Origin of the sequence: Curtobacterium sp. BRD11 (genome assembly GCF_031844345.1) — a bacterium.
Taxonomy (GTDB): domain Bacteria; phylum Actinomycetota; class Actinomycetes; order Actinomycetales; family Microbacteriaceae; genus Curtobacterium.
This window is the reverse complement of record NZ_JAUZUZ010000003.1, coordinates 115,344-173,014: the sequence shown is the minus strand read 5'-3', so window position 1 is coordinate 173,014 and position 57,671 is coordinate 115,344. Positions and strand designations below refer to the sequence as shown.

At 71.7% G+C, this 57,671-nt stretch carries 45 protein-coding genes and 3 tRNA genes (1 of these 48 only partly in view); 34 read left to right on the top strand and 14 right to left on the bottom strand.

From position 1 onward, the window contains the following. From Q9R28_RS08715 to Q9R28_RS08675, 9 genes are all read left to right on the top strand, one after another. Positions 1 to 1,277: the 3' portion of a sugar ABC transporter substrate-binding protein gene (locus Q9R28_RS08715; RefSeq protein WP_251154777.1), read on the top strand. The gene continues 19 nt to the left of window position 1, outside the view; 1,277 of the gene's 1,296 nt are visible here — the last part of the coding sequence; the start codon falls outside the window, past its left edge; the stop codon is at positions 1,275 to 1,277. Next, positions 1,277 to 2,149, top strand: coding sequence for a carbohydrate ABC transporter permease (locus tag Q9R28_RS08710; protein WP_058727596.1), 873 nt, complete (start codon positions 1,277 to 1,279; stop codon positions 2,147 to 2,149). The genes Q9R28_RS08715 and Q9R28_RS08710 overlap by 1 nt, the downstream gene beginning before the upstream one ends. After that, positions 2,146 to 3,111, top strand: coding sequence for a carbohydrate ABC transporter permease (locus Q9R28_RS08705; protein ID WP_311205904.1), 966 nt, complete (start codon positions 2,146 to 2,148; stop codon positions 3,109 to 3,111). The genes Q9R28_RS08710 and Q9R28_RS08705 overlap by 4 nt, the downstream gene beginning before the upstream one ends. After that, positions 3,111 to 4,490 (top strand): cellulase family glycosylhydrolase, encoded by a 1,380-nt coding sequence (locus Q9R28_RS08700; protein ID WP_066653108.1) that lies wholly within the window; start codon positions 3,111 to 3,113, stop codon positions 4,488 to 4,490. The genes Q9R28_RS08705 and Q9R28_RS08700 overlap by 1 nt, the downstream gene beginning before the upstream one ends. Positions 4,491 to 4,556: 66 nt before the next feature. Further along, complete coding sequence (locus Q9R28_RS08695; RefSeq protein ID WP_311205903.1) at positions 4,557 to 7,586, top strand: glycoside hydrolase family 38 C-terminal domain-containing protein; 3,030 nt, start codon at positions 4,557 to 4,559, stop codon at positions 7,584 to 7,586. A gap of 86 nt (positions 7,587 to 7,672) precedes the next feature. Further along, positions 7,673 to 8,635: an endo-beta-N-acetylglucosaminidase H gene (locus tag Q9R28_RS08690; RefSeq protein ID WP_066653112.1), complete on the top strand. Its 963-nt coding sequence runs from the start codon at positions 7,673 to 7,675 to the stop codon at positions 8,633 to 8,635. 13 nt (positions 8,636 to 8,648) lie between these two features. Then, a complete protein-coding gene (locus Q9R28_RS08685; protein ID WP_251154780.1) occupies positions 8,649 to 11,840 on the top strand; it encodes a GH92 family glycosyl hydrolase in 3,192 nt (1,063 codons plus the stop codon). Between the two features lie 136 nt (positions 11,841 to 11,976). Beyond that, the gene (locus Q9R28_RS08680) at positions 11,977 to 13,143 is read left to right on the top strand and encodes a hypothetical protein (protein ID WP_251154781.1); all 1,167 of its coding nucleotides are present in this window, start codon (positions 11,977 to 11,979) and stop codon (positions 13,141 to 13,143) included. Next, entirely contained in the window at positions 13,140 to 14,852 is a 1,713-nt protein-coding gene (locus Q9R28_RS08675) for a glycosyltransferase (RefSeq protein ID WP_311205902.1), read from the top strand. The genes Q9R28_RS08680 and Q9R28_RS08675 overlap by 4 nt, the downstream gene beginning before the upstream one ends. 82 nt (positions 14,853 to 14,934) lie before the next feature. Here the strand turns inward: Q9R28_RS08675 and Q9R28_RS08670 are convergent. Beyond that, a tRNA-Gly gene (locus Q9R28_RS08670) sits at positions 14,935 to 15,008 on the bottom strand. Positions 15,009 to 15,063: 55 nt separating this feature from the next. Between Q9R28_RS08670 and Q9R28_RS08665 the strand changes: the two genes are divergently transcribed. The 5 genes from Q9R28_RS08665 to Q9R28_RS08645 all read left to right on the top strand — a co-directional run bounded on the left by Q9R28_RS08665 (position 15,064) and on the right by Q9R28_RS08645 (position 18,368). Next, positions 15,064 to 15,387 carry a hypothetical protein gene (locus tag Q9R28_RS08665; RefSeq protein WP_311205901.1) on the top strand — a complete coding sequence of 108 codons (324 nt, stop codon included), beginning with the start codon at positions 15,064 to 15,066 and terminating at the stop codon, positions 15,385 to 15,387. Between the two features lie 53 nt (positions 15,388 to 15,440). Continuing rightward, a tRNA-Pro gene (locus Q9R28_RS08660) sits at positions 15,441 to 15,517 on the top strand. A gap of 36 nt (positions 15,518 to 15,553) precedes the next feature. Beyond that, positions 15,554 to 16,897, top strand: coding sequence for a trigger factor (gene tig, locus Q9R28_RS08655; protein ID WP_066653120.1), 1,344 nt, complete (start codon positions 15,554 to 15,556; stop codon positions 16,895 to 16,897). 158 nt (positions 16,898 to 17,055) lie between these two features. Further along, a complete protein-coding gene (locus tag Q9R28_RS08650) occupies positions 17,056 to 17,682 on the top strand; it encodes an ATP-dependent Clp protease proteolytic subunit (protein WP_066653123.1) in 627 nt (208 codons plus the stop codon). Positions 17,683 to 17,708: 26 nt separating this feature from the next. Continuing rightward, complete coding sequence (locus Q9R28_RS08645) at positions 17,709 to 18,368, top strand: ATP-dependent Clp protease proteolytic subunit (RefSeq protein ID WP_066653125.1); 660 nt, start codon at positions 17,709 to 17,711, stop codon at positions 18,366 to 18,368. A 114-nt stretch (positions 18,369 to 18,482) separates the two neighbouring features. Here Q9R28_RS08645 and Q9R28_RS08640 read toward each other — a convergent pair whose 3' ends face one another. Then, entirely contained in the window at positions 18,483 to 19,106 is a 624-nt protein-coding gene (locus Q9R28_RS08640) for a copper resistance CopC family protein (RefSeq protein ID WP_066653127.1), read from the bottom strand. Positions 19,107 to 19,171: 65 nt separating this feature from the next. Continuing rightward, positions 19,172 to 19,894, bottom strand: coding sequence for a YcnI family protein (locus tag Q9R28_RS08635; RefSeq protein ID WP_251154786.1), 723 nt, complete (start codon positions 19,892 to 19,894; stop codon positions 19,172 to 19,174). A gap of 196 nt (positions 19,895 to 20,090) precedes the next feature. On the opposite strand from Q9R28_RS08635, the gene clpX reads away from it, so the two are divergent. Further along, positions 20,091 to 21,371: an ATP-dependent Clp protease ATP-binding subunit ClpX gene (gene clpX, locus Q9R28_RS08630; RefSeq protein ID WP_066653131.1), complete on the top strand. Its 1,281-nt coding sequence runs from the start codon at positions 20,091 to 20,093 to the stop codon at positions 21,369 to 21,371. A 262-nt stretch (positions 21,372 to 21,633) separates the two neighbouring features. On the opposite strand, the gene Q9R28_RS08625 is transcribed toward clpX, so the two are convergent. The 4 genes from Q9R28_RS08625 to valS form a co-directional block, all read right to left on the bottom strand. After that, the gene (locus tag Q9R28_RS08625; protein ID WP_311205900.1) at positions 21,634 to 23,661 is read right to left on the bottom strand and encodes a M3 family metallopeptidase; all 2,028 of its coding nucleotides are present in this window, start codon (positions 23,659 to 23,661) and stop codon (positions 21,634 to 21,636) included. Positions 23,662 to 23,787: 126 nt separating this feature from the next. Further along, positions 23,788 to 24,396, bottom strand: a complete 609-nt coding sequence (locus Q9R28_RS08620; RefSeq protein ID WP_271827119.1) for a TetR/AcrR family transcriptional regulator — start codon at positions 24,394 to 24,396, stop codon at positions 23,788 to 23,790. Between the two features lie 115 nt (positions 24,397 to 24,511). Continuing rightward, positions 24,512 to 24,763 carry a hypothetical protein gene (locus tag Q9R28_RS08615; RefSeq protein WP_066653141.1) on the bottom strand — a complete coding sequence of 84 codons (252 nt, stop codon included), beginning with the start codon at positions 24,761 to 24,763 and terminating at the stop codon, positions 24,512 to 24,514. A gap of 105 nt (positions 24,764 to 24,868) precedes the next feature. After that, entirely contained in the window at positions 24,869 to 27,460 is a 2,592-nt protein-coding gene (valS, locus tag Q9R28_RS08610) for a valine--tRNA ligase (RefSeq protein WP_311205899.1), read from the bottom strand. Positions 27,461 to 27,685: 225 nt separating this feature from the next. On the opposite strand from valS, the gene proP reads away from it, so the two are divergent. Then, complete coding sequence (gene proP / locus Q9R28_RS08605; RefSeq protein WP_311205898.1) at positions 27,686 to 29,260, top strand: glycine betaine/L-proline transporter ProP; 1,575 nt, start codon at positions 27,686 to 27,688, stop codon at positions 29,258 to 29,260. A gap of 200 nt (positions 29,261 to 29,460) precedes the next feature. On the opposite strand, the gene Q9R28_RS08600 is transcribed toward proP, so the two are convergent. The 4 genes from Q9R28_RS08600 to Q9R28_RS08585 form a co-directional block, all read right to left on the bottom strand. Beyond that, entirely contained in the window at positions 29,461 to 31,029 is a 1,569-nt protein-coding gene (locus tag Q9R28_RS08600; protein WP_311205897.1) for an ABC transporter ATP-binding protein, read from the bottom strand. 68 nt (positions 31,030 to 31,097) lie between these two features. Continuing rightward, on the bottom strand, positions 31,098 to 31,976 hold the full coding sequence (locus Q9R28_RS08595; RefSeq protein ID WP_209683439.1) for an ABC transporter permease: 879 nt from the start codon (positions 31,974 to 31,976) through the stop codon (positions 31,098 to 31,100). Beyond that, a complete protein-coding gene (locus tag Q9R28_RS08590) occupies positions 31,973 to 33,043 on the bottom strand; it encodes an ABC transporter permease (RefSeq protein WP_311205896.1) in 1,071 nt (356 codons plus the stop codon). Before Q9R28_RS08590 ends, Q9R28_RS08595 begins: the two co-directional genes overlap by 4 nt. Next, the gene (locus Q9R28_RS08585; RefSeq protein ID WP_081984734.1) at positions 33,028 to 34,671 is read right to left on the bottom strand and encodes an ABC transporter substrate-binding protein; all 1,644 of its coding nucleotides are present in this window, start codon (positions 34,669 to 34,671) and stop codon (positions 33,028 to 33,030) included. Before Q9R28_RS08585 ends, Q9R28_RS08590 begins: the two co-directional genes overlap by 16 nt. A gap of 31 nt (positions 34,672 to 34,702) precedes the next feature. On the opposite strand from Q9R28_RS08585, the gene Q9R28_RS08580 reads away from it, so the two are divergent. Then, positions 34,703 to 35,302, top strand: a complete 600-nt coding sequence (locus tag Q9R28_RS08580; protein ID WP_311205895.1) for a TetR/AcrR family transcriptional regulator — start codon at positions 34,703 to 34,705, stop codon at positions 35,300 to 35,302. 11 nt (positions 35,303 to 35,313) lie between these two features. Here Q9R28_RS08580 and Q9R28_RS08575 read toward each other — a convergent pair whose 3' ends face one another. After that, positions 35,314 to 36,348, bottom strand: coding sequence for a cation diffusion facilitator family transporter (locus Q9R28_RS08575; protein ID WP_251154791.1), 1,035 nt, complete (start codon positions 36,346 to 36,348; stop codon positions 35,314 to 35,316). 241 nt (positions 36,349 to 36,589) lie between these two features. Between Q9R28_RS08575 and ileS the strand changes: the two genes are divergently transcribed. The 5 genes from ileS to Q9R28_RS08550 are packed head-to-tail and all read left to right on the top strand — an operon-like array spanning position 36,590 to position 43,058. Beyond that, complete coding sequence (gene ileS / locus Q9R28_RS08570) at positions 36,590 to 39,844, top strand: isoleucine--tRNA ligase (protein ID WP_311205894.1); 3,255 nt, start codon at positions 36,590 to 36,592, stop codon at positions 39,842 to 39,844. Then, positions 39,841 to 41,325: a folylpolyglutamate synthase/dihydrofolate synthase family protein gene (locus Q9R28_RS08565; protein ID WP_311205893.1), complete on the top strand. Its 1,485-nt coding sequence runs from the start codon at positions 39,841 to 39,843 to the stop codon at positions 41,323 to 41,325. Before ileS ends, Q9R28_RS08565 begins: the two co-directional genes overlap by 4 nt. A 41-nt stretch (positions 41,326 to 41,366) precedes the next feature. Next, on the top strand, positions 41,367 to 41,738 hold the full coding sequence (locus Q9R28_RS08560) for a DUF4233 domain-containing protein (protein ID WP_066653151.1): 372 nt from the start codon (positions 41,367 to 41,369) through the stop codon (positions 41,736 to 41,738). Positions 41,739 to 41,764: 26 nt separating this feature from the next. Next, the gene (ndk, locus tag Q9R28_RS08555; RefSeq protein WP_058728426.1) at positions 41,765 to 42,184 is read left to right on the top strand and encodes a nucleoside-diphosphate kinase; all 420 of its coding nucleotides are present in this window, start codon (positions 41,765 to 41,767) and stop codon (positions 42,182 to 42,184) included. 25 nt (positions 42,185 to 42,209) lie between these two features. Continuing rightward, positions 42,210 to 43,058 (top strand): thioredoxin domain-containing protein, encoded by an 849-nt coding sequence (locus Q9R28_RS08550; protein ID WP_058728427.1) that lies wholly within the window; start codon positions 42,210 to 42,212, stop codon positions 43,056 to 43,058. Positions 43,059 to 43,669: 611 nt separating this feature from the next. Here the strand turns inward: Q9R28_RS08550 and Q9R28_RS08545 are convergent. Continuing rightward, entirely contained in the window at positions 43,670 to 44,278 is a 609-nt protein-coding gene (locus Q9R28_RS08545) for a vitamin K epoxide reductase family protein (RefSeq protein WP_311205892.1), read from the bottom strand. 333 nt (positions 44,279 to 44,611) lie between these two features. On the opposite strand from Q9R28_RS08545, the gene Q9R28_RS08540 reads away from it, so the two are divergent. Both Q9R28_RS08540 and Q9R28_RS08535 read left to right on the top strand, forming a co-directional pair. Beyond that, positions 44,612 to 47,734, top strand: coding sequence for an Rne/Rng family ribonuclease (locus Q9R28_RS08540; RefSeq protein ID WP_311205891.1), 3,123 nt, complete (start codon positions 44,612 to 44,614; stop codon positions 47,732 to 47,734). 1 nt (position 47,735) lies between these two features. Further along, positions 47,736 to 48,740 carry a hypothetical protein gene (locus tag Q9R28_RS08535; protein WP_311205890.1) on the top strand — a complete coding sequence of 335 codons (1,005 nt, stop codon included), beginning with the start codon at positions 47,736 to 47,738 and terminating at the stop codon, positions 48,738 to 48,740. A 610-nt stretch (positions 48,741 to 49,350) separates the two neighbouring features. On the opposite strand, the gene Q9R28_RS08530 is transcribed toward Q9R28_RS08535, so the two are convergent. Continuing rightward, on the bottom strand, positions 49,351 to 49,638 hold the full coding sequence (locus tag Q9R28_RS08530) for a DUF4031 domain-containing protein (protein ID WP_251159805.1): 288 nt from the start codon (positions 49,636 to 49,638) through the stop codon (positions 49,351 to 49,353). A 178-nt stretch (positions 49,639 to 49,816) separates the two neighbouring features. Here Q9R28_RS08530 and rplU point away from each other — a divergent pair, with 178 nt between their 5' ends. The 10 genes from rplU (at position 49,817) to Q9R28_RS08480 (ending at position 57,616) form a co-directional block, all read left to right on the top strand. Then, the gene (gene rplU, locus Q9R28_RS08525) at positions 49,817 to 50,125 is read left to right on the top strand and encodes a 50S ribosomal protein L21 (RefSeq protein WP_066653169.1); all 309 of its coding nucleotides are present in this window, start codon (positions 49,817 to 49,819) and stop codon (positions 50,123 to 50,125) included. Between the two features lie 14 nt (positions 50,126 to 50,139). Next, positions 50,140 to 50,391 (top strand): 50S ribosomal protein L27, encoded by a 252-nt coding sequence (gene rpmA, locus Q9R28_RS08520; protein WP_022905368.1) that lies wholly within the window; start codon positions 50,140 to 50,142, stop codon positions 50,389 to 50,391. 123 nt (positions 50,392 to 50,514) lie between these two features. Next, positions 50,515 to 52,032, top strand: coding sequence for a GTPase ObgE (gene obgE / locus Q9R28_RS08515; protein WP_311205889.1), 1,518 nt, complete (start codon positions 50,515 to 50,517; stop codon positions 52,030 to 52,032). Between the two features lie 7 nt (positions 52,033 to 52,039). Continuing rightward, positions 52,040 to 52,858, top strand: a complete 819-nt coding sequence (proB, locus tag Q9R28_RS08510) for a glutamate 5-kinase (protein WP_311205888.1) — start codon at positions 52,040 to 52,042, stop codon at positions 52,856 to 52,858. Between the two features lie 351 nt (positions 52,859 to 53,209). After that, the gene (locus tag Q9R28_RS08505; RefSeq protein ID WP_066653179.1) at positions 53,210 to 54,475 is read left to right on the top strand and encodes a glutamate-5-semialdehyde dehydrogenase; all 1,266 of its coding nucleotides are present in this window, start codon (positions 53,210 to 53,212) and stop codon (positions 54,473 to 54,475) included. A gap of 44 nt (positions 54,476 to 54,519) precedes the next feature. Then, on the top strand, positions 54,520 to 54,720 hold the full coding sequence (locus Q9R28_RS08500) for a hypothetical protein (RefSeq protein ID WP_058728434.1): 201 nt from the start codon (positions 54,520 to 54,522) through the stop codon (positions 54,718 to 54,720). A gap of 11 nt (positions 54,721 to 54,731) precedes the next feature. Then, complete coding sequence (gene nadD / locus Q9R28_RS08495) at positions 54,732 to 55,331, top strand: nicotinate-nucleotide adenylyltransferase (protein WP_081984738.1); 600 nt, start codon at positions 54,732 to 54,734, stop codon at positions 55,329 to 55,331. Further along, a complete protein-coding gene (locus Q9R28_RS08490; protein WP_311205887.1) occupies positions 55,328 to 56,926 on the top strand; it encodes a hypothetical protein in 1,599 nt (532 codons plus the stop codon). Before nadD ends, Q9R28_RS08490 begins: the two co-directional genes overlap by 4 nt. Before the next feature lie 139 nt (positions 56,927 to 57,065). Continuing rightward, positions 57,066 to 57,440: a ribosome silencing factor gene (gene rsfS, locus Q9R28_RS08485; RefSeq protein WP_066653181.1), complete on the top strand. Its 375-nt coding sequence runs from the start codon at positions 57,066 to 57,068 to the stop codon at positions 57,438 to 57,440. Between the two features lie 103 nt (positions 57,441 to 57,543). Then, positions 57,544 to 57,616, top strand: a tRNA-Ala gene (locus Q9R28_RS08480). Positions 57,617 to 57,671: the final 55 nt, after the last annotated feature.

Below are 57,671 nucleotides of genomic sequence, written 5' to 3'. Positions count from 1 at the left end.
CGACGAGGGGCCGCGCGGCAGCGCTGCTCGCGACCGCGGCGGCCACCGCCCTCGTCCTGACCGGCTGCTCGAGCGGCAGCAGCGGCGCGACCGGCGGAGGGAACGGCAAGGTCGAGGGCACCATCACCCTGCAGACCTGGGCGCTCACGCCGACCTACACGGACTACCTGCAGGGCGTCATCGACGGCTTCGAGCAGGAACACCCCGACGCGAAGGTGAAGCTGCAGGACCAGCCGGGCGACGGCTACGCGGACAAGGTGCTCAGCCAGGCGTCGTCGAACTCGCTGCCGGACGTCATCAACCTGCCGCCGGACATCGCGCTGCCGCTCGCGAAGCGCGGGTTCCTGCAGGACGTCTCGAAGGACGACAGCACGCTGAGCAGCACGTACGTCGCCGGCGCGCTCGACTCGTACGAGTACAAGGGACTCGACGGCACCTACGGCTACCCCTGGTACCTCAACACCGACGTCGACTACTGGAACTCGACGATGTTCGCGAAGTGCGGGCTCGACGCGAACGACCCGCCGAAGACCACCGACGAGCTGTTCACGCAGGCGAAGACCATGCACGAGAACTGCCCGGACGACTACCTGATGAGCCGGAAGCCCGGGCTCGGTGACTTCACGCTCGCCGGCGTCAAGGTGGTCAACGGGGACGGGACGAAGTTCACGTTCGCGGACTCGTCGAAGGCCGCCGACCTGATCGACCGGTACAGGACGGCGTACCAGGACGGCTACATGCCGTCGAACGTCCTCAACAGCGACTACCTCGGCAACTCGACGCTCTTCACGCAGGGCAAGGTCGCCTGGACCACCGGTGGTGCGACCGCGCTCGCCGACATGGAGAAGAGCAACCCGTCGCTCACGGGCAACGTCACCGTCAGCCCGGCGCTCGACACCCCGCCGCTGTACGTGCAGGGCCTGTCGGTGTCCAGCAAGTCGAAGCACCTCGCCACCGCCGAGGCGTTCGCGCAGTACATGACGAACGCGAAGAACCAGGAGGCGTTCGCCCACCAGGTGAACATCTTCCCGTCGACCGTCTCGTCGCAGTCCGACCCGTACTTCTCGAAGGACGACGGAACCGTGAACGGCAAGGCCCGCGTGCTCGCGAACGAGGCGCTCAAGGAGGCGAAGGTCCTCAACCCGGTCGAGGCGAACTCCGCGATGACGGACTTCCTCGACCAGCAGATCGCCCTCGCCATGAAGGGGCAGGTCTCGCCGGAGAAGGCCCTGCAGACCGCGCAGGACAAGATGAACTCGCTCCTGGCCAACGGCTGATGCGCGCCAACCGCTGGTTCACGCCCTGGCTGCTCGTCCTGCCGGCACTCGTCTGGCTCCTCGCGTTCAGCCTCTGGCCGTCGATCAACACCGTCCGGTTGTCGTTCACGAACGCCAGCCCGCTCGGGGGCGTGAGCCAGTGGGTGGGCGTCCGCAACTTCCAGACCCTGCTCGCCGACCCGCAGGTGTGGGAGGCGTTGCTCAACAGCGTCATCTACATGGCGATCTGCCTGCCGCTGCTCACCGTCCTGCCGCTGCTCATCGCGGTGCTCGTGCAGCAGAAGCTCCCCGGGATCGCGTTCTTCCGTACGGCGTACTACACGCCCGTGATCGCCTCGGCCGTCGTGGTCGGGCTCATCTGGACGTGGATCCTCGACGACCGCGGCGTGGTGAACGAGATCGTGAAGGCGCTCGGTGGCGCGGGCATCCCGTTCCTCACCGACCGGTGGCTGCTGCTCATCAGCGCGATCAGCCTGACGGTCTGGAAGGGCCTCGGCTACTACATGATCATCTTCCTCGCGGCGCTCGGGAACGTCGGCAAGGACCTGCACGAGGCCGCCGCCCTCGACGGTGCCGGGTCGGTCCGCCGCTTCTGGTCCGTGACGATGCCCGGTGTCCGCGGCACCATGACGCTCGTCGGCATCCTGGTGTGCGTCAGCGCGCTCCGCGTGTTCAGCGAGCTCTACATCCTCACCAACGGCACCGGCGGACCCGGCGGGCAGGACAACTCGCTCGTCATGCTCATCCAGCAGTACGCCCGCGGCTTCACCGGCAACCTCGGCTACGCGTCCGCGCTCAGCCTGCTGCTCTTCGTGGTGACGCTGGTGCCGATGCTCGCCCTGGCGCGCATGAACAGCAAGGCGGACAAGTGACGAACACGACCAGCACCACGGAACCCGTGATCGGGGGCGCCGCCGGCGCCGCCGCACCCGCACCGGACGTGACCGGCGCGACGGCACGCGGACGCGCCTCCGGACCGACACCGCGGAAGCGGCGCCGGGTCTGGGGCGTCATGTCCACCCGCGAGAAGGTCGTCCGCTACGTCCTGCTCGTGGTGGTCCTCTTCATCACGATCGGCCCGTTCCTCTGGCAGTTCTCGACCTCGCTCAAGGGTGCGGGTGAGGACATCTACACCGCGAACCCGTCGTTCATCCCGAGCGAGCCGACGTTCGACAACTACCTCAAGGTGGCGGCGGCGATCCCGGTCTTCCGGTACATCGGCAACTCGCTGCTCGTCGCCGCGATCGACGTGTTCGGCAACATCGTGTTCGCCACCCTCGCCGGGTTCGCCCTCGCCCGCCTGCAGTGGCGCTTCCGGAAGCTCGTGCTCGGCCTCTTCCTGGCCACCCTGGTGCTGCCGGGCGAGGCGACGATCATCAGCCAGTTCGTCACGGTCAAGGACCTCGGGCTCGCCGACAACCTGGTCGGCGTCGCGCTGCCGGGCATGATCGCCGCACTCAACGTGCTGCTCATGTTCAACGCGTTCCGGCAGATCCCCGAGGAGATCGACCAGGCCGCGGTGGTGGACGGCGCGAACGCGATGCAGCGCCTCCGGTACATCTCCCTGCCCGCCGTGCAGGGGACCATCGCGGTGATCGCGATCTTCTCGTTCATCGGTGCGTGGGACGACTTCCTCTGGCCGCTCATCGTGCTGCAGTCGCCCGAGAACCTCACGCTGACGGTGGGACTCCAGTACCTGCAGGGCACGTTCGCGACCGACCAGCGCATGATCGCCGCCGGCACCATGATCGCCTTCATCCCGATCGCCGTGATCTTCGCCGTCCTGCAGCGCTTCTTCTTCAAGGGCGTCGAAGAGGGCGGGGTGAAGGGCTGATGCGCTTCGGTGTCAACCATACCCCGTCGGTCGGCTGGTTCCACTCGTGGCTCGACTTCTCGCCGGCGGACACCGCGCGGGACATGGAGCAGATCGCCTCGCTCGGTGCCGACCACGTGCGGATCTTCCCGCTGTGGCCGGTCGTCCAGCCGAACCGGACGCTCATCCGGGAGGCGGCGTTGCGCGACGTCGCCACCGTCGTCGACATCGCCGGCTCCTTCGGGCTCGACGTGAACGTCGACGCGCTGCAGGGGCACCTGTCGAGCTTCGACTTCGTGCCGTCGTGGCTCGACAGCTGGCACCGCCGGAACATGTTCACCGACCCGGACGTGGTCGCGTCGACGGCCGCGTACGTCGAGGCACTCGCCGCGGCGGTCGCCGACAAGCCGAACCTGCTCGGCATCTCGATCGGCAACGAGGTCAACCAGTTCGCGCACGCACCGCACCCCGCACCGCACGACATCACCGCGGAACAGGGACACGCGTGGGCCGCGGCGATGGTCGCGGCGGCGCGGCGCGGGCTGTCCGGTGGGTCCACGGTCGGGTCGTCGGCCGGCCGGGAGGCACCACCCGCGTCCGCCTCGTCGGCTCCTGCCGCCCCCGGGTCGCGTCCTGCGCCGCTGGTCACCGTCGCGCAGTACGACGCGGCCTGGTACGACGACACGCAGCCCTTCGGTCCGGCCCACGCGGCGGACCACGGCGACGCGACGGTCACGCACTCGTGGGTGTTCAACGGGTCCGCGGCCCTGCACGGCGCACTCGGCGCCGGGTCGGTGCGGCACGGGGAGTACCTGCTCCAGCTCGCCGCGGCCTGGAACCGTGAGCCCGGTCGACCGAACTGGCTGCAGGAGGTCGGCGCCCCGACGAACGTCGTCGACCCGGCCGACGCCGCCGCGTTCACCGACCGGACCATCCGGCACGTCGCCGGCGCCCAGGACCTGCTCGGGGTGACCTGGTGGTGCTCGCACGACGTCGCACGGTCGCTCGCCGACTTCCCGGAGCTCGAGTACGACCTCGGGCTGTTCACGAACGACGGCCGGCTGAAGCCCGCGGGCGAGGCGTTCGCCGCCCTGGCCCGGACCGGTCTGCCCGCCCCCGCGGCGCCGCCGACCACCGCGGTCGTGCTGGACGACGTGCTCCCGGACGGCTCGCCCCGGTACGGGGTGCGTGCGGACTGCGCCCCCGGTGGCCGGTTCGCGGCCGCGTGGCTCGCGTGCGCCGAGTCCGCCACGGACGGCCGCGGACCCCAGGTCGTGCTGCGCTCCCGGCTGCCCGACACCGCGCACACCGCGGCCAGGGGCATCAGGAGCACCGTGGAGGTGCCGGACGACCTCGCCGGCACCGCGCTGTCGATCGCCCACCCCGCGACGATGCCCTGACCCCGGCCCACCACGGCCCACCGCCCCGCCCGACCACGCCCCGATCCGTCCACCCGGAAGGACCCCATGCACGACGACATCCCCCTCACCACCGGACGCGCCCGACGGGTCCTCCACGAGCGGATCCTGCCCGCGGTGCACGCGACCGCGGTGCCGCTCGGAGCCGCCTGGCACGAGCTGCCCGGTGAGCCGGTCCCGCCCGCCGCCGGTCTGCAGCTCGACTTCACGCCGTACGAGGTGGGGACGCCGTGGGGCGCGGCCTGGGGCACGACGTGGTTCCGGCTGTCCGGCACGATCCCGCAGGAGTACGCCGGGCAGCGCGTGGAGGCGGTGATCGACCTCGGCTTCGACGAGAACATGCCCGGGTTCCAGTGCGAGGGGCTCGTGTACCTGGCCGACGGCACGCTGGTGAAGTCGATCAACCCGCGGAACCAGTGGGTGCTCGTCACCGAGCGGGCCGAGGGCGGCGAGACCGTCGAGCTCTTCGTCGAGGCCGCGTCGAACCCGGTGCTGCTCGACTACCACCCCTTCCTGCCGACGCAGGAGGGCGACGTGCAGACCTCGTCGTCGAAGCGGCTGTACACGAGCCGCCGGATGGACCTCGCGGTGTTCGCGTCCGAGGTGCACGACCTGTCGCTCGACCTCGAGGTCCTCCTCGAACTCCAGGCCCAGCTGCCCGACGGCCCGCGGCGGATGCGGATCCTGCAGGCACTCGACGACGCCCTCGACCGGCTCGACCTCCAGCACATCGTCGGGACGGCAGCGGACGCCCGCGCCGCACTCGCCGACGTGCTCGCCGCGCCCGCAGCGGCCTCGGCGCACACGATCTCAGCGATCGGGCACGCACACATCGACTCCGCGTGGCTGTGGCCCGTCCGCGAGACGATCCGGAAGGTCGCCAGGACGACCTCGACGATGACCGAGCTCATCGACCAGACCGACGACTTCCTCTACGGCATGTCGAGCGCGCAGCAGTACGCCTGGATCAAGGAGCACCGGCCCGAGGTCTACGCGAGGGTGCAGGCCGCGGTCGAGGCGGGTCGCTTCCTGCCCCTCGGCGGCATGTGGGTCGAGTCCGACACCGTGATGCCGACGGGCGAGAGCATCGTGCGGCAGTTCTCGCAGGGACAGCGGTTCTTCGAGCGGGAGTTCGGCATCCGGCCGAAGGGCGTCTGGCTGCCGGACAGCTTCGGGTACTCGCCGGCGCTGCCGCAGCTCATGCGCCGCGCGGGCTTCGAGTGGTTCTTCACCCAGAAGATCTCGTGGAACCAGGTGAACAAGTTCCCGCACCACACCTTCCTCTGGGAGGGCATCGACGGGTCGCGGGTCTTCTCGCACTTCCCGTCCATGGACACCTACAACTCCCGGCTCTCCGGGGAGGAGGTCGCGAAGGCCTCCCGCCAGTTCCGTGAGAACCGCCTCGCCACGGGGTCGATCGCCCCGGTCGGGTGGGGTGACGGTGGCGGGGGCACGACGCGCGAGATGACCGGCACGGCCGAACGCCTCGCCGACCTCGAGGGCAGCGCGAAGGTCCGGTGGGAGCACCCGGACGCGTTCTTCGACCGGGCGAAGTCGGAGCTGCCGGACCCGCCGGTGTGGGTGGGGGAGCTGTACCTCGAGCTGCACCGCGCCACGCTCACCAGCCAGCACCAGACGAAGCAGGGCAACCGCCGGTGCGAGCAGCTGCTCATCGAGGCCGAGCTCTGGGCCACGACCGCCGCGGCACGCACCGGGTTCGTGTACCCGTACGACGAGCTCGACGCGCTCTGGCAGCAGGTCCTCCTGCAGCAGTTCCACGACATCCTCCCCGGCACCTCGATCGCCTGGGTGCACCGCGAGGCGGTCGCGAAGTACGCGGAGACGGCCGCAGCCCTGACCGCGATCATCGAGGACGCGCTGTCAGCACTCGCCGGCCCCGGGACGGAGACCGTCGTCGTCAACCCGGCCCCGGTCCTCCAGGCCGGTGCTCCCGCGCAGGGTGCGCTCCCGGCGACCGACGTGCCCACCGCGGAGCCGGTCTCGCTGGCCCGGCAGGACGGCGGGTACGTGCTCACCAACGACCTGGTGCGGATCGTCGTGACCGCACAGGGGCTCGTCACGAGCGCCGTCGACCTGGCCACCGGACGCGATGCGATCGCCCCGGGGCAGGCCGCGAACCTGCTGCAGCTGCACCAGGACTTCCCGAACATGTGGGACGCGTGGGACGTCGACCGGTACTACCGGAACCGGGTCGAGGACCTGGTCTCCGTCGACTCGCTCGACGCATCGGTCGACGCCGCCGGGATCGCGCGCATCGTCGTGTCGCGCTCGTTCGGGGACTCCACCGTCACGCAGGAGATCGTGCTCGCGCCCGGTTCCCGCACGCTCGAGTTCGACCAGACGACCGACTGGCACGAGACCGAGAAGTTCCTCAAGGTGGCGTTCCCGCTCGACGTCCGCGCCGAGCACACGGTCGCCGAGACGCAGTTCGGCGCGCAGAAGCGCGTCACGCACACGAACACCTCGTGGGAGGCCGCGAAGTTCGAGACGTCGATGCACCGCTACGTGCTGGTGGAGGAGCCCGGGTTCGGGGTCGCCCTCGTGAACTCGTCCATCCACGGCTTCGACACCACCCGTGACGCCGTCGACGGCCACGTCACCACCACCGTCCGGCTCTCGCTGCTCCGCGCACCGCGCTTCCCCGACCCGGAGACCGACCAGGGCGTGCAGACCCACCGGTACGGCATCGTCGTCGGGACGGACCAGCTCGGCGCGACCGCGGCCGGCATCGTGATGAACGCCCCGGCACGGCGCATCACGGGCGCCCACGGGTTCGAGCCGCTCGTGCAGGTGTCGGGCGACGTCGTGCTGTCGAGCGTCAAGCTCGCCGACGACCGCTCGGGCGACCTGGTCGTCCGCGTGTACGAGCCGAGCGGGCGGCGGGGGACCGGCGGCATCGCCGTGGCCGAGCCCGGCGTCTTCGGCGACCCGGTCGAGGTGACGCTGCTCGAGGATGTCGACGACGCCCTGCCGGGCGTCGCCGCGCTCACCGACGGTGTCGCGGCCTTCCCGGTCGACGCGTACGAGGTCCGGACCTTCCGCTACCCGCGCGCCTGAGACCCCCGCCGCCGGGGGTTCGGGATCCCCGGCGGCGGTCCCCGGTCGGCACCGGTCGACCGGGCCACCACTCGATGAGGAGTGACATGAAGCAGTCCGTGAAGATCGGCATCGTGGCGGCGCTCGCCGCGATGCTCGCAGCACCGATGGTGCCGGCCGCAGCGTCGGCGGCACCGTCCCCGACCGGCCTCTCCCACGGGGTCGGCGCGTACCACGGCGTCGGCCACGGGAAGCAGCCGCACGACGTCCCCACGAAGGACGGCCCGACGAGCATCGCCTACGTCGAGGTCAACAACGACCAGCTCGCGAACGTCGGCCGCTACCGGCTCGCGAACGGCGCGAACGCCTTCGACGTGGCGATCATCTTCGCCGCGAACATCAACCGCGACGCGGACGGCAACGCGGTGCTGTACGCCAACGAGAACGTGCAGCGCACCCTCGACGACGCCGCCACGCAGATCCGGCCGCTGCAGGCGAAGGGCATCAAGGTGTCGCTGTCGATCCTCGGCAACCACCAGGGCACCGGCATCGCGAACTTCCCGACGCAGGCCGCCGCCGAGGACTTCGCGGCACAGGTCTCCGCGACCGTCGCGGAGTACGGCCTCGACGGGGTCGACCTCGACGACGAGTACTCCGACTACGGCACGGACGGCACCCCGCAGCCGAACCAGCAGTCGATCGGCTGGCTCGTCAGCGCCCTGCGCGCCGACATGCCCGACAAGCTCGTCTCGTTCTACGACATCGGCCCGGCGTCCGACGCCCTGTCGTCGTCGAGCAGCGCGATCGGCTCCCAGCTCGACTACGCCTGGAACCCCTACTACGGCACGTACTCGGCGCCGTCGATCCCGGGGCTCGGCAAGGACCGGCTCTCGGCGGCGGCGGTCGACATCCAGAACACCCCGCAGTCGACGGCGGTGTCGCTCGCGCAGCGCTCGAAGGCCGACGGGTACGGCGTCTTCATGACGTACAACCTGCCGGACGGCGACGTCAGCGGGTACGTGTCCGGGCTGACGAACGTGCTGTACGGGCAGAGCACGACCCACGAGTGAGGACGACCGACCGATGAGTGCTGAACGCCGTGGCGGCCCGACCGGCCCTGTGACCGCGGTCGCGGCCCGGAACGGGGTCGGGTTCGTCTCGCAGCAGGCGACCCCGATCGAGCAGACCGACCCGACGGGGACCGTGCAGGTCCTCGACGGGCACCGAGGTCACGATGTCGGGCCGACCGACGTCCTGACCTGGGTCTGGTTCCCGGAGCGGTCGCTGCCCGACGGGCGGACCGAGCCGACGACCACGGACCTCGACCGGTTCTGGGCCGCCACGGCGTTCGCACTCGACGTCGTCTTCACCGACGGCGCCCGACTCAGCGCGGGCGGCGCCCGCGACCAGTACGGCGACCTCGTCACTCCCGAGGCACAGGACGACGCCCGCAAGCAGTGGGTCGACCAGTGGAACCGGCGGACCGTCGACCTGTCGGCGCACGTCGGCCGGACGGTGGACCGTCTGGAGGCCCGGCTCGGCCGGGCGGACCGGCCCGCGCCCGACGGTGACCCCGGCACCGCCGTCCGCGGTTGGCTCGACGACGTCCGGATCGGACCCGCCGGGCGCGCGACCGGTTACCTGCCGGAGGGTGCCCGACCGCTCGACCACGTCCGCACCACGCGTGGCACCCACTCGTCCGGCACGTTCTCGCGCGGCAACACCGCACCCCTCGTCGGCCTCCCGCACGGAGGTGTCTTCGGCCTGCCGATGACCGACGCTGCCGACAGCCGGTGGCCGTACGCCTACCAGGAGCACAACCGGCGGAGCGACAACCGGCCCACGATCCAGGCGTTCGCGACGAGTCACCTGCCCTCGCCGTGGATGGCCGACCGCGGGGTGTTCCAGGTCATGCCCTCCCCGCTCGCCGACCCCGACCTCGACCGGACCGCCCGCGCGCTCGGCTTCGACCACGTCGACGAGGCCGACGGCCCGCACCGCTACCGGGTCACCCTCGACGCAGGCGTCACCGCCGAGATGACCGCCGGGGAGTTCGCCCTCGCGTGGCGGTTCACCGGCGTCCGCAGCATCGTCCTCGACCACCACGGCGTCCTCCGCTCGTGCACGGTCCGCATCGAGGACGGCACCGCGGTCGTCGACGCCCTGCTCGACGACCGGGCCGAGACGCCGCCGCACCACGTGCACGTGCGGATCGGGAACGCCCTCGCCGACCGGACGACGTTCGTCGACGGCGAGCTCCGCGGACGGGTCGAGGTCGCCGGTGACACCGACGTGCTCCTCGGCATCTCCACCGTGTCCGCCGAGGACGCGGTCGCGAACCTCGACGCCGCCGGTGACTTCGACGCGATGTACCAGCACGCCGAGGAACGCTGGACCGCCGAACTCGACACACTGCAGGTCGAGGGCGCCACCCCGGACCAGCTCGTCTCGCTGTACTCCGGCCTGTACCGGGCGTTCCTCCACCCGACCCGGGCGGGGGAGACCGCGCTGACCGGGAGCCCGCGACACCGTTCCCCGTACGGCGGCGTGCTGACCGTGCCGATCCGCGACGAGCCCGGGCCCGAGGTCGTCGACGGCCCGCTCACCACCACGAACGGGTTCTGGGACACCTACCGGACCGCCTGGCCGCTGCTCGCGCTGCTCACGCCCGACACCGCCGCCGACCTCGCCGAGGGGGTCGTCGGCCACTTCACCGACGGCGGGTGGACTCCGCGGTGGAGTGCGCCCGGGGCCGAGGACGTGATGACCGGCACGACGAGCGACACCGTCCTCGCCGATCTCGTGGCGAAGGGTGTCGACGGCTTCGACGTCGAGCAGGCGTACCGGTCCGCGGTGCGGAACGCGACCGTCCCGTCACTGGACCGACGCGTCGGGCGGAAGGGGAGCCTCCCGGGCGACCTCCGCGGGTACGTCGACACGGCGACCGACGAGGGGATGTCGTGGACCCTCGACGCCGCGATCAACGACTGGGGCGTCGCCGTCCTGGCCGACGCGATGGCCACGCGAGCCGCGGCCACCGGTGACGCGGACGGCGAGCGACGGTACCGGGCCGAGCACGAGTGGTTCGCACGCCGCTCGCTCCGCTACCGGAACGTCTTCGACCGGGAGCGCGGGTTCTTCATCGGCCGCACGCCGGACGGCGCCTGGCGGTCCGGGGACGACTTCGACCCGGACGTGTGGGGGAGCGACTACACCGAGACCAACGCCTGGGGCACGATGTTCACCGCGCCGCACGACGGCGCCGGGATCGTCGACCTGCACGGTGGACCGGCCGGCTTCGACGACGCCTTCCAACGGTTCCTGCAGCGGCCCGAGACCGGCGCCACCGACCGGTCCGGGTCCTACGGGTTCGCCATCCACGAGATGACCGAGGCGCGCGACGTCCGCACGGGGATGCTCGGCCTGTCGAACCAGCCCGCGCACCACATCCCGTTCTTCCCGATGTTCACCGGACGGCACGACGACGCGCACCGCATCGTCCGCGAGTGCCTCGACCGGCTCTTCGTCGGCTCCGACCTCGGTCAGGGGTACCCGGGCGACGAGGACAACGGCGAGATGAGCGCCTGGTACGTCCTCGCCACGATCGGCCTGTACCCGCTGGCACCGGCGACCGGCACCTACGTGCTCGTCCCGCCGTCGGTCCGGCGGACGGTCCTGCGACGGCCGGGAGGCGCGTCCACCGTCATCGAGACCGCCGGGGACGGACGGTTCATCGCGTCCGTCACGGTCGACGGTGAGCCGTGGGGCTCGATCAGCATCCCGCACACGGTGGTCGCCGCCGCGGAGCGGATCGTCGTCACCCTGGCGGAGGCCCCGACGGGGTGGGCTGCGGACACCCGACCGGTCTCGGCGTCCGAGCTGCACGGCTTCCGGGACACCCCCGACGACGTCCTGCCCGTGGGGGCGTCGCCCCTGACCGACGACACCGGACTGACCCCGGTGGCGCTCACCGCGGGGGAGTCGGTGTCGGTGCCGGTCACCGCGGCCGGGACGTCCCTGTACACCGTGACCGCGGCAGCGCCGGTGACGGCCTCGTGGCGTGCGGTGCTCCGGAGTGCGGACGGCACGGTGGTGCACGCCGTCGAGGAGCGGGACGCGGCCTTCACCTGGGCCGGGCAGACCCGGGTCTTCCGGTTCGCGGGCGGGGTGACCGGCGGGACGCTGGCGTTCGAGGCTGCCACACCCGTGGTGCTGACGCAGCTGCAGCTCATCGCGGCGGACAGCACGGTCACGGCCGGGACCGACGTGCACTGACCCGGCGCACCCGGTGTTGGTCGTCCGCCACGAGGGGGACCGGCTTGTACCCCGTTCGTGGGCTGTCGCGCTCCGGGGACACGGGGTGGAATGGACGGTGCAGGACACCCCTGCGTGCTTCACCCGGAGGAGCCGCATGACCGTCACGCTCTCCCGCCCGCACCCGGCGCCGACCGGTGCGGTGCCGGCACCCGCACCGCTACGGCCCCTGCCGTCCGTCGCCGTCCGGTGGCTGCTCCGCGCCGCCTTCGCGCTGCCCTACGTGGCCCTCGCGCTCGTGGCGTCGCGCATCACGACGACGCCGCTCATCGGGCTGACCGGCAACCAGGTCACGCTCGACCGGGCGACGGCCGCGCTCGACGGCGGCGTGGTGCCGGCCATCGGGCAGCTCTGGCCGCTGCTCTCCGGGGTGCTCCTGCGCTTCATGCCCTTCGGTGTGCAGGGTGCCGCGGTGCTCGGCGGGATCGTCGCCGGCGTGCTGCTCCAGCTCCTCGCGCAGGACATGCTGCGCCGCGGCCTGCGCATGCGCGAGGTCGTCGCGTTCACGATCGCGCTCGGCGCCAACCCGCTGTACGCCTTCCTCGCGCTCGACGACCTGCAGGCGTTCCTCGGCATCGCCCTCTTCGCCCTGGCCGTCGTCGACATGGTGCGGTTCTTCGCGTGGGGGGACACGCAGGCGGGGTTCCGCGCCGGCCTCGCGCTGATGCTGTCCACGCTGGTCGACCCGATGGGCTTCGTCTACGTCGGCATCGCGGCGCTCGCCGCCCCGTTGCTCGACCTGGCACGGCACGACCAGCGCGGCATCCGGCGGGCGAACGTGCTCGTCCTGGTGTTCCCGAGCATCGCCGTCGCGCTCTCGACGGCCGTCCTCGACCTCATGGTGCTCCACGACCCGTTCGCGGCGCTGCGCGGGACGATCAGCGTGTCCGAGGAGCGACTCGACGGCCTGCGCCACCTCTTCGCCTCGGCGGACGGCCTGCTCCTGGTGACGATGCTCGTCGCCGGCGCCACCCTGGCCCTGCTCGTGCGCCGGCCCGGCGCGATCGCCCTCGTCGCGGCGCTCTTCGTCGGCACCGTGGGCGGGTACGCGATCGGGCTCGTGCCGGTCGCGACGGCCGGCAACGTCTTCGTCACGATGCTCAGCGTCGCGATCGCGATCCTGCCGCCGGTCGCCGGCCGGGTCACCAGCACCCTGGTCGTCGTCCTCGCCGTCCTGCAGGTCCCGCTCGCGTGGGCCGCGGCCTCCGAACGCCAGGTCGTCGTCGAGTGGATGCACGCCGTCGTGGCGGTGGTGCTCCGGTGACCGCCGTCGGAGCGCGGTCGCCGGTGGACGCCGAGCCGACCGTCGTGGTCGGTGGGACCGGTCGGCACCGCGGCGAGGACGTCGACTGGCGACCGCGGCACCGGTGCTCCGTGCAGCGGCACGTCGAGGAGGGCTGGGTCGCGTCCGCCCGCATCCGCGAGGGCGTCCTCGTCCTGACCAGCGGTCGGTCGGACCCGGACGTCCTCCGGGCGGCGCTCACCGAGGAGTTCGGCGAACCCGTCGTCCTCCGCAGCGCGTCCGAGGCGGACGTCCGGCAGCGCATCGCGTACGAGCTCGAGGAGGAGGTCGCCGACCTCGCCGCCCACGGTCTCGCCCGGACGAACCCGGCCCTGTCCGCACGGACCGTCCTCTCACGAGGACAACGGGTCGGCGGTGCGGTCGCCCTGCTCCTGTTCGCGGTGTGCCTCGTCCTCGCACCGGGCAGCACGGTCGCGGTCGCGACGGCGGTGCTCTCCCTGGGGTTCCTGGCCGGGATCCTCTTCAAGTTCTGGGTGTCGATGGTCGGGGCCCGCTTCGACCTGGTCGAGCAGGTCTCGGCCGAGGACGTCGCCGCCCTGGACGACGCCGCCCTGCCGACCTACACCGTGCTCGTGCCCGTGTTCCACGAGGCGAACATCGTGCACGACCTCGTCCGGAACCTCGAGGTGCTCGACTGGCCGAAGGACCGGCTCGAGGTCCTGGTGCTCGTCGAGGCCGAGGACCACGAGACCCGCGAGGCCGTCATCGACGCAGCCCCGCCGGACTGGATGCGCGTCGTCATCGTCCCGCCGGGGTCACCCCAGACGAAGCCGCGCGCCTGCAACGTCGGCCTCGCCATCGCGCAGGGGGAGTACGTCGTCATCTACGACGCCGAGGACCGTCCCGACCCCGACCAGCTCAAGAAGGTGTTCCTGACCTTCGACCGCGCCGGGGACGACACCGTGTGCGTGCAGGCGGCGCTGAGCTACTTCAACGCCGACGAGAACCCGCTCACGCGCATGTTCACGCTCGAGTACTCGTACTGGTTCGACTACATGCTCGCCGGCCTCGACGCGCGACAGCTGCCGATCCCGCTGGGCGGGACGTCGAACCACTTCCGCGCCGAGCTGCTCCGTGAGCTCGGCGGGTGGGACCCCTACAACGTGACCGAGGACGCCGACCTCGGCATCCGCGCGTCCGCCGTCGGGTACCGCGTCGCCGTCGTCAACTCCACGACGATGGAGGAGGCGAACACCTCGATCCCGAACTTCGTCCGGCAGCGCTCCCGGTGGATCAAGGGCTACATGCAGACCGCCCTCGTGCACGCGCGCAGGCCCCGGGCGCTCGTCCGCGAGATCGGCCCGCGTCGCGCGGCCGCGTTCGCCCTGCTCATCGCGGGGACCCCGCTGACGTTCCTCGGGATGCTGCCCGGCGTCCTCGTGACGATCGCGACGCTCGTGCTGCCGGCCGACTGGACCGCGCCGCTGTTCCCGGCGCCGGTGCTGTGGCTCTGCGTGCTCGACTTCCTGCTCGGCAACGCCACGATGATCTACCTGACGATGATGGGGCCGTACAAGCGCGGGCGGTTCGACCTGATGGGCTGGGCGCTCCTCAACCCGCTGTACTGGATCCTGCACTCGGTCGCCGCGTACAAGGGCCTGTGGCAGCTGATCACCCGGCCGCACTACTGGGAGAAGACCGAGCACGGCCTGACGAAGACGACCGCCTGATCGCGACGACGGGGACGACGGTGTGGAGGGGATGACGGGAATCGAGTTTCGGCGCAGCGCCGGTCGGGCCGTGAAGAGGACGTGGAGGGGATGACGGGAATCGAACCCGCGTGGCCAGTTTGGAAGACTGGGGCTCTACCATTGAGCTACATCCCCGCACTGCGGCACCAGTCCGCAGCGCCACCATCGTAGCGGACGAACGGCCCCCGACATGCCATCGAACGTGCTGCCGCAGCCGGACGGCTCCGACACGCGCCGGATCAAGCGCTCCCGGGTGCTCTCGTTCGCGCTGCTCGCCGTCGCCGCCGTGGTGTTCTCGCTCCGTCCCGAGGCCTTCGGCGACCCGCAGGCCCAGCCCTGGCACGCCCTGCTGCACGTCTGGCGCATCGTCCTCGGCGTCGCGCTCGTGGTCGCCGCGCTCGGGGTGCAGGTCGCCGTCGGGGTGCGGTGGCGACGGGGCCTGCGGCGCAGCGCCGAGCAGGAACCGTCCACACGCGGCACGCCGCCCGGGAACCAGGCAGCGGGGGACCGCTAGACTCGTCGCGGTCGTGCGTGCCCTCGGGCGTGCGCGGTCACCTGGCCCAGTCACGGGGCGTAGCTCAGCTTGGTAGAGCGCCCGCTTTGGGAGCGGGAGGTCGCAGGTTCGAATCCTGTCGCCCCGACCAGGTCCACTCGAACGTCAACCAACAGGAGTACATCCCTTGGCCACCAGCACCGTCGACAAGGTGAGCGACACCCGCGTCAAGCTCACCGTGAACGTGACGCCGGACGATCTCAAGCCGAGCATCGACCACGCCTACAAGCACATCGCCGAGCAGATCAACATCCCCGGCTTCCGCAAGGGCAAGGTCCCGCCGGCGATCGTCGACCAGCGCGTCGGCCGCGGCGAGGTCCTGAACCACGCCGTCGGTGACGCCATCGACACCTTCTACCGCCAGGCGGTGGAGGAGCAGGAGCTGCGCATCCTCGGCCGTGCCGAGGCCGACGTCGCCGAGCTCCCGAACGTCGCGGACTTCTCGGGCGACCTCGTCCTCACCTTCGAGGTCGACGTCCGTCCCGAGTTCGACCTCCCCGCGTACGACCAGTACGAGCTCACGGTCGACGCCGTCGAGGTCTCCGACGACGAGATCGAGGAGGAGCTGCAGAACCTGCGCACCCGCTTCGGCACGCTCGTGACGGTCGACCGCCCGGCCGAGACCGGCGACTTCGCCCAGATCGACCTGACCGCCACCATCGGTGACGACGAGGTCGACTCGGCCACCGGCGTCTCCTACGAGATCGGCTCGGGCGACCTGCTCGAGGGCATCGACGAGGCGCTCGAGTCGCTCACCGCCGGTGAGTCGACCACCTTCGAGTCCACGCTGGTCGGTGGCGACCGCGAGGGCGAGACCGCGCAGATCGCCGTCACCGTCACCGCCGTCAAGGAGCGCGAGCTCCCCGAGGCCGACGACGAGTTCGCCCAGATCGCCAGCCAGTTCGACACCATCGACGAGCTCAAGGCGGACCTGAAGGAGCAGATCGCGAAGTCCAAGACCTTCGGTCAGGGCGCCGCGGCTCGCGACAAGCTCGTCGAGAAGCTCATCGAGGACGTGGACATCCCGATCTCGGAGCAGCTCATCGAGGACGAGGTGCACCGTCACCTCGAGCAGGAGAACCGTCTCGAGGACGAGGAGCACCGCAAGGAGGTCTCCGAGTCCAGCGAGAAGGCCTTCCGCTCGCAGCTGCTCCTCGACGCCATCGCCGAGAAGGAGGAGATCCAGGTCTCCCAGGAGGAACTCACCCAGTACCTCATCCAGGCGGCGTCGCAGTACGGCATGGAGCCGGCCGAGTTCATCAAGGTGATCGACCAGAACGGGCAGATCCCCGGCATGGTCGGCGAGGTCGCCCGCTCGAAGGCGGTCGCGACCGTCCTGTCGAAGGTCACCGTCAAGGACACGAACGGCGACGCCGTCGACCTGTCCGCCTTCACCGCCGGTGTGGCGCAGGAGTCGGCTGACGACGAGTCGGCCGACGCCGACGAGGTCACCGAGGCCGACGCGAAGTAACGCGACGCGCTGACGGACGGGAGGCACGGTGCCAGCTGGCACCGTGCCTCCCGTCCGTCGTCCCGGCACCATCCGACCGCCCAGAGCGAACAGACGCGAAGTGGTGCGTTGCACCCGATAAGTTCGACATCAAGCGACAACTGAACGGGAGCTTTTCCATGGCCGAAGCGACACTGAACCCCAGTGTTTTTGACCGCCTTCTGAGAGACCGGATCGTGTGGCTCGGCTCTGAGGTCCGCGACGACAACTCGAACGAGATCGCAGCGAAGCTGCTGATGCTCGCCGCCGAGGACCCCGAGAAGGACATCTACCTCTACATCAACTCGCCCGGTGGCTCGATCACCGCGGGCATGGCGATCTACGACACGATGCAGTTCGTGCCGAACGACATCGTCACCGTGGGCATCGGCCTCGCCGCCTCGATGGGGCAGTTCCTGCTCTCGTCGGGTACCCCGGGCAAGCGCTACATCACCCCGAACGCCCGCGTGCTCCTGCACCAACCGTCCGGTGGCTTCGGCGGCACCGCTGCCGACATCCAGACGCAGGCGAAGGTCATCCTCGACATGAAGCAGCGGATGGCGGAGCTCACGGCGGAGCAGACCGGCAAGACGATCGAGCAGGTCCTCAAGGACAACGACCGTGACAACTGGTTCACGGCGCAGGAGGCCCTGGAGTACGGCTTCGTCGACCACCTCCGCGCGTCGTCGGTCGAGGTCGTCGGCGGCGGCGGCACCGTGAGCGACGGCGAGACGCCGACCGCGGCAGCCGAGCCCGAGTCCAACTGACCACCACCGAAGAGAAGGAAACGAGAATGCACCTCCCCATGCTCGGTGGCGCGCAGAACGTCCCGGCTCCGTCCGATCGCTACATCCTCCCCAGCTTCGAGGAGCGCACGGCCTACGGCTTCAAGCGGCAGGACCCGTACGCGAAGCTCTTCGAGGACCGCATCGTGTTCCTCGGCGTCCAGGTGGACGACGCGTCCGCCGACGACGTCATGGCCCAGCTGCTCGTGCTCGAGTCGATGGACCCGGACCGCGACATCGTGATGTACATCAACTCGCCCGGTGGCTCGTTCACCGCGATGACGGCGATCTACGACACGATGCAGTACATCCGTCCGCAGATCCAGACGGTCTGCCTCGGCCAGGCCGCTTCGGCCGCGTCCGTACTCCTCGCCGCGGGGACCCCCGGCAAGCGTCTCGCGCTGCCGAACGCCCGCGTGCTCATCCACCAGCCCGCCGTCCAGCAGGGTGGCGGTCAGGCGTCCGACATCGAGATCCAGGCGGCGGAGATCCTCCGCATGCGCACCTGGCTCGAGGAGACGCTGTCGAAGCACTCGAACCGGACCCCGGAGCAGGTCAACAACGACATCGAGCGCGACAAGATCATGTCCGCGGAAGAGGCACTCGAGTACGGCCTGATCGACCAGGTCCTCACGAGCCGCAAGAACCTGCCGGCGCTCGTCAAGTAGCGCTGCACGCACGAAGGCCCCGCACCGATCGGTGCGGGGCCTTCGTCGTGTCCGGTGCGGCGTCGAGGATGCGGATCCGGCCTGGAGGCGCGGTGCCGGTCCGGTGGGAGGGTGTCAGTCCTCGTCGTGGTCGTCGGCCGCCGGGGCGGCGGGACGGCGACGGAGCAGCAGCAGGACCGCGACGACGACGCCGGCGAGGACGATGCCACCGGCGCCGATGAACAGGGCGTCGGTCGCGCTCGAGTCGCCGGTGTCACCGGATGCGGCGTCGGGTGCGCTGGACGCTGCGGCCCCCGAGCCGCCCCCGCTGCCGTCGGCGCAGGTCGCCGGCGTCGCGGTGCCGCGGTCGGGGGAGAAGCCGGCCGGGGCCTTCCAGGTGAAGTCGTACCGGTCGGAGACCGTGTGGCCGTCGGCCGAGACGATCTGCCACTCGACCTCGTACTTCCCGGAGTCGCCGAGGGCGGCCTTCGTCGTCATCGAGGGGCCGTCCACGGAGACGCAGCCGTCCTCGTGGTACCGACCGTCCGGGCCGATGACCCGGAAGGCGAAGCCCGAGTCCGACCCGCCGATCGCCAGGAGCCGGTCGTTCGTCGTGATGTCGAAGCGGTCGGGGAGCTCGGTGAGCGTCCCGCCCACCTTCGGCGTCGACGACACCAGGTAGTTGTGCGCGCTGGCGGGGGCGGCGAGCCCGAGGACCGCACCGCCCGCGACGGCGAGGGTCGCGGCGGTCGCGGCCACGGGCCTCCAGACCGGACGCCGGTCACCCGGGGACCGACGGGCGCGCGTCGGCCGTGCGCTCCGCGTCACTTCGAGGCGTCCCGGCGGCGCGTGGCGGCGACGGCGACGACCAGGCCGACGGCCCCGACCACCAGGCCGCCGAGGCCGAGGAAGCGACCGACCAGGTCGGGCTGCGCCGCGGTGGTCGTGGTGTCGCTCGCGGTGGCCGTCGTCGCGTCGTCGTCGTCACCGCTCGCCGCGCTGGCGGCGGTCAGGACGATCGACGGCGCGGGGTGCTCCGGCTCGGACTCGCCGCTCTTCTGCACCTGGTCCCAGTCGGTCGACCCCTGCTCGCAGGTCTGCACGACCGGGAAGGCCACGCGGTCGCCCGGCTTGCCGTCGGGCAGCGCGAAGGACAGCGAGAAGGTGTCGCGCTCGTCGGCGGGCAGCGGGGTCTTCGCGGTGTAGGTGACGCTCGTGACGCGCTCGGCGCCGGCCTCGGACTCCTCGTCGCTCGCAGCGCTGCTCGACGGGGCGGTGTAGGGCTCGGTCGCCTTCGTGATCGTCCAGTTCGGGTTGACGGTCGGCGTGACCTCGATGACGGACTCGGGCACCTGGAAGACGAGCTTCGTGGTGGGGGAGCCGTCGCAACCGTGCGGCACCGAGAACGTCGCGGTCGTGTACGAGTTCGCCGCCGTCGAGGTCGCATCCGCCTCGACGTGTGCGCTCGCGGCGGCCGCGGTGCCGAGGACGATCGCGGCGGTGACGCCGAGGGTTCCGGTGCCGAGGAGGGCGAGGCGCTTCGTCATGGGGTCCTTCCGGTTTTCTACAACTTGTAGAGGAACGTGCCAACGGTACCAGGTGTGCACGCCCTGGGCGAACGCGTGGGGACAGGCCGGACGGCGTCGCCGTGGGTGTCACCGGATGCGGTTAGAGTCGATCACATCGGGCGGGTCACCAGCCTGCATCGCTGAACTGCACCGGTCATCCAAGGAGGGCACCGACATGGCACGCATCGGGGAGAGCGCTGACCTGCTCAAGTGCTCCTTCTGCGGCAAGAGCCAGAAGCAGGTCCAGCAGCTCATCGCCGGGCCGGGGGTGTACATCTGCGACGAGTGCGTCGAGCTGTGCAACGAGATCATCGAGGAGCGCCTCGCCGAAGCGGGTGAGGACACCACGAGCGGCGACTTCGAGCTGCCGAAGCCCCGCGAGATCTTCGACTTCCTGCAGGAGTACGTGATCGGCCAGGACCCGGCGAAGCGTGCGCTGGCCGTGGCCGTCTACAACCACTACAAGCGCATCCGTGCACAGGGGCAGATCACCGCTGCCGAGGACCGCGACGACGTCGAGATCGCGAAGTCGAACATCCTGCTCATCGGGCCGACCGGCTGCGGCAAGACCTACCTCGCGCAGACCCTGGCGAAGCGGCTCAACGTGCCGTTCGCCGTCGCCGACGCCACCGCCCTGACCGAGGCCGGGTACGTGGGCGAGGACGTCGAGAACATCCTGCTCAAGCTCATCCAGGCCGCGGACTACGACGTCAAGCGGGCCGAGACGGGCATCATCTACATCGACGAGGTCGACAAGATCGCACGCAAGGCGGAGAACCCGTCGATCACGCGCGACGTCTCCGGCGAGGGCGTGCAGCAGGCGCTGCTCAAGATCCTTGAGGGCACGACCGCGTCGGTCCCGCCGCAGGGCGGTCGGAAGCACCCGCACCAGGAGTTCATCCAGATCGACACGACGAACGTGCTGTTCATCGTGGCGGGGGCGTTCGCGGGACTCGAGGACATCGTGTCGTCGCGCGTCGGCAAGCGCGGGATCGGGTTCGGCGCTCCGCTGCACAGCCCGCTCGACCAGCAGGACCTGTTCGCCGACGTCCTGCCCGAGGACCTGCACAAGTTCGGGCTCATCCCCGAGTTCATCGGTCGTCTGCCCGTCGTCACGACGGTGTCGCAGCTCGACCAGGCGGCGCTCATGCAGATCCTGACCGAGCCGAAGAACGCGCTCGTGAAGCAGTACCAGCGGATGTTCGCGATCGACGGTGTCGAGCTCGACTTCGACCGCGGGGCGCTCGAGGCCATCGCGGACCTCGCGGTGCTGCGGCAGACCGGTGCCCGCGGCCTCCGGGCCATCCTCGAAGAGGTCCTCGGCCCGGTCATGTTCGACGTGCCGTCGGACGACGACGTCGCGCGCGTCGTGATCACCCGCGAGTCCGTGCTCGAGAACGCCGCGCCGACGATCGTGCCGCGTCCCCGGGCGAAGCGCGTGGAGAAGTCCGCGTAGCGTCCGACACCCGCAGCCCGACGGCCCGGTCCCCGCGTGGGGCCGGGCCGTCGCCGTGTGCGGGAGGGGGTGCGGGTGCGGGTGCGTTCGTGGGAGCGTTCGTGGGAGCGGTGCGCAGGCGGACCGGGGTGATCCGCGGTGTGACGTGCCGCTGCACAACCGGAAGCACGTCGCGCCGCGGACTTCCGCGGCGCGACGTGCTTCCGGTTGTGCCGACGCACTGGCCCGGCGCCGCGGCGGCGCGCCGCGGCGCGGCGCCGCGCTACTCGAGCCCGCGACGGCGCAGCAGCGGCCCGACCTCGGCGTCGCGGCCGCGGAACGCACGGTAGGCCTCGAGGGGGTCCTGCGCGCCGCCGACCCCGAGCACGAGCGACGCGAACCGCTGCCCGGCCTCGCGCGAGAGTCCGCCGTGCTCGCGGAACCACTCGACGGTGTCCGCGTCGAGCACCTCGGACCAGATGTACCCGTAGTACCCGGCGTCGTACCCGCCCGAGAACGTGTGCGCGAAGTACGTCGACGAGTACCGCGGCGGCACCGCGGCCACGTCGATGCCCGCGGACGCGAGGGCCTGGCGCTCGAACGCCTCGACGTCGGTCACCTCGGCGGCCTCGGCGGCCGACAGACGGTGCCACGCCTGGTCGAGCAGCGCCGCGGCGAGGTACTCGGTGGTCGAGAAGCCCTCGTTGAAGCCGGCGGAGTCGCTCAGTCCGAGCACGAGCTCGGGCGGCAGCGGCTCGCCGGTCTCGTGGTGCTTCGCGTAGTTCGCGAGGACCGAGGGCCAGGTCACCCACATCTCGTTGACCTGCGAGGGGAACTCCACGAAGTCCCGTTCGACGTTCGTGCCCGAGAACCGCGGGTAGGTCGTCCTGGCGATGAGCCCGTGCAGCGCGTGCCCGAACTCGTGGAAGAGCGTCTCGACCTCGTCCTGGATCAGCAGCGTGGGGGAGCCGGCGGCGGGCTTCGCCACGTTGAGGTTGTTCACGACGACGGGCAGCGTGCCGAGCAGGTGTGACTGCTCGACGACGGGGTTCATCCAGGCACCGCCACGCTTGCCGTCCCGTGTGTAGAGGTCGAGCAGGTAGAGCCCGACCTCCTCCCCGGAGTCGCCGTGCACCTCGAAGACCCGGACCTCGTCGTTGTAGCCGTGCAGGTCCGAGCGTTCGGTGAACGTCAGTCCGTACAGGGCGCCGGCGGCGTGGAACACCCCGTCGTGCAGGACGCGGTCGGCCTCGAAGTAGGGCCGCAGCGCCGAACTGTCCGCGGCGAACTGCTCGCCGCGCAGGACCTCCGTCGCGTGTGCCCAGTCCCAGGCCTCGACGTCGAAGCCGACCGTGCGGGAGCGGACGGCGCGCTCGTCCTCGGCGTTCGCGGCCGCGGCCGGGACGAGCGAGGAGAGCAGGCCGTCGACCGCCTCGGGCGTCCCCGCGGTCTCGTCGGCCGTCACCACGGCAGCGTGGTTCGGGAAGCCGAGGAGTTCGGCCCGCTCGGCCCGGAGCCGGACGATGCGCAGCAGGACCTCGCGGTTGTCGTGCGCGTTCCCACGACGCCCCCGCGACAGCGAGGCGCGCATGATCCGTTCGCGCAGGCCGCGGTCGGTCAGCGAGGCGAGCCACGGGTGACCCGTGTACAGCGGCAGCGTCACGAGCCAGCCGTCGAGGCCGCGGTCCGCCGCGGCTGCGGCGGCGGCCGACTTCGCGCCGTCGTCGAGTCCGGCGAGCTCCTGTTCGTCGGTGACGTGCACGGCGAGGTCGTTCGTGTCCTCGAGCAGGTTGCGCTCGAAGGTCGTGGTGAGCGTCGAGAGTTCCTGGTTGATCGCGGTGAGACGCTCCTTCCCACCGTCGTCGAGGCCGGCTCCCGCGAGCGTCATCTCGGTGTGCACCCGCTCGACGAGTCGACGGTCCTCGTCGGACAGGTCCGCACGCTCGTCGAGCGAGGACCGCACCGCATCGACCCGTGCGTACAGGCGCGCGTCGAGGGTGATCGCGTCGCGGTGGGCGGCGAGGAGCGGCGACACCTCGGCCTCGAGGTCGTGCAGCTCGGGCGTCGAGTCGGCGGAGGACAGCGTGAAGAAGACGTGCGAGACCCGGGTCAGCAGCTGCCCGGAGCGTTCGAGCGCCACCAGCGTGTTCTCGAACGTCGCTGCACCGGGATCGGCGGCGATGGCCTCGACCTCGGCACGCTGCTCGGCGATGCCGGCGTCGAACGCGGGACGGAAGTGCTCGAGCCGGACTTCGTCGAACGGCGGCAGGGCGTAGGGGAGGGTGCTCGGCTGGTCGAACGGGGTGTCCATGGCCCCACCCTACGGACCGGACCGGACGCCGGTCTGGAGGCACGTGGCGGGCCCGCCCCGCGCCTCCCGGCCGACGTCGGGTCGTGTCGGGCGTCGTGTCGTCGAGCGTCAGGTCAGCGCGTCGGGTCAGCGCGTCCGGTCGGTCCCCGCACGCATGGCCACGTCGATCAGCGTGGCTGCCGCGCGCCGCGCGTGCCGTGCCGGCGTCGTGTCGCCCGCGATCGCGGCCGTCGTCTGCGCACCCTCGGCGAGGAGTGCGAGCTGGGCGGCGAGCTCCTCGGCCGCGTCGAGGTCCGGCACGGCGGCCGCGGCGAGCCCGGCGACGTACCGCTGGAACGAGTCCTTGTGCTCGCGGGCGATCTCGGCGACCGCGGGGGAGGTCGCACCCAGTTCACCGAAGGCGTTGATGAAGCCGCAGCCGCGGAAGGTGTCGTCGCCGAACCACTGCTCCAGGAAGTCGTACATCGCGAGCAGCCGGTCCCGCGGGGTCCCCGCTGCGGCCACCGCCTGCTCGATGCCCTGCTCCCAGAGGTCGTGCCGCCCGCCGAGCACCGCGGCGACGAGCTGCTCCTTGCCGGGGAACACCGAGTAGAGCTTCTTCAACGAGACGCCGGCGGTCGTCCGGATCTCGTCCATGCCGACCGACTGGAACCCGCGGGCGTAGAAGAGCGCGTCCGCGGCGTCGACGATGCGCTCGCGCACCTGCGGGTCGGTCGTGCTGGCGGTGCCGGACACGGGCATCCCCTTCCTCCGCTGCGGTCCCACTCGTCCCCGTCGCCTCGGGAACGGACGTTCTCCAGTGTAGGCCGCGTCCCCCGGTCCCGGTCGAGCCCGGGATCGGGGGGACGGCCTAGTCCTCCTCCGGCGCGTCGTCCGGGTTCGTCACCTGCGCACGCCCGGCGGGGTCGAGGTGGATCGACGTGCCGTCGTCGAGCTCGACGATCGGCTTGCCCTCGAGGTACGTCAGCGTCCAGCGCCAGGTCGATGCGTCGACCGACGCCGCCGCCAGCTCCTCCTCGACACCGCGCGCGGCGACGACCATCGCCTCGGGGAGTCGCTCGGGTGGCTGCCCACCCACGTTCCAGCGTGTACCCAACTGCATCCGTGCCTCCAGTGCCGACTCGTGCTCGTGCTCGTGCTCGTGCTCGTGCTCGTGCTCGTGACGACGGGCCGGGCCGCACGCGACCCGGCCCGTCGACGGACGACGCTACGCCTGCTGCTCCGCGAGCTCGATCTCGGTCACCGCGAGCTCCTCGCCGTCCGTGAACGACAGGTTCTCGATGCGGCCCACGGCGGCCAGGTCGACCGCCGCGCGCTCGATGAGCGCGCGCTGGTCGGCCGGAGCCGCCACGACGGCACGGGTGACCGGCGTCTTCTGGGACGCCTTGGCTGCGGTCTTCGCACCGCGGATCCCGATCAGCGCCTGGCCGACGGCGGCCAGCAGCCCGGACGGCTCCGCCTGCGTCGGGAGCTCCGTGACCGTGGGCCACGCGGCCGTGTGCACGCTGGTGTCGTGGGTCCAGGCCCACACCTCCTCCGTCGCGAACGGGAGGAACGGTGCCAGCAGACGGAGCAGCGCGTCGATCGCGGCGCGCAGCGCCAGGACCGCACTCGCCTGGGTCTCGTGCGTCGCGTCGGGCGCGGTGCCGTAGGCACGCTCCTTGACCAGCTCGAGGTAGTCGTCGCAGAAGGTCCAGAAGAACCGCTCGGTGACCTCCAGCGCACGGGCGTGGTCGAAGCCGTCGAACGCGGCGGTGGCCTGCTCGATCACGGAGCCGAGCTCCGCCAGCACGTCGACGTCGAGGGGCTCGGTGACGGTCGTCGCACCGCTCGGCAGTTCGAAGCCGTACACGAACTTCGCCGCGTTGAGCACCTTGATCGCCAGGCGACGACCGACCTTGATCTGCTTCGGGTTCTGCGGGTCGAAGGCCGCGTCGGTGCCGAGCTTCGACGAGGCTGCCCAGTAGCGGACCGCGTCGGCACCGTGCTGCTCGAGGATCGAGAGCGGCGTGACGACGTTGCCCTTCGACTTCGACATCTTCTTGCGGTCGGGGTCCACGATGAAGCCGGAGATGCTCGCGTGCTTCCACGGCGCGACGTCGGCCTCGAGCTGGCTGCGGAGTGCCGTCGTGAAGAGCCACGTGCGGATGATGTCCTGCGCCTGCGGGCGGACGTCGTACGGGAACACGAGGTCGTAGAGCGCCGGGTCCGTCTCCCACTTGCCCGCGAGCTGCGGGGTGAGGGACGAGGTCGCCCAGGTGTCCATCACGTCGAGCTCCCCCTGGAAGCCGCCGGCGACGCCGCGCTGGTCCTCGGCGTACCCGGGGGCCGGCTCGGACGCCGGGTCGACGGGCAGCTGTGCCTCGGTCGGGACGATCGGCTGGTCGAAGACCGGGTTGCCGTCGGCGTCGAGCGGGTACCAGACCGGGATCGGCACGCCGAAGAAGCGCTGGCGCGAGATGAGCCAGTCGCCGGAGAGGCCACCGACCCAGTTGTCGTAGCGGACGCGCATGAAGTCCGGGTGGAAGGCGATCTCCTCGCCGCGCTTCCGCAGGGTCTCCTTGAGCTGCTCGTCGCGCGCGCCGTTGACGATGTACCACTGGCGGGTCGAGACGATCTCGAGCGGCTTGTCGCCCTTCTCGAAGAACTTCACCGGGTGGTTGATCGTCTTCACGTCGCCGACGAGCTCGCCCGACTCGGTGAGCGCGTCCACGAGGACCTTCTTCGCCGAGAAGACGGTCTTGCCGGCCATCTCGGCGTAGAGCTCCTTGCCGCGGGTCGACTCGATCCACGCGGGCTCGTCCGAGCGGACGCGGCCGTCGAAGCCGATGATCGCGCGGTTCGGCAGCTGCAGTTCGCGCCACCACACCACGTCGGTGGTGTCACCGAAGGTGCAGACCATCGCGATGCCCGCGCCCTTGTCCTGCTGCGCCAGGTGGTGCGCGAGGACCGGGACCTCGACGTCGAACAGGGGGGAGCGGACGGTCGTGCCGAACAGGTCCTGGAAGCGCTCGTCGTCCGGGTGCGCGACGAGGGCGACGCAGGCGGGGAGCAGCTCCGGACGGGTGGTCTGGATGACGACGTCCTCGCCGCCGTCGGTGCGGTGGAACGCCAGGCCGTGGTACGCGCCGGGCATCTCCTTGTCCTCGAGCTCGGCCTGCGCGACGGCAGTGCGGAAGGTGACGTCCCAGAGCGTCGGGGCGTCGGCCTGGTAGGCCTCGCCGCGCTCGAGGTTGCGGAGGAACGCACGCTGCGCGCTCGCCCGCGAGGTGTCGTCGATCGTGCGGTACGACTGCGTCCAGTCCACCGACAGGCCGAGCGTGCGGAAGAGGTGCTCGAACTGCTGCTCGTCCTGCACGGTCAGGCGCTCGCACAGCTCGATGAAGTTGCGGCGCGAGATCGGCAGCTGGTCGCCCGCCTTGCTCGACTTGCCGTCGCCGCCCTCGAACGGCGGCACGAAGGCGGGGTCGTAGGGGAGCTGCGGGTCGCACCGGACGCCGTAGTAGTTCTGCACGCGGCGCTCGGTCGGCAGGCCGTTGTCGTCCCAGCCCATCGGGTAGAAGACGTGCTTCCCGCGCATGCGCTCGTACCGGGCCTTGAGGTCGGTGTGCGTGTAGGAGAACACGTGCCCGATGTGCAGCGAACCCGACGCGGTCGGCGGCGGGGTGTCGATCGAGTACACCGCGTCCTTCGTCGCGCTGTCGCGGTCGAAGCGGTAGGTGCCGTCCTGCTCCCAGACCGGACCCCAGACGTCCTCGAGGCCGTCCACCGTGGGCTTGTCGGGCATGGGCTTCGTCATGGCAGGGCCTTTCGATCGATGTGTGCGGCACCGAGTCCGTGGTGAGGTGCCTGAGTGTCGCGCGTACAGTACGCGGTGGCCTCATCGTAGCGGTCCGCCGCGTCGGAGCGCTCCATCTGGTAGGCTGTCGGAGTTTGTCCGGCGAGCGCGGTGTTCGCGAGGACTGCACAGTCGCTCTCCGCCGGATGCCCGAAGGCAAGACACAGCACTACCGGAGGAACGAACTTGGCACCGAACGACGCACACCAGCACGGCGACCGGCCGTTGCGCACGAAGGGCGCAGCGAAGCGTGCACGCCGCAAGCTGACCGAGGACGACGTCACCGTCGTCGAGGAGTCGCTGCTCAAGCGTGCCGTCGCCGCCGCGGCCCTCGGCAACGCGATGGAGTGGTTCGACTTCGGCATCTTCGCGTACCTGACGGTCACGATCTCGAAGGTGTTCCTGCCGGCGGGCGACCCGACGTCGAACCTCGTCGCGACCTTCGGGTTCTTCGCGGCCGCCTTCATCGTCCGCCCGATCGGCGGCGCCGTCTTCGGCCCCATCGGCGACAAGATCGGCCGGCAGAAGGTCCTCGCGCTGACGATGATCCTGATGGCCGCCGGCACGCTCATGATCGGCCTCATCCCGTCGTACGCGACGATCGGCTTCTGGGCCCCCGTGCTGCTCCTCGTCGCCCGCTTCGTGCAGGGCTTCTCGACCGGTGGTGAGTACGGCGGTGCCGCGACCTTCATCGCCGAGTACTCGCCCGACAAGCGCCGCGGGTTCATGGGCTCGTGGCTCGAGTTCGGCACGCTGGCCGGCTACGTGCTGGGCGCGTCGATCGTCACGGTCCTGCAGTACGCGATGCCCGAGGACACCCTGCTCAGCTGGGGCTGGCGCATCCCGTTCATGATCGCCGGTCCGCTCGGCCTCATCGGGCTCTACCTCCGCCTGAAGCTCGAGGAGACCCCGGCCTTCCAGAAGCAGCAGGAGCAGGCCGCCGAGCGCGAGTCGCAGAAGACGCCGTTCCTCAAGCTGTTCGCCGAGAACTGGCGCTCGCTCATCATCTGCATCGGCCTGGTCCTCGTGTTCAACGTGACCGACTACATGCTGCTGTCGTACATGCCGACCTACCTCGAGACGAACCTCGGGCAGAACGCCACGTTCGGCCTGATCCTCATCGTCATCGTGATGATCCTGATGATGGTCGTCATCACCTTCGGTGGTCGCCTGTCCGACAAGTTCGGCCGCCGGCCGGTCCTCGCCGCCGGCTGCATCGGCTTCATCGTGCTGTCGTGGCCGGCGCTCAAGCTCGTCCAGACCGGGACCGGTGCCGGGGTCTTCTTCGGCCTGCTGATCCTCGGTCTCGTGCTCGTCACGTTCACGTCGACCATGCCGTCGACGCTCCCCGCGCTGTTCCCGACGATCATCCGCTACGGCGCGCTGGCGATCGCGTTCAACGTGTCCGTCTCGCTCTTCGGTGGCACGACGCCGCTCGCGACGCAGGCGCTCATCGCCGGGGCGAAGGACGCCGGGCTCTCGTGGGCCGAGGACATCCCGGCCTTCTACCTCATGTTCGCGGCCGTGATCGGCCTCGTCGCGGTGTTCTTCACCAAGGAGACGGCTGCGACGCCGCTCATGGGCTCGGGCCCCACGGTCGCCCACGAGGACGAGGTCGCCGACGTCATCAAGGACTACAACGACCCGACCTCGGAGCTCGCGCAGTCCGACTGGGCGAAGGACTTCTCGACGAGCGAGATCCCGATCATCTCGGGGGACACCCCGAAGCCGGGGTCCGACAAGGAGCCCGCAGGCTCGTAGCCGCCGCTGTCGGCCGGGAGGCACGGTGCACGTCCGCCACGGACGCGCACCGTGCCTCCCGGCATTTCCGCTCTGCGGGCGCTCCCCGAGTCTCGGCTCGGCGGACACGTTCGCGGCTTCGCTACCGCGAACGTGTCCGCCTGGGCGAGACTCGCCCGCTGCCGCGGCGCCACCGCGGCGCCGGCGCCGGCGCGCAGCGCTCAGGCGCCGCGGGCGAGCCGGGCGGCAGCGTCGACCAGGCGCGCGGTCGCCGGGTGCTCCGGCGCGCCGAGCACGCGTTCCGCGGGGCCCTGCTCGACGACGCGGCCGTCGTGCACCACGAGCACCTCGTCCGCCATCCGGCCCACGGCGCGCAGGTCGTGCGACACGAACACCATCGCCACGCCGGTCTCGTCGCGCAGCCGTTCGAGCAGCGTGAGCACCGCGTCCTGCACGGTCGCGTCGAGTGCCGTCACCGGTTCGTCGAGCACGACCACCTCGGGCGACGTCGCCAGCGCCCGGGCGATCGCCAGTCGTTGCCGCTGTCCGCCGGAGAGCGTGCGCGGGGCGCGTGACCGCAGCTCGGGGTCGAGTCCCACCTGACGGAGTGCGGCGTCGACCGGGTCGGCCAGACCACCCCGCGCCCGCCGCTCCTGCCCGCGGGACAGGGCGTCCGCGAGCACCCGTCCGACGCTCCACCGCTCGTCGAAGGTCGCCCCGGGGTCCTGCACGACGGCCGCCACCCGGTGCCGACGAGCCCGGCGCTCGCGCTCGGGCAGGGGCACCCACGGGTCGCCGTCGAGCGTGACGGTGCCGGCGTCCGGCGTCTCGAGTCCGAGCAGCATCCGCGCCACCGTCGTCTTGCCCGACCCGGAGGCGCCGATGACACCCGTCACGCGGCCCGGTCGCACGGTGATCGACACGTCCTGCACGGCGGGCACCCCGTCGAAGGAACGGGACAGCCCGGAGCCCTCGAGGAGCGGGGCCGACGGCGCACCGGTCCGGGGCACCCGTCCCACGGCCCGGCGCGTGTCCGCCCGTGCCGCCCGCACCAGGGCTGCGGTCGCCGGGTGCTGCGTTGCTGCGAAGACCTCGGCGACCGGTCCGTGCTCGACCACCGTCCCCTCGTCGACGACGAGCACCCGGTCCGCCCACCCGGCGACGAGCCCGAGGTCGTGCGTGATGACCAGCAGCCCGGCGCCGCGGTCCTGCACGGCCCGGAGCTGCTCCATCACGGTGACGGCCACGGCGGCGTCGAGGGCGGTCGTCGGTTCGTCCGCCACCACGAGCGCGGGGGAGGCCACGGTCGCCGCCGCGATCAGCGCGCGCTGTCGCATGCCTCCGGAGAGCGTGCCGGAGCGCCGGCCGTCGGTCGCCATCGCGGGGTCGAGCCCCACGCCCGCCAGTGCGGCGCGCACGGCATCGACCCGTTCTGCTGCGCGCAGGTCGGTGTGCAGGCGCAGGGCGTCGGCGACCTCGCGGCCGACGGGGCGGAGGGGGTCGAGTGCGCCGAGGGCCTCCTGGCCGACGTAGCCGACGGTGCTCCCGCGGAGCCGACGCCAGCGCCGCTCGGCGAGCCCGCGCACGTCGGAGCCGACGAGGTCGAGGCGGTCGGCGGTGACCGCGGCACCCGCTGCGGAGAGCCCGAGCACCGCCCGGGCGGTCACGGTCTTGCCGGAGCCGGACGCCCCGACCAGGGCGACGCACTCACCGGCGTCGACGTGCAGGTCGACGCCGTGCACCACCGTCGCGCCGTCGATCGACACCGCGAGCCCGCGGACGTCGAGCACGCGGGTCCCCACCGGCCGTGCTGCACCGGTCCGTCCCGCGACGTCGTCGGGCCCCCGCTCGGAGCCCCTCACCGCACGGCCCCCGTCCGCCGCACCGCACGGCCGAGCACCGTCACCGCGGTCGCCAGCACCACGATGGCGAGGCCCGGGAAGGTGCTCATCCACGGCGCGGTCAGCAGGTAGGTGCGGCCGTCCGCGAGCATCGCACCCCACTCCGGCGCGGGCGGCGGGGTCCCGACCCCGAGGTAGCTGAGCGCCGACGCCCACACGACCGCCTGGCCGACCCCGAGCGTGGCGACGGCGACGACGGGCCAGAGTGCCGCGGGCAGGACGTGCCGGAACACGATCCGGCCGGGGGAGCGGCCCTGCAGCACGGCGGTCTCGACCACCTGCGACGACCGCGCACTCCGGACCAGGCCGCGGACGATCCGGGCGTACCCGGGCGCCGTGGCGAACCCCACCGCCAGGGTCGCGGGCACCGGTCCGGGGCCGGTGACCGCGATGACGACGAGCGCGACGAGCAGCAGCGGCAGCGCGAACGCCACCTCGGTGACCCGGCCGACGACCGCGTCCACGATCCGACCACCGAGTCCGGCGAGCGTGCCGAGCAGGATCCCGGTGAGACCGCCGACGAGCGTCGCGGCGACCCCGACCACGAGTGACGCCCGTGTCCCCGCGACCACGCGCGCGAGCACGTCGCGTCCGGACTCGTCGGTGCCGAAGGGGTGCGCCGGTCCGGGTGGCGTCAGGGCGTCGGCGGGGTGCACCGCGAGCGGGTCGCCGCCGCCGAGCAGCGCCGGCCAGACCGCCGCCAGCACCGCGACCGCGACGACGACCGCCGCGACCGAGCCCGCCGGGCCGAGCGTCCCCCCACGGAACCGCTCGGACCGTCGGGCCCGCCCCTCGGACGCACCGGCCGGGAGGCCCGGGTCGAGCACCCCGCTCACCGTGCGTCCACCCTGCTCTGCGTGCGCACGCGCACTCGCCCCACGCGACCGGCCGGGCGTCGGTCGCGGGTCCGCGGGTCCACCGCCCGCTCGACCAGGTCCGCGACCGCCAGCACGACGACGTACGCCGCGGCGGACACGAGGGCGATCCCGGCCACCAGGGGCATGTCCCGCTGGGTGACCGCGGTGACCAGGGCACGACCGATGCCGGGCAGCGCGAAGACCGACTCGACGACCACGGCACCGGAGACCAGCGAGCCGAAGGCCCACGCGGACAGGGCGATCCCGGGGAGCGCCGCGTGCCGGAGCAGGTGACGACCGAACAGTCCGACGCGGGTCTCCCCGCGGCCGCGGGCTGCGAGGGCGAACGCGGAGCGCTGGGCGTCGACCACGCCGTCGCGGACCGTCTCGGCGAGGTACCCCGCGACCGGCACGGCGACGGTGAGCACGGGCAGGACCCAACCGCGCAGGCTGCCGTCCGACACCGCCGGCACCCACCCGAGTGCGCTCGCGAAGACCACGATGAGCACGCTGCCGAGCCAGAAGTGCGGCACGACGCTCGCCGTCACGGTGATCGCGCCGGTCAGGGCCGCGGCGATCCGCCCGCGCTGCGTCGACCACCACGCGGCGCCGATCGCCAGGACCCAGGCGACGACGAGTCCGGCGACCGCGAGCGTCAGCGTCACGGGGACCTGCTGCGCGAGGAGCTCGGACACGGGCGTGCGAAACGCGTACGAGTCGCCGAGGTGCCCGGTCGCCAGGCGCCCGAGGAACACCGCGTACTGCACGAGCACCGGCCGGTCGAGGCCGTACTCGCGGCGGACCGCGTCGACCGCCTCCGCCGAGGCCTGGGACCCGGGGCCACCGAGGATCGCCAGCGCCGGGTCACCCGGGATCAACCGGATCGCGACGAAGACGATCGTGGCGACCGCCCAGAGCACCCCGGTGCCGCCGGCCGCACGGCGGAGACCCCACAGGACCCACGCCGACCACCCGCGACGGGTGCCGGTGCGTGGCGGACGCGGGGCGGGCCTCCCGGCCGGCTCGCCCGTCAGCGGGCGATCCACGCGGTGCCGAACCACGGGGTGGAGACCGACGTGGTCTCGATGCCGTGGACGGCGGAGCGGTACAGGAAGTGGTTCTGCTGGTCGTAGAGCGGCAGGACGGTGCCGCTCGCCAGGATCCGCTGCTGCGCCTGGCGGTACAGGTCGCCGCGCTCGTCGGCGTCCGACGTGCGTGCCGCACGCTCCAGCAGGTCGTCGACCGTCGGGTCGTCGAGCTGCGCGAGGTTCGCGAAGTAGCCCGACGGTGCGGGCTCGATGCTCGCGCTGTCGTACAGGATGCGGAGGACGTCCGGGCCGACCTTGGTGTACGGAGCGCTGACGACGTCGTACTCGTTCGCGGCGAGGGCGGCGTACCAGCTGGAGAGGTCGAGCTCCTCGAGCCGCACGTCGAACCCGACCGCCTTCTCGGAGGCCTGGACCTGCTGGAACAGGCTGCGCTCCGCGGGCACCGACTGGTTCGTCGACACCGGGAAGGTGACGGTGAGCCGCTGCCCGTCCTTCTCGCGGACGCCGTCGCTGCCGACCTTCCAACCGGCCTCGTCGAGCAGGCGTCCGGCCGTCTTCGGGGAGTACTCGAACAGCGCCGGATCGGAGTACCCGTCGGGCTCGACGCTCGACAGCACCGAGTACGAGCGCTTCGCGGTGCCGAGGAACAGGCTCTGCAGGCCCGGGTCGATCTCGGCGCCGGCGATGAAGGCCTTCCGGACCGCCTCGTCGCGGAACACCCCGTGCCCGGAGTTCAGTTCGAGGCGGTTCGAGGCGCCGGGGCGCGGGGCGTCGAGGTCGCGGATCGCGCCCTTCGTCGAGGCACTCTTGAGCTGGTCGGGCTGGGCGTTGTCGATGACGTCGACCTGACCGGCCTGCAGTGCGGCGTAGCGCGAGGTCGAGTCGGGCAGGAAGCGCCACGTGATGCCGTCGAGGCGGGGCGCCGTCGAGCCGGTGAGCGGCGTGTACCCGTCGTTCTTCGTCAGCGTGATGCGATCGCCCCGCTGCCACTCCGTGACGCTGAACGGGCCGGTGCCGACGGGGGATGCGCAGTTCGTCGCCTGCGGCCGCTGCAGGGCCTTCGGCGACTCCATGCCGACCCAGGGCTGCGAGAACGACTCGAGCAGTGCGCTGTCCGGGCGGCTCAGGGTCAGCGTGACGGTGTGGTCGTCGGTCGCCGTGGCCTTCGTGATCGACTGCAGGGCGAGGTAGCCCGTGCTCGACGCCGTCGTCGGGTCCTGCACGTGCTCGATGTTCGCGACGACGGCGGCCGCGTCGAACGGGGTGCCGTCGGAGAACGACACGTCCGTGCGCAGGTCGAGCGTCAGGGTCTTCCCGTCGTCGCTCGTCGTCCACCCGGTCGCGAGGGCCGGCGTCGGCTTCCCCGCCCGGTCGAGCCCGGTGAGCATCTCGATGTACTGCGTCGACAGCAGGGCCTGCGGGTAGTTGCCGCCGACGTGCGGGTCGAGGCAGGTCGGCTCGGCGTCGCCGGAGGCGTACGTGAGCGTCCCCCCGCTGACCGGCGTGCCGGCGTCGGTGGCGGTGCCGCCGCCGGTGCAGGCGGTCAGGGCCAGCAGGACCGCGGTGGCTCCCGCGGCGGTGAGGAGCGCGCGGGCGCGTGTTTTCTGTACTCGGTCCAAGATCATGGCTGCACGAGTCTAGCGGTTTACTGGCGGCATGGACGAGACGATGCGCCGCGGTGGCCGCCCCCGACGCTCGAGTGCCGAGGTCCTCGCCGACGCGGCTGCCGAGCTGTTCCTCGAGCAGGGGTACGCGCGGACGACCGTCGACCAGATCGCGGCCCGGGCCGGGGTGAGCCGAGCGACGTTCTTCAACTACTTCGGGGCGAAGTCGGACGTGCTCTGGCTGGAGCTCGACGCCGCGGTCGCCGACCTGCCCGCGTTCCTCACCGCCTCGACGGAGTCCTCGCCCGTGCGTGCCGTGGAGCAGGCCGTGCTCGCCGCGGCGCGGGCGCACAACCCCGACCGCGTGCCGTGGGCGATCGCCCAGGCCGAGGTGATGGACATCGGCACCGAGCTCGTCGCCAGTGTGGCGGCGCGGGTGATGGCGCAGCACGGGGCGGTCTCGGCGTTCGTCGGCTCGCGGACGGGGGAGCACCCGACGTCCCTGTGGCCGCAGACCGTGTCCGGGGCGATGCTCGGGGCCGCGGCGGCGGCGTTCGGGGTGTGGGTCGCCGACGGTGTCGCCCGCAGGTCCCTCGTCGAGTACGTCGGCGCGGCGCTGACCCCGGTCGCGGCAGGCCTCGACGCGCGCTGAGGCGACGGGCGCTACTCGGTGCGGAGCGTCCCGGCACCGCCGGCCGCGACGTCCTCCACCGTGCCGTCGCGCACGATCCCCGGGACGTCGCCGTCCCCTCGGGCTGCGAGCGACGCGTCGCCCGGGATGCTCAGGGTGAGGACGGCCTCCTCGATGTACTGGCTCTCCTCGAGCGACGCCTCGACCCGACGGAGCCGGACCGCGACGTGGTCCTCGAGCTCGTTGCCGGTCAGGTCGACCGCCGCCACCAGGAACACCCGGGACGGTCCGACGAACTCCAGGTGCAGGTAGGTGACGCGCTCCACCTCGTCGCGACGGAGCAGCTCGGTGAGCACGGCGTCCTCGAGCTCGGGGGACGTCGCCTCGCCGACCAGGAACCGGCGGTTGCGCTCGATGAGGACGATCGCGACGACCCCGAGCAGGAGTCCGACCGCGATGGAGCCGATCGCGTCGAACACCGCGAGGCCGGTGAGCTGGTGCAGCAGCACGCCGAGGAACGCGATCACGAGGCCGACCAGCGCCGCGGCGTCCTCGGCGAAGACCGCCCGGAGCGTGGGGTTCGACGACTGCAGCACGTGGCGGAGCACCGGGACGCGGCGCTTCGTGGCGGCTCCGTGTGCCTGGCGGTAGGCCTGCAGGAAGCTCGTGCCCTCGAGGACGAACGCGATGCCGAGCACGACGTAGTTGAGCACGACGTCCTCGGCCGGACCGGTCTCGCCGAGCTCGGTGATGCCGTGCCAGATCGACACGACGGCACCCGCGGTGAAGAGGCCGAACGCGGCGAACATCGACCAGATGTAGGTCTCGCGACCGTACCCCAGCGGGTGCTTCCGGTCCCGCTTCTTCGCACCGCGTCGTTCGGCGACGAGCAGGAAGATCTCGTTGCCCGTGTCGGCCCACGAGTGCGCGGCCTCCGCGGTCATCGACGCCGAGCCCGAGATCAGGGAGGCGACGGTCTTGGCGACGGCGACGAGCAGGTTGGCGGCGAAGGCGATGACGACGGTGAGCAGGGACTCCGGACGGTCCTGCTTCTCGGACGAGGGCATCGCTCCAGCATGCTCCGACTCTTGTAGACTCGTCCCACCAGGCGTCGAACCGGCCATCACCGGTGAGCCTCCGGAAGAACGCGGCAGCACCACCGCCGTCAGTAGACCCGGGCGGACCGGACCGCACCCCATCCGGCGAACGAGCGGTCGGTCGCAGCGCGAGCAGCGTCCGGCAAGCGAGGTGGTACCGCGGAGCACGCTCCGTCCTCGTGGAGACGAACCGAACCCACAGGAGCAGCTCGTGGCCTACCCCCTCAACGTCCCCACCGACGGTGTCGTCCCGTCCCCGTCCTTCCCCGCCGTCGAGCAGGGCATCCTCGCCTTCTGGAAGGGCGACGACACGTTCCGGGCGTCGATCGACCAGCGCGAGGGCTGCACGGAGTGGACGTTCTACGACGGCCCGCCCTTCGCGAACGGTCTGCCGCACTACGGTCACCTGCTGACCGGCTACGCGAAGGACGTCTTCCCGCGCTACCAGACCATGCGCGGCAAGCAGGTGCACCGCCGCTTCGGGTGGGACACCCACGGGCTGCCCGCCGAGCTCGAGGCCATGCGGCAGCTCGGGATCACCGAGAAGCACGAGATCGACGACATGGGCGTCGACGTCTTCAACGCCGCGGCCAAGCAGTCCGTGCTGCAGTACACCGACGAGTGGCAGGCGTACGTCACCCGTCAGGCGCGCTGGGTCGACTTCGAGGACGACTACAAGACCCTCGACGTCACCTTCATGGAGAGCGTCCTGTGGGCGTGGAAGCAGCTCTGGGACAAGGGCCTGGCGTACGAGGGCTTCCGCGTCCTGCCGTACTGCTGGAACGACCAGACGCCGCTCTCGAACCACGAGCTGCGCATGGACGACGACGTCTACAAGATGCGCCAGGACCAGTCGGTCACGGTGTCGTTCCCGCTGCAGGGCGCCCGCGCCGCTGCACTCGACCTGACCGGGGTCCGCGCACTCGCCTGGACGACGACCCCCTGGACCCTGCCGACGAACGCGGCGCTCGCGGTCGGTCCGGAGATCGCGTACGCGGTCGTGCCGGCCGGGCCGGGAGGCGCGGCTGACGGTGGCGACGCCGGCTCGGCTCGGTACCTCCTGGCTTCGGACACCGTGGCCGCCCACGCGAAGGAGCTCGGCTACGAGAGCGCGGACGACGCGCTCGCCGCCGTGCTCCGCACGGTCGTCGGCGCCGAGCTCGACGGCGTCGAGTACGAGCGCCTGTTCGACTTCCTCGCGGAGGCCGAGGGCTACGAGCACGCGTGGCGCATCCTCGTCGCCGAGTACGTCGAGACGGGTGAGGGCACCGGCATCGTGCACCAGGCCCCGGCGTACGGCGCCGACGACCAGGAGGTCTGCGCGGCCGCCGGCATCCCCGTGGTGCTGTCCCTCGACGAGGGCGGACTCTTCACGGCGCAGTTCGGCGACGTCGCCGGCATGCTCTGGTCGGACGCCAACAAGCCGCTGACGAAGGCCGTGCGCGAGGCGGGCCGACTGCTCCGCCAGGCCTCGTACGAGCACAGCTACCCGCACTGCTGGCGCTGCCGCAAGCCGCTCATCTACAAGGCGGTCTCGTCGTGGTTCGTCCGCGTCACCGAGTTCCGCGACCGCATGGGCGAGCTCAACCAGGACATCAACTGGGTGCCGGACAACGTCAAGGACGGTCAGTTCGGCAAGTGGGTCGGCAACGCGATCGACTGGTCGGTGTCCCGCAACCGGTACTTCGGCACGCCGATCCCGGTCTGGGTGTCGGACGACCCGGCGTACCCGCGCCAGGACGTCTACGGCTCGCTCGAGGAGCTCGAGCGCGACTTCGGTCGCCTGCCGCTGAACGCCGACGGCGAGGTCGACCTGCACCGTCCGTTCATCGACGAGCTGACCCGGCCGAACCCCGACGACCCGACGGGGCGGTCGACCATGCGACGCATCTCCGACGTGTTCGACGTGTGGTTCGACTCCGGCTCGATGCCGTACGCGCAGGTGCACTACCCGTTCGAGAACCGCGAGTGGTTCGAGGAGCACAGCCCCGCGGACTTCATCGTCGAGTACATCGGGCAGACCCGCGGCTGGTTCTACGTCATGCACGCGCTGTCGACCGCGCTGTTCGACCGCCCGGCCTTCCGGAACGTGATCAGCCACGGCATCGTGCTCGGCTCGGACGGCCAGAAGATGTCGAAGTCGCTCCGGAACTACCCGGACGTCTCCGAGGTGTTCGACCGCGACGGCGCCGACGCGATGCGCTGGTTCCTCATGTCGTCGTCGGTCATCCGCGGCGGCAACCTCGTCGTGACCGAGGAGGGCATCCGCCAGGGTGTCCGCGAGTTCCTGCTGCCGCTCTGGTCGACGTACTACTTCTTCACCCTCTACGCGAACGCCTCCGGCGACACCGGCTACCAGGCCTCGCGCAGCACGGCGAGCACCGACGTGCTCGACCGGTACCTGCTCGCGAAGACCCGGGTGCTCGTGGCGGACGTGACCACGCACCTCGACGCGCTCGACACCCCGCTCGCGGCCCAGGCCGTCCGGGACTTCGCCGACGTGCTGACCAACTGGTACGTCCGTCGGTCGCGCGACAAGTTCTGGCTCGGTGCGGAGTCCTCACCCGAGGCCCGCGCGGCGTTCGACACGCTGTACACCGTGCTCGAGACGCTCACCCGCGTCGCCGCCCCGCTCGCGCCGCTCGTCACGGAGGAGGTCTGGAAGGGCCTGACCGGCGGGCGCAGCGTGCACCTCGAGGACTTCCCGTCCGCCGACGAGTTCCCGGCCGACGACGCCCTGGTCGCCGCGATGGACCGCGTGCGCGACGTCGCGTCGAAGGGGCTCGCGCTCCGCAAGGCGACCGGCCGCCGTGTCCGTCTGCCCCTCGCGACCCTGACGCTGGTCGTGCCGGACCCGGCAGCGATCGAACCGTTCGCGGACATCCTGCGTGACGAGCTCAACGTGAAGCGCGTCGTGCTCGAGCAGCAGGAGGAGTCCTCGCTCGGCCGCTACGGCATCGAGCGGAAGCTCACCGTCAACGCCCGCGCCGCCGGCCCCCGGATCGGCAAGCAGGTGCAGCAGGTGATCCCGGCCGCCAAGAAGGGCGACTGGGTCGCGACCGAGTCCGGCGTGACGGTCGGCGGCGTCGACCTCGTCGAGGGCGAGTACACGCTCGACCTCACCGTCGCGGACGACTCCGTCGCGGTGGCGTTCCTCGACGGCGGCGGCTTCGCGGTGCTCGACACCGTGACGACCCCCGAGCTCGAGGCCGAGGGGCTCGCCCGTGACGTCGTCCGCGCCGTGCAGCAGGCCCGCCGCGACGCCGACCTCGACGTCAGCGACCGCATCGTCCTGACGCTCCGGGTCTCCGAGGACGCCGAGGACGCGATCCGCACGCACGAGCAGCTCATCGCGGGGGAGACCCTCGCGACGAGCGTCGAGGTGACCACGACGACGTTCGCTCCCGGCGAGGGCTCGGACGTCGGCGACGGTGCGAAGGTGTCCGTGGAGGTGGCACGCGCATGAGCGACAGCGAGCAGTACGACGACGACCACGACGGCATCGAGGACCTCGGTCCGCTCGACGACACGGCCGGGGTCCGCATCCCGGTCGGACCGTCCGGCGACCAGACCCCGACGGACGCGCTGCCGTACGGCGGCGACGACGACGAGGTGCAGCGCGTCGAAGCCGCCCTGTACGCCCGGATCGGCGAGCAGGCACCCGAACGTCGGCTGACCGCCACCCGACGGGCCGTCGAGCTCCTCGGCGACCCGCACCTGGCGTACCCGGTCATCCACGTCACCGGCACGAACGGCAAGACGTCGACCGCGCGCATGGCGGAGAGCATCGTCCGCGCCCACGGGCTGCGCACCGGCCTCATGACGAGTCCGCACCTGGTGTCGATCCGGGAGCGCATCGTCATCGACGGTGAGCCGATCGCGGCCGACCGGTTCGTGGAGAACTGGGACGACATCACCCCGATCCTGGCGATGACGGACCAGGAGCTCACCGACAAGGGCGAGCAGCCGCTGACCTTCTTCGAGGCGCTGACCGTCCTGGCCCTGGCGTGCTTCGCCGAGGCACCGGTCGACGTCGCCGTCATCGAGGTCGGCATGGGCGGCGAGTGGGACTCCACCAACGTGGTGCAGAGCCAGGTGCAGGTGATCACCCCCGTGGCGATCGACCACGCCAAGCAGCTCGGGTCGACCGTCGCCGAGATCGCCCGCACGAAGTCGGGGATCATCAAGCCGTCGTCGTCGGTCGTCTCCGGTGCGCAGACGCCCGAGGCCCTCGCGGAGCTCGAGCGGGCCGCGGAGCTCACCGAGTCGACGCTCGCCGTCGAGGGCACCGGGTTCTCCGTCGTGTCCGACACCCCGGCCGTCGGCGGGCAGCTCGTCACCGTGCAGGGCATCGCCGGGCGCTACGACGACCTGTTCGTCCCGCTCTTCGGCCAGCACCAGGCGCACAACGCCGCCGTCGCCATCGCCGCGGTCGAGTCGTTCCTCGGGCGGGGCTCGCAGGCCCTCGACGAGGACGTCCTGTCCGAGGGCCTCGCGAACGCGACCAGCCCCGGCCGGCTGCAGCCGATCGCGCAGGAGCCCACGGTCGTGGTCGACGCCGCGCACAACCCGCACGGGGCGCGCGCCCTGGCCGAGGCGCTGCCGGTCGCGTTCCCGTCCGAGCACGTCGTCGGCGTCGTCGGGATCCTCGGCGACAAGGACGCCCGCGGCTTCGTCCGGGCGCTCAAGGACACGGTCCAGACCTTCGTCGTCACGCAGCCGCCGGGGGACCGTGCACTCGACGCGGACGCGTTCGCCCGCATCGTCGTGGCCGAGGTGGGCGAGGACCGCGTGGTCGTCGAACCCGCGCTCGAGCAGGCACTGCAGGAAGCGCGCGACCTGGCGGAGGAGGCGGACGCCGAGGACGCCCTCGTGCTCGTCGCCGGCTCCATCGTCATGGTGGGGAAGGTCATGGACCTGGTCCACGCGGAGAGCGGGACGAAGTGACGGACGCACCACGGGCCTCCCGGCCGGGTCGACAGTCGCGCGTGCGGAAGCCGCGCCCGCAGCGCGGTGCCCGCGAGAGCCTCCTCGCGATCACCCTCGGACTCGAGGCCGTGATGTTCTTCTTCCCGATGCTCGTCGTCTACGGGAAGGGCACGCTGCCGCCGCTCGCGGCGTTCGGTGGCGGCATCCTGGCGATCATCGTCCTCGCAGCTGCCTCACGCCTGACGGGCAAGCGCGCCGGTGTATGGTTCGGGTGGCTGCTGCAGGCGGCCATCCTCGCCACCGGCTTCATCGAGCCGTTCATGTTCGCGGTCGGCGCGGTGTTCCTGGCGCTGTGGGTGTTCTGCTTCGTCAAGGGCGGTCAGCTCGACCGGCAGAACGCCGCGTTCCGGGCCGCTCAGGCCGAGGACTGACCACCACCGAACCACAGGAGAACTGCGTGTCCGATCTCGAAGAGACCCTCGTCCTCGTCAAGCCCGACGGCGTCGCCCGCCAGCTCACCGGAGAGGTCCTCCGTCGCATCGAGACCAAGGGCTACGAGATCGTCGACCTCAAGATGGTCACGGCGTCGCGTGAGCTCCTCGACCAGCACTACGAGGAGCACCAGGGCAAGCCGTTCTTCGAGCCGCTCGTCGAGTTCATGCAGTCCGGCCCGGTCGTCGCCGTGCGCGTCGCCGGCAACGGTGTGATCGCGGGCTTCCGCTCGCTCGCCGGCACCACGGACCCGACCTCGGCCGCCCCGGGGACCATCCGTGGCGACCTCGGTCGCGACTGGGGCCTCAAGGTGCAGCAGAACCTCGTGCACGGCTCGGACTCCCCGGAGTCGGCCGCCCGCGAGCTCGCCCTCTGGTTCGCCTGATCGACCGAAGCGGAGCACAGACGCGATGACGAACAACGACCGTCCCACGAAGAACGAGCGTCGCCAGCACGCCCGTGAGGTCGCCCGCCAGCGGGCCGACGCCGAGAAGCGCCGCAAGCGCCGCAACAAGTGGTTCCTGCAGGGCGGCATCGGCCTGGGCATCGTGGCCGTCGCGGCGATCATCGCGATCGTCGTGGTGAACGTGAACAGCGGGGGCACCACCTCCGCCGCCGGCCCGAAGAACATGGTCACCGGTGGCATCCAGTTCACCGGCGGCGACGGCAAGATCACCCCCGTCACGACCGGAGCGGTCTCGGCGGACGGCACCCCGTCCCCGGTCGCCACGGCCGACAGCGACGGCAAGGTCAAGGTCGTCGAGTACGTCGACTGGGCCTGCCCGGTCTGCAAGCAGTTCGAGGGCGCCTACGCCGACCAGATCACCGACTTCGTGAAGAACGGTCAGGCGACGCTCGAGATCCACCCGGTGTCGATCCTCGACCGCAGCTACCTCGGCTCGCGCTACGCCAGCCGTGCCGCGAACGCCGCGATGTGCGTCGCGAACTACGCGCCGGACAAGTTCCTCGACGTGCAGACGCAGTTCTTCGAGAAGCAGCCGGAGGAGGGCACGAAGGGCCTGACCAACGCCGAGATCGCCGACCTGGTGAAGGCTGGCGGGGCCACCGGCTCCGACGTGTCCGAGTGCCTGTCGAACGAGACGTACAAGGGCTGGGTCACGAAGATCACGAACCAGGTCACCTCGGACCCGGCGGTCGCCGGTCCCCAGGGCTTCGGCACGCCGACGATCCTGGTGAACGGGCAGCGTGTGAGCACCCTCACCGACGTCGTCCCGACCATCGAGGCCGCCGCGAAGTAGTCGGCCCCGCCGCACTCGGCCCCGCGCTCCCGATCCGGGAGCGCGGGGCCGATCGCTGTCCCCGGGGTGCCTGGGGCGCGGGCGCGCGACGCAGAGCCTGAGGCGCGGGGAGGCGCCTGGGTGCGGGGAGGTGCGGTGCGGCGCCGGGGGCGCGCGGCGGCGTGCGCACCTGGTCGATCCGGGCGTACCGAGCGGAACCGGGCGTACCTGGCGCTTCGGTTGCACCAGGAATGCCCGAAAGCGCCTTGCATCGCAGGTGTCATGGGAAGGATCGGGCGTCCGGGCCTGGCCGGGTCGGCGGATCACGGGCCGAGGCAGCACGCTCGCCGGTGCGGGACGATCCGCTCGCACACCGTGGGAGCGAGGAGCACGTGTCGTCCGGACGCTGCGCGATCAGGGCCGATCCGACGGCCCTCCCGAGCGGGCAGGACACGCCGCTGGCGATCCGGGCGAGGGCACGATCCGTCGCCGGAGAACGTCGAGCGTGACGGATCTGGCCCGCTCGAGGGACCGGGACGGGGGCATCGCAACGGTCCGGTGGCGTCAGGACGACCGGGACGTGCACCGAGCAGCGGCTCGCTGGCGGCCGGACGCCCGTCACGAGCGCGGCGTCAGAACGGGAGCGTCGAGAGCACGCGGGGGAACACGATGAGGATGCTGACCACGATCACGGCGTAGTTCGCCAGCACGAGCGCCCACGAGTAGGGCAGCAGCGAGCGCCCGACCCGCTGGAGCCCGGCGCCGAAGCGTCCCTGCGCCGCGTTCCAGGTCGTGAAGATCCAGAACATCGGGATCGTCACGGTCCACACGAGCAGGCACCAGGGGCACAGGTAGCCGATGACCCAGACGGTCTGCGTGAAGAGCCAGGTGACGAACACCCACGCCAGGAACACCCCGGCGTTGAACAGCACCCAGAACCAGCGGTGACCGTTCCGCATGCCGGCGAGCAGCATCACCCCGACGGCGATCGGGGCGACGAAGCCCATCACGCCGAGGAGCGGGTTCGGGAACCCGAACAGGGAGCCCTGCCAGCTCGTCATCACCTGCGAGCAGTTCACGAACGGGCTGACGTCGCAGCTGAGTGCCTTCGACGGGTTCTCGTACTTCGCGAACTCGTCCAGCACCAGGTTGAACGCGGCGAAGAGGCCGACTGCTCCGGTGACGATGAGGAAGACCGCCATCGCGACCGGGCGGCGGGGCGTGGTTGCGCTCGTGCTCACGGCGTCATCATCGCATGCCCGTTCCGGACCTTTCCTGGCACCTCGTGCGACAATGACAGCAGTTGCGCGGCCGATCCGTGCGGCGAGAGAGCTTTCCGGGCGCAGCCCGGACGATCAGGCGCGGTGAGAGCGCGCCGTGACCGGGACTCGCGTCACATCCGATGCCGAGCCGGTCGGGCCGGGTGTCCGACACGGAACGACACCGGGCCGCACGCCGGGACGACGAACACCGGTCACGAGAACGAACGCGGGGGCGTGGACGCCACCCGTGACAACCACAGAATTCCCGCCGTCCGTCAGGACGCGAGTGGGGCCGAGGAGTGCACCAGATCCATGGTGGAGCAGAACACCGACAACCCGAACAACGAAGAAGTCGCACCGAAGCGCCGTGGCCGCCTGTTCGGCAGCCGTCGCGCCCGGTCCACCGGCCAGGAGGCCCGTGGTGACGTCGACACCGACACCAGCGACATCGAGACGGTCGTCCTGACCGACGACGCGCCGACCGACGAGACCGCTGCGGTCGACGGACCGGTCGCCCCGGACAGCGCGTCGACGGATGCCGAAGCGACGGACACCGAAGCGACGGGCAGCGCGCCGACGACCCCCGAGCCGACGACCCCTGCGTCGACGGACACGGCGACGGCGGACGACGCCGTCGAGGTCGCGGTCGAGCACGTCACGGCCGCCGCGGCGGAGCCCCAGGACGTCTCGACGGTCACGGGCAGCCAGCCCGTCGTCGAGGCGTCGTCGGACGGCGGTGCAGCCGGCACCGAGAGCAGCACGGTCGCGGACGCACCCGCTGCGACCACAGCGGCCGACCCGGACGGGGCGACCACGGCGGACGACGCGTCCTCCGCGGTGGCGACCGACGCGGTCGAGGTGGGCGGTGCCTCCCGGCCGGAGCCGGCATCTGCTCCCGAGGCGGACGAGCCCTTCGTGCCGAAGGCGACCAGCACCCTCAGCCTGATCTTCCACGCGCCGGTCCTGCCGGACCTGCCGGCCCTGCCGGCGCGCGCTGCGCGTGACGAGGACGACGACGAGGACGACGAGCAGGGCGGCAGCCGCCGTCGCTCGCGTCGTCGCGGGAGCAGTGCCGACCGCCAGGAGCGCGGCGTCCGAGAGCCGCGCGACCACCAGGAGCCGCGCCGCCGCGAGCCGGAGCTCATCACCGAGCCGCAGCGCATCAAGGGGTCGACCCGACTCGAGGCGAAGAAGCAGCGTCGCCGCGACGGCCGTGACGCCGGTCGTCGTCGCACGGTCATCACCGAGGACGAGTTCCTCGCGCGCCGCGAGAGCGTCGACCGCCAGATGATCGTCCGGTCGAGCTCGTCGAAGATCGAGATCGGCGTGCTCGAGGACAACGTCCTCGCGGAGCACTACGTCACCAAGTCGCACAACGTCTCGCTCATCGGGAACGTCTACCTCGGCAAGGTGCAGAACGTGCTGCCCTCGATGGAGGCGGCCTTCGTCGACATCGGCCGCGGTCGGAACGCCGTGCTCTACGCGGGCGAGGTCGACTGGAACTCGGTCGACACTGGTAACCACGGCCGACGCATCGAGGCCGCGCTCAAGCCCGGGGACAAGGTCCTCGTGCAGGTCACGAAGGACCCGGTCGGGCACAAGGGTGCCCGTCTGACCTCGCAGGTCTCGCTGCCGGGTCGCTACCTGGTCTACGTGCCGAACGGCTCCATGAACGGCATCTCGCGCAAGCTGCCGGACACCGAGCGCGCGCGCCTGAAGAAGATCCTCAAGGAGGTCCTGCCGGAGCACGCGGGCGTCATCGTCCGCACCGCTGCCGAGGGCGCGACCGAGGAACAGCTCACGCGCGACGTGCAGCGCCTGACCAGCCAGTGGGACGCGATCCAGAAGAAGGTGCAGAACGGGCACGCCCCGGTCATGCTGCACTCGGAGCCGGACCTGCTCGTCAAGATCGTGCGTGACGTCTTCAACGAGGACTTCACGAAGCTGATCATCGACGGCGAGGCCGCGCGCGGCACCATCGAGGAGTACCTCGACGCCGTGGCGCCCGACCTCAAGGACCGCGTCGAGATCTACGACGGCCCGGACTCGTTCGAGGAGTACCGCCTCAACGAGCAGATCGAGAAGGCCCTGGACCGCAAGGTCTGGCTGCCCTCGGGTGGCTCGCTCGTGATCGACCGCACCGAGGCCATGACGGTCGTCGACGTCAACACCGGCAAGTTCGTCGGCTCCGGCGGCAACCTCGAGGAGACCGTCACCAAGAACAACCTCGAGGCGGCCGAGGAGATCGTCCGACAGCTCCGCCTGCGCGACATTGGCGGCATCATCGTCATCGACTTCATCGACATGGTGCTCGAGTCGAACCGCGACCTGGTGCTGCGTCGTCTCGTCGAGTGCCTGAGCCGCGACCGCACGAAGCACCAGGTGGCCGAGGTCACCTCGCTCGGCCTCGTGCAGATGACCCGCAAGAAGATCGGTGTCGGGCTGCGTGAGTCGCTCGACGAGGTCAACGCCAAGGTCAACGACAACAACGCGGACCCCGGGCCCTCGAAGGGGCGCCGCAAGGGCCGCGGCAACGGCGGCTCGACCGGTGGCAACGGCAACGGCAACGGCCAGGGAGGCAACGGGCACGGTGGCAACGGCGGCTCCGGCAGCGGGGGCTCCGGCAACGGGTCGACCGGCCAGTCGTCGCAGGCGCACCAGATCACCGAGGACGTCAAGAACGCGCTGTCCCGCATCGCGGCCTCGACCCTGCCCCACGACGAGGCGTCGTCCGGCGAACCGGTGACCGGCGTGGCTTCGCCGCGCGGCGGCGCGGCGACCCCGGACCCCGAGGCCGCGGTCTCCGCCTCGGCCGATGCACCAGCGTCCGGTCCGTCGCCGGTGTCCGCGCCGGAGCGTGGCGCGGAGGACGCCGGGGGTGCGGGCAACCGTGACGGCGAGCAGTCGTCCGGGTCGAAGCGCCGCCGCCGTCGTGGCGGTCGTGGTGCCGGCAGTGCTGCACCCGAGCAGCGCGGTACCGACGAGCAGGATGCCGAACAGCACGGCGGCGAGCAGCGCGGGTCCGCCGCGCGCGACACCGACGAGGCCGTCCAGCACCGTTCCGGCCGCGCGGGCTCCGCTGGCGCACAGGAGACCCCTTCGCAGGGGTCCGCTCCCGAGCCGTCCGCGCAGGAGGCTGCTCCGGCGAAGACCGCGCCGACCCGTCGCCGCGTGAGCTCGAGCGCTCCCGTCACCCCGACCGAGAACACCGTCGCGATCCTCGACATCCCGGTGGCCGTGACCAAGCGTGAGCCGCGTCCGGTCCGGGACGACGCGGAGTCGCTCCTCGACTCCGTGCTGCAGGCCCTCCCGGAGCCGAAGCAGCCGGGGCAGGGCCGATCGCGGTCGCGCCGTGTGTCGTCGCCGAGCATCAGCGCACCGGCGTCCTCGGACGACGACGGGCAGGACGACGGCGCCGTGATCGTGGGGAACTGACGTGAGCCACGCGGGCGACCCGAACGGTCGGCAGCAGGACCGCGGGTACTACGGTGCGGGCTGGTCGCAGCCCGCACCGCCCGCGGGCGGCCAGCCCGGTGGCCCGGCGTGGCCCGGCCAGCAGCACGTCGGCCAGCAGCCCGGCGGCCAGCAGCAGCCGCCGTACGGCCGCCCGCAGGACGGTCAGCAGCCGTACGGCCAGCCGCAGGACGGCCAGCCGCAGGACGGCCAGCAGCCGTACGGCCAGCAGGGCCGGGTGCGGTCACGGCCGCCCCGGACCGCGGATCCGCGCCGGGCGTTCGCACCCGGATCGTCGGTCGCCAACGTCACGGGGGCCCTCATCGCCGTCGTGTCCGTCGTGCTCGTCGAGGTGGTGTCCGGCGTCCTCGGGCTGCTCGGGGCGTCCCTCGTCGTGCACCCCTTCTCGACGTACGGCACCGGGGCGAGCCTGCTCGGCAGCTTCGTGTCGGGCGTGTTCGCCTCGCCGTTCCCGTTCTACGTGGGAGCGTTCACGGCCCTCGCGTTCCTCACGCCGATCGCGCGGCGGAGTCCGCTGCCGACGGTGCTCCTCCGTGCCGTGCTCGCCGGCGCCGCGGGGACGGTCGCCCTGGCGCTCGTCGGGGTCTTCACCGGGTCCTACGCCGCGGTCCGGACGGGGTCGGGTGCCCGGCTCGTCATCGACGTCCTCACCGGGCCCCTGCAGAACGGCATCCCCTTCACCCTCATGCTCCTCGCGACGTCGACCGTGGCGTGGCTCTGGCTGGGACGTCCACGGGGAGGACGCCCGGGGCATGGGCCGACGGGCGGACGACCGGGGACGGTCCGTCCTGCGGACGCCGTGCCCGCGCCGACCGTGCAGCCCGCCGTGCAGCCCTACGGTGCGCAGCAGCAGCAGCAGCAGCAGCAGCAGCAGCAGCAGTACGGTCAGCCGTCCGGGTCCCAGCAGGCCGCCGGCCAGCCGCCCGTGCAGCGGCCCGACGACCGGTGGACGCCGCCGACGCGCTGACACCGACACGCTCGGTCGCCGGGCACCGCCGGTGCGCTGACACAGCCACCGGCGGGAGCCCGGCTCCGGGCGTCCGTCGTCGGCTCGCTCGACCCCGCCGGGCCACCCCGTGCACCGCCGGACCGCCGGACGCCGAACCGTGCCGACCGCACGGCGCGAGCTGCTGCTGACCACCGGGAAGCACCTCGCGCCACGCCGTCACGTGGTTCGACGTGCTCGACGTCGTGCGGACGCCGACAGCGCCGCCACACTGCCGCTCGCCAGCCGGTGGCCGCCACCCTGCCGCCCGCCGGCCGGGGGCTGCCGGCGACCGGCGGCTGCCGGCGTCTGGCGTCCGGCGGCTGCCGGCGTCCGGCGTCCGGCGCCCGGCCTCCCGCTGCTGCCGTCCGCTGTGGCGGCCGGCCGCCGACCGCACGCTACGGCGGGTCGCATCGATCGTCGTGCCATGGCCGACGGGACCGCGGCGACCCCGCGTCCTGCCGGGTGGGCCACCGGGCGCGACGCTGCGTGGCTGCGGCGGGGCGCGCCTCCCGGCCGTCGCGCCGCGGACCCGTGCGACGCGCCACGGAGGGAGCGCGTCGCCGACCGTCCGCGCGGCCTGCGCGGACGGTCAGTGCGCGTGCCGGTCCCGACCGCGCTTGTCGCGCTGCGCCACCCGCAGGCCGCTCGCGATGAGCCGGAGCACCAGCTCGCGCCCGGTCACCGCCGTCGCGCCCGCAGCCACCAGTTCGTGGTAGCGGGAACGCGGTACGTCGTAGTGGTCGTGGTCGAACGCGCGGCGGGGGATCCCGGCCCGTTCGGCGAAGGCGTGGAGTTCGTCGTAGGATGCATCACTGACGAGGTGCGACCAGACGGTGTCGTGGGCGGGCCACGTCGGCGGGTCGATCAGCACGGTCACGCGAGTCATCGTACGTGTGTCGCCGTTTGACCGGACCCGGGGGGATCGAGTATTCTCGATCCCTGGTGTCAGCGGGCCGTTCTGCCTGCGTCGCCGATCGGGCCCGGCCTCCGGGAGCCGCTCGTGCAGAAGTGGGCACCCGAGACTTCCCTCAAGCAGAGTACGTAAGGAATTCCACGTGGTTTACGCAGTAGTGCGCGCCGGCGGCCGTCAGGAGAAGGTCGAGGTCGGCACGATCCTCACGATCGACCGTGCCAAGGCCGACGACAAGGGCAACATCGACCTCGCCCCGGTGCTCCTCGTGGACGGTGACAAGATCACGTCGGCGGCTTCCGAGCTCGCGAACGTGACCGTCACCGCCCAGGTGCTCGAGGACCTCCGCGGCCCGAAGGTCGTCATCCAGAAGTTCAAGAACAAGACCGGGTACAAGAAGCGCCAGGGCTTCCGCGCTGAGCTCACCCGTGTCAAGATCACCTCGATCGCGTAAGGCGGGAGTAGAAGATGGCACACAAGAAGGGTGCGAGCTCCACTCGCAACGGTCGTGACTCGAACGCACAGCGCCTCGGCGTGAAGCGCTTCGGTGGCGAGGTCGTCAACGCCGGCGAGATCATCCTCCGCCAGCGTGGCACCCACTTCCACCCGGGCGCCAACGTCGGCCGCGGTGGCGACGACACGCTGTTCGCCCTCTCGGCCGGTTCGGTCGAGTTCGGCACCAAGGGCGGCCGCAAGGTCGTCAACATCGTCAACGCGTAACACCAGCGACGACAGACTCTGCGGGAGGGGCGGGCCACGTGCCCGCCCCTCCCGTTCTTTCGTGCACGACCTCGAGCGCCGCGGTACCGTCCGCGTGCTCGAGCCAGAACCAGGAGTGGACCCATGGCGACCTTCGTCGACCGCGTGACCCTGCACCTCACCGCGGGGAACGGCGGCAACGGCTGCGTGTCGGTCCGCCGTGAGAAGTTCAAGCCCCTCGCCGGCCCGGACGGCGGCAACGGCGGTGACGGCGGGGACATCGTCCTCGTCGCCGACCCGCAGGTGACGACCCTGCTCGGCTACCACCGCTCGCCGCACCGCTCGTCGAAGAACGGCCAGCCGGGCATGGGCGACATGCGCAGCGGTGTCAGCGGCGAGACCCTCGAGCTCCCCGTCCCGATCGGCACCGTGGTGCACGACGAGGACGGCGAGGTCCTCGCCGACATGACCGAGCCCGGCATGCGCGTCGTCGTGGCCCCCGGCGGTCAGGGCGGTCTCGGCAACGCCGCGCTCGCGACCACGAAGCGCAAGGCCCCCGGCTTCGCGCTGCTCGGCACCCCGGGGTGGACCGGCGACGTCAGCCTCGAGCTGAAGACGATCGCCGACGTCGCCCTCGTCGGCTTCCCCAGCGCCGGCAAGTCCTCGCTCATCGCCGCGATCTCCGCCGCGAAGCCGAAGATCGCCGACTACCCGTTCACGACCCTGACGCCGAACCTCGGCGTCGTCGAGTCGGGCGAGGTCCGCTTCACCGTCGCCGACGTCCCGGGCCTGATCGAGGGCGCGTCGGAGGGCAAGGGCCTCGGCCTCGAGTTCCTCCGGCACGTCGAGCGCTGCGAGGCGCTCCTGCACGTCATCGACTGCGCCACGCTCGACCCGGGCCGCGACCCGCTCTCCGACCTCGACGTCATCCTCGGCGAGCTGGAGCGCTACCCGGTGCCCGAGGGCCAGACCCCGCTCCTCGAGCGTTTGCAGCTCGTCGCGCTCAACAAGGTCGACGTGCCCGAGGCAGCCGAGCTCGCCGACTTCGTCACCGCCGAGCTCGAGGAGCGCGGCTACCGCGTGTTCCCGATCTCGACCGCATCCCGCAAGGGTCTGCGCGAGCTGACGTTCGCCCTGGCCGAGGTCGTCGAGCAGGCCCGTGCCGACCGTCCCGCCGCGCCCGAGCAGGAGCGCATCGTCCTCCGCCCGAAGGCCGTCAACGAGAAGCCCTTCACCGTGCGCGCCGAGGGCGGCGAGGAGCACCGCTTCTACCGCGTCCGGGGCGACAAGCCGGAGCGCTGGGTCACCCAGACCGACTTCACGAACGAAGAGGCGATCGGCTACCTGGCCGACCGGCTCGCGAAGCTCGGCGTCGAGGACGGCCTGTTCAAGGCCGGAGCGGTCGCCGGGTCCACCGTCGTCATCGGCGGGGACGGCGGCATGGTGTTCGACTGGGAGCCCACGCTGACGTCGACCGCCGAGCTCATCACGAGCGCCCGCGGCACCGACGCCCGCGTCGGCGGATCGTCGCGCCCGACGCGCAACGAGCGCCGCGAGGAGTACTTCGAGCGCATGGACGCCAAGGCGGCTGCGCGCGCCGAGCTCGAGCAGGAGCGCGTGTCCGGCCTGTGGGCCGACGACGACCGGGACGACCAGGACTGACCGACGCATGACCGACGCGCGCGCACGCACCGACCTCGGGCCCGTCAGCCGGCGGCAGGACGTGCCGCGTGCGCGTCGGCTCGTCGTCAAGGTGGGGTCGTCGTCGGTCAGCGGTGGCAACACCGGGCAGATCGCCGCGCTCGTGGACGCCCTGGCCGCGGCACATGCGCGTGGCACCGAGGTCGTCCTCGTGTCCTCCGGTGCCATCGCCACCGGGTTCCCGTTCCTCGGGCTCGAGGGACGCCCCGATGACCTGGCGACCCAGCAGGCAGCGGCCGCGACCGGGCAGAACGTGCTCATGTTCCGGTACCAGAAGGAGCTCGACCGGCACGGCATCGTCGCGGCTCAGGTGTTGCTCACCGCGGGGGACATGCAGAACCCGACGCACCGGGTGAACGCGCAGCGGGCGGTCGACCGGTTGCTCGCGCTGCGGGTGCTCCCCATCGTCAACGAGAACGACACGGTTGCCACCCACGAGATCCGCTTCGGGGACAACGACCGGCTCGCGGCCCTCGTCGCGCGGCTCCTCGGGGCCGACGCGCTCGTGCTGCTGTCCGACGTCGCGTCGCTCTACACCCGTCCGCCGGAGCACCCGGGGGCCGAGCCCATCGACGAGGTCCCGTTCGGCGACGAGCTCGCCGGCGTGACCTTCGGGTCGGTCGGGGCGGCCGGCGTCGGGACCGGCGGAGCGGGCACGAAGGTCGCCGCGGCCCGGCTCGCGGCCGAGGCGGGGACGTCGGTGCTCGTCACCGGGACCGCGCTCGTCGACCGGGCACTGGCCGGGGAGCACGTCGGCACCTGGTTCCACGCGGCGCCGCGGCGCTGACGGGACTCGGTCGGCCTGGAGGCACGGTGCCGGCCCGCGACGTCGGCCTGCGGTCGAGACGCCGGCGTTCGGTCGACGTCGGCCTGCGGTCGAGACGCCGGCGTTCGGTCGAGACGCCGCGGAGCGGGTGAGACGCCGCCGGAAGCGGGTCCGTCTCGGCGGCACCGGACCGTCCCGCGCCGACGGCGGCGTCCCACCGCGGCACGCTCCGCCCCGGCGGCAGGATCGCGAGCGGTGCCGGACACTCGCGGACGTGAGCCGAGTCCTGCACCGGAGTCGCGCCTCCCGGCCGTCTCCACAGGCATGACCCCACCAGCGTCACGAGCCCGGCGGCCGACCTAGTATCGGACCATGTCGCCGACCGTCACCGCCCCCACCCTCACCGACAAGCTGGTCGCGGCGCGTGCCGCCTCGACGGCGCTCGCGACGGCGACCACGGCGGTCAAGGACCAGGCACTGCGCGCCGTCGCGGTCGCCCTGCGTGCCGGGACGGACGCCATCGTCGCGGCGAACCACGGAGACCTCGTCGCGGGCGAGGACGGCGGGCTCTCCTCCGGTCTGCTCGACCGCCTGCGTCTCGACACCGCACGGATCGACGCCCTCGCCGGGGCGGTCGAGCACGTGGTGGGACTGCCGGACCCGGTCGGCGACCTCGTCCGCGGGTCTCGGTTGCCGAACGGACTCCAGCTCACCCAGGTCCGCGTGCCGTTCGGCGTCGTCGGGGCCATCTACGAGGCGCGCCCGAACGTGACCGTCGACATCGCCGCGCTCGCGCTGAAGAGCGGCAACGCCGTCGTCCTCCGTGGCGGATCGGCAGCGCAGCGCACCAACGCCGAACTGGTCGAGCGCATCCGCGGGGCGGTGGCCTCGGTGGGGCTGCCGGCGGACCTCGTGCAGACGATCGACGAGTTCGGGCGCCAGGGAGCGACCGACCTGATGCGTGCTCGCGGCCTCGTGGACGTCCTGGTGCCGCGGGGGAGTGCCTCGCTCATCCAGACCGTCGTGACCGAGTCGCAGGTGCCCGTGATCGAGACCGGTGCGGGCGTGGTGCACGTGTACCTCGACGCGTCGGCACCGCTGGAGCGCTCGGTCGACATCGTGCTGAACAGCAAGGTCCAGCGGCCGAGTGTCTGCAACGCCCTCGAGACGCTGCTCGTGCACGAGGCGGCTGCCGAGCGGTTGCTGCCGGTGCTGGCCGACCGCCTCCGAGCCGCCGGCGTGACCCTGCGCGGCGACGACGCCACCCGGACCATCGTCCCCGGCGTGCTCCGCGCGACCGATGCGGACTGGGCGACGGAGTCGATGGACCTGGACCTGTCGATCCGGGTCGTGCCCGACGTCGACGCGGCGATGGCGCACATCGCGCGGTGGTCCACGCACCACACGGAGTCGATCGTGACCGACGACGTCGACACGGCCGAGCGCTTCCTGGCCGAGGTCGACTCCGCGGTGGTGATGGCGAACGCGTCGACGCGCTTCACCGACGGCGGCGAGTTCGGTTTCGGCGCCGAGGTGGGCATCTCGACGCAGAAGCTGCACGCGCGCGGCCCGATGGGACTGCCCGAGCTCACCAGCACCAAGTGGATCGTGCGCGGGCACGGACAGATCCGCGGCTAGACTGGGCCGCGACTTCCCACCCGATCGAACGGAGCACCGGACCGATGACCTTCCTCGCAGAAGCTGCTGAGCACGCCTCCGGGGTGCCCGCGTTCGTCTTCCCGATGTGCGGCGCGCTGTTCTTCACGTTCCTCGGGTTCGTCACCTGGAGCTTCCGCGACGTCGCGTACCGTCACTCGCACAAGTTCGAGGCCACCCGCCACCACGAGACGGGTGTCGACGAGTTCGGTCACACCAAGCTCTGACACGCCGCTCGATGCTCGAGAGCACGGGGCGCCCACGCATCGGCGTGATGGGCGGCACGTTCGACCCGATCCACCACGGGCACCTCGTGGCGGCGTCCGAGGTCGCGCGCGCCTTCGACCTGGACGAGGTCGTCTTCGTCCCCACCGGTCAGCCGTACATGAAGTCGGACGTCACCGACGCCGAACACCGGTACCTGATGACGGTCATCGCGACGGCGTCGAACCCGATGTTCACGGTCAGCCGGGTCGACATCGACCGTCCGGGGCCCACCTACACGATCGACACGCTCCGCGACCTGCGTGACCAGCGACCGGATGCGCAGCTCGTCTTCATCTCGGGCGCGGACGCCGTTCAGCAGATCCTCGACTGGAAGGATCATGATGGCCTCTGGGACCTCGCACACTTCGTCGCGGTCACCCGTCCGGGCCACGATCTGAGCATCACCGGACTCCCCGAACGAGACGTGAGCTTGCTCGAAGTCCCTGCACTGGCGATATCCTCGACGGATTGCCGCGACCGGGTCAGGCGCGGCCACCCCGTGTGGTACTTGGTCCCGGACGGGGTCGTCCAGTACATCTCCAAGCACCACCTGTATCGGAGCGTTGCATGAGTTCGTCCGACGCGCAGCCGCCTCTCTCGCGGCGTGAGGCGCGCGAGCGGGAGCGTGCCGCCGCAGCCGGCGGGCAGCCGGTCACCCCGCCGCCGACCGTCGCAGCACCGTCCGACCAGCCCGAGGCCCGTCGTCGACCGGGCTCGCACGTCGCGCCGTCGCCGAGCGGCCCCGCGCAGTCGGCAGCCCGTCCCACCTCCGGCGACTCCGCTCCTGCCCCGCAGCCCTCCGGCGCGGTGTTCCCGCTCACCCCGGCTCCGGCCTCGGCGACGGAGATCGTGCCGGGGACCGGCGGCCTCACCCGTCGTCAGCTCCGCCTGATGCGCGAGGCCGAGGGGCAGGCGGTGCAGCCCGTGCCGCTGCGCGCGCCGACCCCGCAGTCCTCCGACCGCACCGTCCAGGACGTCATCGGGTCGGTCGGTCACCTCGACCAGGACACCGAGCGTCCGCGCCCGGCCTCGGCAGACCGCGGGTCGTCGACCCCGCCGCGCGTGGTCCCGGCGTCCGCGGATCGTCCGACCTCGGCGCCGGACCCGGTCCGGTCCGCCCAGGTCCCGCTCGCCCCGACCCCGGTCGTCGACGCCTCCGAGGCGACGGACCGGACCGGCGACGCCGCGGACGCACCCGGTCAGGAGCCTGCCGCCGAGACCGAGATGCTCGACGCCGCTGCGGTGGCCCAGGCGACCGAGGCCGACGGCTCCCCGGACGCGATCGAGCCCCTGAGCGAGGCCGCGGCGCACGCCGAGGAACCCCGACGCCACCGCACCACCTGGGCGCCTCCGGAGACCGACGACGCCCCGACCACCGACGACGCCCGGGCCACCGACGACGGCCAGGCCACCGACGACCGCCAGACCGACGACGGCGCACGGCGCTCGGACGGTGCCGCGGACGACGATGCTGCCCGAGTGTCGCCGTCGTCGGCGCCGATGGCCTCGTCCTCGACGCCCGTCGTCTTCCCGCTGTCGCTCGACGACGACACGAACGAGGTCCCGATCCAGCGCCCGACGCCGGCGACGGACTCCCGTCCCGACGACGGTGCCGACGCCGTCGGTGACGCCCCCCGCGTCCCCGCCGCGTTCCGTCGGAGCCCCGAGCCGAAGCCGGTCACGACGGCCTTCGAACCGCCGGCCGGTCACTGGACCCAGCAGGCGCGGGACGCCGGTGACGCCGAGGTGCACGACGTGACGGGCACGCGCCGCGTCGCGGTGCAGGACACCAACTCGATCGTGCTGCCGAACTCGGCGCTGGCCGACCCGACCGGGGCCCTGAACGCCACGGGTGAGGTCATCCTGACCGGTTCGATCGACCTGCCCGCGTCGCTGTCCTCCACCGGGTCACACCGACCGATCGACGGGTCCGAGGTCGACCGTCTGCTCGAGCAGCACGACGAGCAGCCGGAGACGGACGCGAGCCCCGTCCGGGCGAGCCGTGCGGTGTCGAGCCACACGTCCACCCGTCAGGTCGTGCTCGCCGCCGCGAAGCCGAAGGAGTCCCGGACCCCGGTCATCCTCGGCGTCACCGTCGGCGCCGTCGGTCTGGCGGCCGCCGGGGTCATCATCGTCGCCCTGCTCACCACCCACCTCGGCGGCTGACCGCCCGCCGACCCCTCGTCGAACGTCGCCCCGTCGCCCGACCCGGCCCACCGGCCTGGCCGCTGTCGGCGGGGTGGCCTATGATCAGGACCCACCACACGGACCCGCAGAGCGCGGTGCCGACGACCGGAAGGACTCCGTGACCGCCTCCTCACGCGCACTGGAACTCGTGCAGATCGCCGCCCAGGCGGCCGACGCGAAGCAGGCCGAAGACCTCGTCGCCCTCGACGTGACCGGGCCGCTGCAGCTCACCGACGTGTTCCTGCTCGCGACCGGCCGGAACGAGCGCAACGTGCTCGCCATCGCGGACGAGGTCGAGGACCGTCTGATCGCTGCCGGCGCCAAGCCGCTCCGACGCGAGGGCCGGACCGAGGGTCGCTGGGTCCTCATCGACTTCGGCGACATCGTCGTGCACGTCTTCCACGAGGAAGACCGTCAGTACTACTCGCTCGAGCGCCTCTGGTCGGACTGCCCGACGATCCCGCTCGAGCTGCCCGTCGACCACACGGCGTAGACGCGACGCGCCCGGGTGGCGGAGACGATTTCGTCACCCGGCGTTCGCGTGGTGTACGCTTTCATGGTGCCGCCGGGAACGGGGGCACGGAGCAACACGATCTGGGTCTGTGGCGCAGCTGGTAGCGCACCTGCATGGCATGCAGGGGGTCAGGGGTTCGAGTCCCCTCAGATCCACCGAAGAACACGATGAAGCCCCGCCGGACCCCCGGCGCGGCTTCGTCGTTCCGGG

Bases quoted from the DNA above. Each gene is read 5' to 3' on its own strand.
- Q9R28_RS08710 (WP_058727596.1), top strand. From the start codon at position 1,277: ATGCGCGCCAACCGCTGGTTCACGCCCTGGCTGCTCGTCCTGCCGGCA.
- Q9R28_RS08700 (WP_066653108.1), top strand. From the start codon at position 3,111: ATGCGCTTCGGTGTCAACCATACCCCGTCGGTCGGCTGGTTCCACTCG.
- Q9R28_RS08695 (WP_311205903.1), top strand. From the start codon at position 4,557: ATGCACGACGACATCCCCCTCACCACCGGACGCGCCCGACGGGTCCTC.
- Q9R28_RS08690 (WP_066653112.1), top strand. From the start codon at position 7,673: ATGAAGCAGTCCGTGAAGATCGGCATCGTGGCGGCGCTCGCCGCGATG.
- Q9R28_RS08685 (WP_251154780.1), top strand. From the start codon at position 8,649: ATGAGTGCTGAACGCCGTGGCGGCCCGACCGGCCCTGTGACCGCGGTC.
- Q9R28_RS08680 (WP_251154781.1), top strand. From the start codon at position 11,977: ATGACCGTCACGCTCTCCCGCCCGCACCCGGCGCCGACCGGTGCGGTG.
- Q9R28_RS08665 (WP_311205901.1), top strand. From the start codon at position 15,064: ATGCCATCGAACGTGCTGCCGCAGCCGGACGGCTCCGACACGCGCCGG.
- Q9R28_RS08650 (WP_066653123.1), top strand. From the start codon at position 17,056: ATGGCCGAAGCGACACTGAACCCCAGTGTTTTTGACCGCCTTCTGAGA.
- Q9R28_RS08645 (WP_066653125.1), top strand. From the start codon at position 17,709: ATGCACCTCCCCATGCTCGGTGGCGCGCAGAACGTCCCGGCTCCGTCC.
- Q9R28_RS08635 (WP_251154786.1), bottom strand. From the start codon at position 19,894: ATGACGAAGCGCCTCGCCCTCCTCGGCACCGGAACCCTCGGCGTCACC.
- clpX (WP_066653131.1), top strand. From the start codon at position 20,091: ATGGCACGCATCGGGGAGAGCGCTGACCTGCTCAAGTGCTCCTTCTGC.
- Q9R28_RS08625 (WP_311205900.1), bottom strand. From the start codon at position 23,661: ATGGACACCCCGTTCGACCAGCCGAGCACCCTCCCCTACGCCCTGCCG.
- Q9R28_RS08615 (WP_066653141.1), bottom strand. From the start codon at position 24,763: ATGCAGTTGGGTACACGCTGGAACGTGGGTGGGCAGCCACCCGAGCGA.
- valS (WP_311205899.1), bottom strand. From the start codon at position 27,460: ATGACGAAGCCCATGCCCGACAAGCCCACGGTGGACGGCCTCGAGGAC.
- Q9R28_RS08585 (WP_081984734.1), bottom strand. From the start codon at position 34,671: ATGATCTTGGACCGAGTACAGAAAACACGCGCCCGCGCGCTCCTCACC.
- Q9R28_RS08580 (WP_311205895.1), top strand. From the start codon at position 34,703: ATGGACGAGACGATGCGCCGCGGTGGCCGCCCCCGACGCTCGAGTGCC.
- Q9R28_RS08575 (WP_251154791.1), bottom strand. From the start codon at position 36,348: ATGCCCTCGTCCGAGAAGCAGGACCGTCCGGAGTCCCTGCTCACCGTC.
- Q9R28_RS08565 (WP_311205893.1), top strand. From the start codon at position 39,841: ATGAGCGACAGCGAGCAGTACGACGACGACCACGACGGCATCGAGGAC.
- Q9R28_RS08550 (WP_058728427.1), top strand. From the start codon at position 42,210: ATGACGAACAACGACCGTCCCACGAAGAACGAGCGTCGCCAGCACGCC.
- Q9R28_RS08540 (WP_311205891.1), top strand. From the start codon at position 44,612: ATGGTGGAGCAGAACACCGACAACCCGAACAACGAAGAAGTCGCACCG.
- rpmA (WP_022905368.1), top strand. From the start codon at position 50,140: ATGGCACACAAGAAGGGTGCGAGCTCCACTCGCAACGGTCGTGACTCG.
- obgE (WP_311205889.1), top strand. From the start codon at position 50,515: ATGGCGACCTTCGTCGACCGCGTGACCCTGCACCTCACCGCGGGGAAC.
- proB (WP_311205888.1), top strand. From the start codon at position 52,040: ATGACCGACGCGCGCGCACGCACCGACCTCGGGCCCGTCAGCCGGCGG.
- Q9R28_RS08505 (WP_066653179.1), top strand. From the start codon at position 53,210: ATGTCGCCGACCGTCACCGCCCCCACCCTCACCGACAAGCTGGTCGCG.
- Q9R28_RS08500 (WP_058728434.1), top strand. From the start codon at position 54,520: ATGACCTTCCTCGCAGAAGCTGCTGAGCACGCCTCCGGGGTGCCCGCG.
- nadD (WP_081984738.1), top strand. From the start codon at position 54,732: ATGCTCGAGAGCACGGGGCGCCCACGCATCGGCGTGATGGGCGGCACG.
- Q9R28_RS08490 (WP_311205887.1), top strand. From the start codon at position 55,328: ATGAGTTCGTCCGACGCGCAGCCGCCTCTCTCGCGGCGTGAGGCGCGC.